This is a genomic window from Actinoplanes sp. NPDC049599 (genome assembly GCF_044465625.1).
GTDB lineage: Bacteria > Actinomycetota > Actinomycetes > Mycobacteriales > Micromonosporaceae > Actinoplanes.
Genome location: NZ_JBITLX010000023.1, coordinates 1 through 55,252, shown reverse-complemented (window position 1 = coordinate 55,252; position 55,252 = coordinate 1). Strand labels below are relative to the sequence as shown.

56 protein-coding genes and 1 tRNA gene (1 of these 57 cut by a window edge) are annotated in these 55,252 nt (G+C 71.6%); 40 read left to right on the top strand and 17 right to left on the bottom strand.

Annotation, left to right across the window (positions count from 1 at the left end):
• The 8 genes from ACIBQZ_RS31685 to amaP form a co-directional block, all read left to right on the top strand.
• Nucleotides 1-965, top strand: the 3' portion of a protein-coding gene (locus ACIBQZ_RS31685; protein ID WP_396092490.1) for an Acg family FMN-binding oxidoreductase. Its footprint begins 4 nt before the window's first position; the window shows 965 of its 969 coding nt (coding positions 5-969); the start codon falls outside the window, past its left edge; the stop codon is at nucleotides 963-965.
• Nucleotides 966-1,158: 193 nt separating this feature from the next.
• Nucleotides 1,159-1,635, top strand: coding sequence for a cyclic nucleotide-binding domain-containing protein (locus ACIBQZ_RS31680; RefSeq protein ID WP_396092489.1), 477 nt, complete (start codon nucleotides 1,159-1,161; stop codon nucleotides 1,633-1,635).
• 169 nt (nucleotides 1,636-1,804) lie between these two features.
• Nucleotides 1,805-2,290 carry an Asp23/Gls24 family envelope stress response protein gene (locus ACIBQZ_RS31675; RefSeq protein ID WP_396092488.1) on the top strand — a complete coding sequence of 162 codons (486 nt, stop codon included), beginning with the start codon at nucleotides 1,805-1,807 and terminating at the stop codon, nucleotides 2,288-2,290.
• A gap of 11 nt (nucleotides 2,291-2,301) precedes the next feature.
• On the top strand, nucleotides 2,302-2,649 hold the full coding sequence (locus ACIBQZ_RS31670) for a hypothetical protein (RefSeq protein WP_396092487.1): 348 nt from the start codon (nucleotides 2,302-2,304) through the stop codon (nucleotides 2,647-2,649).
• On the top strand, nucleotides 2,646-2,828 hold the full coding sequence (locus ACIBQZ_RS31665) for a hypothetical protein (protein ID WP_396092486.1): 183 nt from the start codon (nucleotides 2,646-2,648) through the stop codon (nucleotides 2,826-2,828). Before ACIBQZ_RS31670 ends, ACIBQZ_RS31665 begins: the two co-directional genes overlap by 4 nt.
• On the top strand, nucleotides 2,825-3,247 hold the full coding sequence (locus ACIBQZ_RS31660) for an Asp23/Gls24 family envelope stress response protein (protein WP_396092485.1): 423 nt from the start codon (nucleotides 2,825-2,827) through the stop codon (nucleotides 3,245-3,247). The genes ACIBQZ_RS31665 and ACIBQZ_RS31660 overlap by 4 nt, the downstream gene beginning before the upstream one ends.
• Nucleotides 3,244-3,780 (top strand): DUF6286 domain-containing protein, encoded by a 537-nt coding sequence (locus tag ACIBQZ_RS31655; protein ID WP_396092484.1) that lies wholly within the window; start codon nucleotides 3,244-3,246, stop codon nucleotides 3,778-3,780. The genes ACIBQZ_RS31660 and ACIBQZ_RS31655 overlap by 4 nt, the downstream gene beginning before the upstream one ends.
• On the top strand, nucleotides 3,780-4,355 hold the full coding sequence (gene amaP, locus ACIBQZ_RS31650) for an alkaline shock response membrane anchor protein AmaP (RefSeq protein ID WP_396092483.1): 576 nt from the start codon (nucleotides 3,780-3,782) through the stop codon (nucleotides 4,353-4,355). Before ACIBQZ_RS31655 ends, amaP begins: the two co-directional genes overlap by 1 nt.
• A gap of 12 nt (nucleotides 4,356-4,367) precedes the next feature.
• On the opposite strand, the gene ACIBQZ_RS31645 is transcribed toward amaP, so the two are convergent.
• The 4 genes from ACIBQZ_RS31645 to ACIBQZ_RS31630 form a co-directional block, all read right to left on the bottom strand.
• Nucleotides 4,368-4,832: a GyrI-like domain-containing protein gene (locus ACIBQZ_RS31645; RefSeq protein WP_396092482.1), complete on the bottom strand. Its 465-nt coding sequence runs from the start codon at nucleotides 4,830-4,832 to the stop codon at nucleotides 4,368-4,370.
• Nucleotides 4,833-5,032: 200 nt separating this feature from the next.
• Nucleotides 5,033-5,977 carry an NADP-dependent oxidoreductase gene (locus tag ACIBQZ_RS31640; protein WP_396092481.1) on the bottom strand — a complete coding sequence of 315 codons (945 nt, stop codon included), beginning with the start codon at nucleotides 5,975-5,977 and terminating at the stop codon, nucleotides 5,033-5,035.
• Nucleotides 5,978-6,166: 189 nt separating this feature from the next.
• Nucleotides 6,167-6,988, bottom strand: a complete 822-nt coding sequence (locus ACIBQZ_RS31635) for a helix-turn-helix transcriptional regulator (RefSeq protein WP_396092480.1) — start codon at nucleotides 6,986-6,988, stop codon at nucleotides 6,167-6,169.
• A gap of 15 nt (nucleotides 6,989-7,003) precedes the next feature.
• Nucleotides 7,004-7,510 carry a MarR family winged helix-turn-helix transcriptional regulator gene (locus tag ACIBQZ_RS31630; RefSeq protein ID WP_396092479.1) on the bottom strand — a complete coding sequence of 169 codons (507 nt, stop codon included), beginning with the start codon at nucleotides 7,508-7,510 and terminating at the stop codon, nucleotides 7,004-7,006.
• Between the two features lie 194 nt (nucleotides 7,511-7,704).
• On the opposite strand from ACIBQZ_RS31630, the gene ACIBQZ_RS31625 reads away from it, so the two are divergent.
• Nucleotides 7,705-8,172, top strand: coding sequence for a hypothetical protein (locus ACIBQZ_RS31625; RefSeq protein WP_396092478.1), 468 nt, complete (start codon nucleotides 7,705-7,707; stop codon nucleotides 8,170-8,172).
• A gap of 43 nt (nucleotides 8,173-8,215) precedes the next feature.
• Complete coding sequence (locus tag ACIBQZ_RS31620; RefSeq protein WP_396092477.1) at nucleotides 8,216-11,218, top strand: M48 family metalloprotease; 3,003 nt, start codon at nucleotides 8,216-8,218, stop codon at nucleotides 11,216-11,218.
• Nucleotides 11,219-11,331: 113 nt separating this feature from the next.
• Here ACIBQZ_RS31620 and ACIBQZ_RS31615 read toward each other — a convergent pair.
• The 3 genes from ACIBQZ_RS31615 to ACIBQZ_RS31605 all read right to left on the bottom strand — a co-directional run bounded on the left by ACIBQZ_RS31615 (nucleotide 11,332) and on the right by ACIBQZ_RS31605 (nucleotide 12,926).
• Nucleotides 11,332-11,403: transfer RNA gene (locus tag ACIBQZ_RS31615), tRNA-Arg, on the bottom strand.
• Between the two features lie 66 nt (nucleotides 11,404-11,469).
• A complete protein-coding gene (locus ACIBQZ_RS31610) occupies nucleotides 11,470-12,129 on the bottom strand; it encodes a DUF305 domain-containing protein (protein WP_396092476.1) in 660 nt (219 codons plus the stop codon).
• Entirely contained in the window at nucleotides 12,129-12,926 is a 798-nt protein-coding gene (locus ACIBQZ_RS31605) for a DUF3105 domain-containing protein (RefSeq protein WP_396092475.1), read from the bottom strand. The genes ACIBQZ_RS31610 and ACIBQZ_RS31605 overlap by 1 nt, the downstream gene beginning before the upstream one ends.
• 96 nt (nucleotides 12,927-13,022) lie before the next feature.
• On the opposite strand from ACIBQZ_RS31605, the gene argS reads away from it, so the two are divergent.
• From argS to thrC, 4 genes are all read left to right on the top strand, one after another.
• Entirely contained in the window at nucleotides 13,023-14,687 is a 1,665-nt protein-coding gene (argS, locus tag ACIBQZ_RS31600; RefSeq protein WP_396092474.1) for an arginine--tRNA ligase, read from the top strand.
• A 2-nt stretch (nucleotides 14,688-14,689) separates the two neighbouring features.
• Complete coding sequence (gene lysA / locus ACIBQZ_RS31595) at nucleotides 14,690-16,075, top strand: diaminopimelate decarboxylase (protein ID WP_396092473.1); 1,386 nt, start codon at nucleotides 14,690-14,692, stop codon at nucleotides 16,073-16,075.
• A 32-nt stretch (nucleotides 16,076-16,107) separates the two neighbouring features.
• Nucleotides 16,108-17,397 (top strand): homoserine dehydrogenase, encoded by a 1,290-nt coding sequence (locus ACIBQZ_RS31590; protein WP_396092574.1) that lies wholly within the window; start codon nucleotides 16,108-16,110, stop codon nucleotides 17,395-17,397.
• 79 nt (nucleotides 17,398-17,476) lie between these two features.
• A complete protein-coding gene (thrC, locus tag ACIBQZ_RS31585; protein WP_396092472.1) occupies nucleotides 17,477-18,526 on the top strand; it encodes a threonine synthase in 1,050 nt (349 codons plus the stop codon).
• A gap of 145 nt (nucleotides 18,527-18,671) precedes the next feature.
• Here thrC and ACIBQZ_RS31580 read toward each other — a convergent pair whose 3' ends face one another.
• A complete protein-coding gene (locus ACIBQZ_RS31580; RefSeq protein WP_396092471.1) occupies nucleotides 18,672-19,169 on the bottom strand; it encodes a MarR family winged helix-turn-helix transcriptional regulator in 498 nt (165 codons plus the stop codon).
• A gap of 136 nt (nucleotides 19,170-19,305) precedes the next feature.
• On the opposite strand from ACIBQZ_RS31580, the gene ACIBQZ_RS31575 reads away from it, so the two are divergent.
• Both ACIBQZ_RS31575 and ACIBQZ_RS31570 read left to right on the top strand, forming a co-directional pair.
• Nucleotides 19,306-22,638, top strand: coding sequence for an efflux RND transporter permease subunit (locus ACIBQZ_RS31575; RefSeq protein WP_396092470.1), 3,333 nt, complete (start codon nucleotides 19,306-19,308; stop codon nucleotides 22,636-22,638).
• Nucleotides 22,639-22,723: 85 nt separating this feature from the next.
• Nucleotides 22,724-24,010, top strand: a complete 1,287-nt coding sequence (locus tag ACIBQZ_RS31570) for an MFS transporter (RefSeq protein ID WP_396092469.1) — start codon at nucleotides 22,724-22,726, stop codon at nucleotides 24,008-24,010.
• A gap of 61 nt (nucleotides 24,011-24,071) precedes the next feature.
• Here the strand turns inward: ACIBQZ_RS31570 and ACIBQZ_RS31565 are convergent, their stop codons facing one another.
• The gene (locus ACIBQZ_RS31565; RefSeq protein WP_396092468.1) at nucleotides 24,072-24,569 is read right to left on the bottom strand and encodes a hypothetical protein; all 498 of its coding nucleotides are present in this window, start codon (nucleotides 24,567-24,569) and stop codon (nucleotides 24,072-24,074) included.
• A 64-nt stretch (nucleotides 24,570-24,633) separates the two neighbouring features.
• On the opposite strand from ACIBQZ_RS31565, the gene thrB reads away from it, so the two are divergent.
• The 3 genes from thrB (at nucleotide 24,634) to ACIBQZ_RS31550 (ending at nucleotide 29,376) form a co-directional block, all read left to right on the top strand.
• The gene (gene thrB / locus ACIBQZ_RS31560) at nucleotides 24,634-25,569 is read left to right on the top strand and encodes a homoserine kinase (RefSeq protein WP_396092467.1); all 936 of its coding nucleotides are present in this window, start codon (nucleotides 24,634-24,636) and stop codon (nucleotides 25,567-25,569) included.
• Nucleotides 25,570-25,861: 292 nt separating this feature from the next.
• On the top strand, nucleotides 25,862-28,060 hold the full coding sequence (rho, locus tag ACIBQZ_RS31555) for a transcription termination factor Rho (RefSeq protein WP_396092466.1): 2,199 nt from the start codon (nucleotides 25,862-25,864) through the stop codon (nucleotides 28,058-28,060).
• A 134-nt stretch (nucleotides 28,061-28,194) separates the two neighbouring features.
• A complete protein-coding gene (locus ACIBQZ_RS31550; RefSeq protein WP_396092465.1) occupies nucleotides 28,195-29,376 on the top strand; it encodes a nitric oxide synthase oxygenase in 1,182 nt (393 codons plus the stop codon).
• Nucleotides 29,377-29,379: 3 nt separating this feature from the next.
• Here ACIBQZ_RS31550 and ACIBQZ_RS31545 read toward each other — a convergent pair whose 3' ends face one another.
• From ACIBQZ_RS31545 to ACIBQZ_RS31535, 3 genes are read right to left on the bottom strand one after another with little or no spacing between them, the layout of a single operon-like run.
• A complete protein-coding gene (locus ACIBQZ_RS31545; RefSeq protein WP_396092464.1) occupies nucleotides 29,380-30,012 on the bottom strand; it encodes an RNA ligase family protein in 633 nt (210 codons plus the stop codon).
• Nucleotides 30,012-30,908, bottom strand: a complete 897-nt coding sequence (locus tag ACIBQZ_RS31540) for an AAA family ATPase (protein WP_396092463.1) — start codon at nucleotides 30,906-30,908, stop codon at nucleotides 30,012-30,014. Before ACIBQZ_RS31540 ends, ACIBQZ_RS31545 begins: the two co-directional genes overlap by 1 nt.
• The gene (locus ACIBQZ_RS31535) at nucleotides 30,905-31,978 is read right to left on the bottom strand and encodes an RNA ligase (protein ID WP_396092462.1); all 1,074 of its coding nucleotides are present in this window, start codon (nucleotides 31,976-31,978) and stop codon (nucleotides 30,905-30,907) included. The genes ACIBQZ_RS31540 and ACIBQZ_RS31535 overlap by 4 nt, the downstream gene beginning before the upstream one ends.
• Nucleotides 31,979-32,208: 230 nt before the next feature.
• Between ACIBQZ_RS31535 and rpmE the strand changes: the two genes are divergently transcribed.
• A complete protein-coding gene (gene rpmE, locus ACIBQZ_RS31530; protein WP_396092461.1) occupies nucleotides 32,209-32,433 on the top strand; it encodes a 50S ribosomal protein L31 in 225 nt (74 codons plus the stop codon).
• Between the two features lie 84 nt (nucleotides 32,434-32,517).
• Nucleotides 32,518-33,609, top strand: a complete 1,092-nt coding sequence (gene prfA / locus ACIBQZ_RS31525; protein ID WP_396092460.1) for a peptide chain release factor 1 — start codon at nucleotides 32,518-32,520, stop codon at nucleotides 33,607-33,609.
• Here prfA and ACIBQZ_RS31520 read toward each other — a convergent pair.
• Together ACIBQZ_RS31520 and ACIBQZ_RS31515 are read right to left on the bottom strand one after the other, a co-directional pair.
• The gene (locus ACIBQZ_RS31520; protein WP_396092459.1) at nucleotides 33,593-34,261 is read right to left on the bottom strand and encodes a hypothetical protein; all 669 of its coding nucleotides are present in this window, start codon (nucleotides 34,259-34,261) and stop codon (nucleotides 33,593-33,595) included. The two genes, prfA and ACIBQZ_RS31520, sit on opposite strands and share 17 nt — an antisense overlap.
• 84 nt (nucleotides 34,262-34,345) lie before the next feature.
• Nucleotides 34,346-35,851 carry a diguanylate cyclase domain-containing protein gene (locus ACIBQZ_RS31515; RefSeq protein WP_396092458.1) on the bottom strand — a complete coding sequence of 502 codons (1,506 nt, stop codon included), beginning with the start codon at nucleotides 35,849-35,851 and terminating at the stop codon, nucleotides 34,346-34,348.
• Between the two features lie 98 nt (nucleotides 35,852-35,949).
• Between ACIBQZ_RS31515 and prmC the strand changes: the two genes are divergently transcribed.
• Genes prmC through ACIBQZ_RS31495 form a run of 4 tightly spaced genes read left to right on the top strand, consistent with a single transcriptional unit; the run spans nucleotide 35,950 to nucleotide 39,077 of the window.
• Entirely contained in the window at nucleotides 35,950-36,825 is an 876-nt protein-coding gene (gene prmC, locus ACIBQZ_RS31510) for a peptide chain release factor N(5)-glutamine methyltransferase (RefSeq protein WP_396092457.1), read from the top strand.
• Nucleotides 36,826-36,862: 37 nt separating this feature from the next.
• The gene (locus ACIBQZ_RS31505; protein WP_396092573.1) at nucleotides 36,863-37,507 is read left to right on the top strand and encodes an L-threonylcarbamoyladenylate synthase; all 645 of its coding nucleotides are present in this window, start codon (nucleotides 36,863-36,865) and stop codon (nucleotides 37,505-37,507) included.
• Complete coding sequence (locus ACIBQZ_RS31500; protein ID WP_396092572.1) at nucleotides 37,504-38,130, top strand: phosphotyrosine protein phosphatase; 627 nt, start codon at nucleotides 37,504-37,506, stop codon at nucleotides 38,128-38,130. Before ACIBQZ_RS31505 ends, ACIBQZ_RS31500 begins: the two co-directional genes overlap by 4 nt.
• Nucleotides 38,127-39,077 (top strand): L-threonylcarbamoyladenylate synthase, encoded by a 951-nt coding sequence (locus ACIBQZ_RS31495; RefSeq protein WP_396092456.1) that lies wholly within the window; start codon nucleotides 38,127-38,129, stop codon nucleotides 39,075-39,077. Before ACIBQZ_RS31500 ends, ACIBQZ_RS31495 begins: the two co-directional genes overlap by 4 nt.
• Here the strand turns inward: ACIBQZ_RS31495 and ACIBQZ_RS31490 are convergent.
• Nucleotides 39,074-40,522: an SDR family oxidoreductase gene (locus ACIBQZ_RS31490; protein ID WP_396092455.1), complete on the bottom strand. Its 1,449-nt coding sequence runs from the start codon at nucleotides 40,520-40,522 to the stop codon at nucleotides 39,074-39,076. The two genes, ACIBQZ_RS31495 and ACIBQZ_RS31490, sit on opposite strands and share 4 nt — an antisense overlap.
• Nucleotides 40,523-40,602: 80 nt before the next feature.
• Between ACIBQZ_RS31490 and glyA the strand changes: the two genes are divergently transcribed.
• The 14 genes from glyA (at nucleotide 40,603) to ACIBQZ_RS31420 (ending at nucleotide 52,493) form a co-directional block, all read left to right on the top strand.
• Nucleotides 40,603-41,892 (top strand): serine hydroxymethyltransferase, encoded by a 1,290-nt coding sequence (gene glyA, locus ACIBQZ_RS31485; RefSeq protein WP_396092454.1) that lies wholly within the window; start codon nucleotides 40,603-40,605, stop codon nucleotides 41,890-41,892.
• Nucleotides 41,889-42,374: a hypothetical protein gene (locus tag ACIBQZ_RS31480; protein ID WP_396092453.1), complete on the top strand. Its 486-nt coding sequence runs from the start codon at nucleotides 41,889-41,891 to the stop codon at nucleotides 42,372-42,374. The genes glyA and ACIBQZ_RS31480 overlap by 4 nt, the downstream gene beginning before the upstream one ends.
• 209 nt (nucleotides 42,375-42,583) lie before the next feature.
• Nucleotides 42,584-42,817, top strand: coding sequence for a hypothetical protein (locus ACIBQZ_RS31475; protein WP_396092452.1), 234 nt, complete (start codon nucleotides 42,584-42,586; stop codon nucleotides 42,815-42,817).
• A 15-nt stretch (nucleotides 42,818-42,832) separates the two neighbouring features.
• On the top strand, nucleotides 42,833-43,624 hold the full coding sequence (gene atpB / locus ACIBQZ_RS31470; protein WP_396092451.1) for a F0F1 ATP synthase subunit A: 792 nt from the start codon (nucleotides 42,833-42,835) through the stop codon (nucleotides 43,622-43,624).
• 111 nt (nucleotides 43,625-43,735) lie between these two features.
• Nucleotides 43,736-43,966, top strand: coding sequence for a F0F1 ATP synthase subunit C (locus tag ACIBQZ_RS31465; protein WP_396092450.1), 231 nt, complete (start codon nucleotides 43,736-43,738; stop codon nucleotides 43,964-43,966).
• Nucleotides 43,967-43,991: 25 nt separating this feature from the next.
• The gene (locus ACIBQZ_RS31460) at nucleotides 43,992-44,552 is read left to right on the top strand and encodes a F0F1 ATP synthase subunit B (protein ID WP_396092449.1); all 561 of its coding nucleotides are present in this window, start codon (nucleotides 43,992-43,994) and stop codon (nucleotides 44,550-44,552) included.
• Nucleotides 44,549-45,370: a F0F1 ATP synthase subunit delta gene (locus ACIBQZ_RS31455; RefSeq protein ID WP_396092571.1), complete on the top strand. Its 822-nt coding sequence runs from the start codon at nucleotides 44,549-44,551 to the stop codon at nucleotides 45,368-45,370. Before ACIBQZ_RS31460 ends, ACIBQZ_RS31455 begins: the two co-directional genes overlap by 4 nt.
• A gap of 80 nt (nucleotides 45,371-45,450) precedes the next feature.
• Nucleotides 45,451-47,106, top strand: coding sequence for a F0F1 ATP synthase subunit alpha (gene atpA / locus ACIBQZ_RS31450; protein ID WP_396092448.1), 1,656 nt, complete (start codon nucleotides 45,451-45,453; stop codon nucleotides 47,104-47,106).
• An 8-nt stretch (nucleotides 47,107-47,114) separates the two neighbouring features.
• Nucleotides 47,115-48,044 (top strand): F0F1 ATP synthase subunit gamma, encoded by a 930-nt coding sequence (locus ACIBQZ_RS31445; protein WP_396092447.1) that lies wholly within the window; start codon nucleotides 47,115-47,117, stop codon nucleotides 48,042-48,044.
• The gene (gene atpD / locus ACIBQZ_RS31440) at nucleotides 48,041-49,486 is read left to right on the top strand and encodes a F0F1 ATP synthase subunit beta (RefSeq protein WP_396092446.1); all 1,446 of its coding nucleotides are present in this window, start codon (nucleotides 48,041-48,043) and stop codon (nucleotides 49,484-49,486) included. The genes ACIBQZ_RS31445 and atpD overlap by 4 nt, the downstream gene beginning before the upstream one ends.
• Before the next feature lie 185 nt (nucleotides 49,487-49,671).
• Nucleotides 49,672-50,832 (top strand): LCP family protein, encoded by a 1,161-nt coding sequence (locus ACIBQZ_RS31435; RefSeq protein ID WP_396092445.1) that lies wholly within the window; start codon nucleotides 49,672-49,674, stop codon nucleotides 50,830-50,832.
• 94 nt (nucleotides 50,833-50,926) lie between these two features.
• Nucleotides 50,927-51,208: a F0F1 ATP synthase subunit epsilon gene (locus tag ACIBQZ_RS31430; protein WP_396092444.1), complete on the top strand. Its 282-nt coding sequence runs from the start codon at nucleotides 50,927-50,929 to the stop codon at nucleotides 51,206-51,208.
• An 8-nt stretch (nucleotides 51,209-51,216) separates the two neighbouring features.
• On the top strand, nucleotides 51,217-51,684 hold the full coding sequence (locus ACIBQZ_RS31425; RefSeq protein ID WP_396092443.1) for a DUF2550 domain-containing protein: 468 nt from the start codon (nucleotides 51,217-51,219) through the stop codon (nucleotides 51,682-51,684).
• Nucleotides 51,685-51,698: 14 nt separating this feature from the next.
• Entirely contained in the window at nucleotides 51,699-52,493 is a 795-nt protein-coding gene (locus ACIBQZ_RS31420) for a hypothetical protein (RefSeq protein WP_396092442.1), read from the top strand.
• Here the strand turns inward: ACIBQZ_RS31420 and ACIBQZ_RS31415 are convergent.
• Together ACIBQZ_RS31415 and ACIBQZ_RS31410 are read right to left on the bottom strand one after the other, a co-directional pair.
• Nucleotides 52,460-52,870, bottom strand: coding sequence for a VOC family protein (locus ACIBQZ_RS31415; RefSeq protein WP_396092441.1), 411 nt, complete (start codon nucleotides 52,868-52,870; stop codon nucleotides 52,460-52,462). The genes ACIBQZ_RS31420 and ACIBQZ_RS31415 overlap by 34 nt on opposite strands.
• A complete protein-coding gene (locus ACIBQZ_RS31410) occupies nucleotides 52,846-53,418 on the bottom strand; it encodes a cob(I)yrinic acid a,c-diamide adenosyltransferase (protein ID WP_396092440.1) in 573 nt (190 codons plus the stop codon). The genes ACIBQZ_RS31415 and ACIBQZ_RS31410 overlap by 25 nt, the downstream gene beginning before the upstream one ends.
• Before the next feature lie 40 nt (nucleotides 53,419-53,458).
• Between ACIBQZ_RS31410 and murA the strand changes: the two genes are divergently transcribed.
• Nucleotides 53,459-54,745, top strand: coding sequence for a UDP-N-acetylglucosamine 1-carboxyvinyltransferase (murA, locus tag ACIBQZ_RS31405; protein ID WP_396092570.1), 1,287 nt, complete (start codon nucleotides 53,459-53,461; stop codon nucleotides 54,743-54,745).
• The last annotated feature ends 507 nt before the right edge of the window (nucleotides 54,746-55,252 follow it).

Sequence of the window (55,252 nt, the reverse complement as noted above, 5' to 3'; positions counted from 1 at the left end):
CAGCCGACACCCACCGTCAGCAGGCGCTCCAGCAGGCTGCGAACGCCGCGCGCTACGCGCCCTCGGTGCACAACACCCAGCCGTGGCGCTGGGTGGTGCGTCCCGACCGGCTCGAGCTGTACGCCGTCACCGACCGGCAGCTGCCCGTCCAGGATCCGGAGGGGCACCTGCTGCTGACCAGCTGCGGCACCGCCCTGCACCACGCCTGCATCGCGTTGGCCGCGGCCGGCTGGTCGTACCGGATCGACCGGCCCGCCGACGCCCCGCTCGCCGTGCTCCACCCGATCGAGCTGGGACCGGTCGACCCGACCGCGATCCGGCACTTCGAGCAGCTCCAGGTCCGGCACACCGACCGGCGCACGGTCACCGACGACCCGGTCGCCCCGGCTGTGCTGGACGACCTGGTGCAGGTCAGCGAGGCAGCCGGGGCCCGGCTGCACGTGCTCTCCCGCGACCAGGTCATCGAGCTGGCCGTGCTGGTCGAGCACGCGCAGAAGGCCGAGGGCGCCGACGAACGGCTCCAGGCCGAGACCGCGGCCTGGGTGGGCGGCGAGCGGCCCGCCGGGACCGGCATCCCCGCCGCGAGCCTGCCGCAGGAAGTGCCGCTGACCACCGTCGCCGAACGCGACTTCGGCGCCGCCGGCTCGCTGCCCCCGGGCGCCGGCCACGACGCGGCCGCCACCTACGGCGTGCTCTACGGCCCCGGCGACGAGCCCGCCGACTGGCTGCGCGCCGGCGAGGCGCTCGACGCGCTGTGGCTGAAGGCGACCGAGCACGGCGTCAGCCTGCTGCCGCTCAGCAGTCCCGTCGAGGTGCCGTTCACCCGTTTCGAGCTGCGCCGGATGCTGGGTGACATCGGCTACCCGTATCTGGTGGTCCGGCTCGGCTCGCTCGACCCGGACCACGCCGGTCCCGCGCACACCCCGCGGCTGCCGACCGATCAGGTCATCGACGTGGTCGAGTAACGACCCCGGGCCCCGGGCGGACAGCGCCGCCGGCCACCAGGATCCCGGGCAAGCTGAGCGGACGGGACGGCCCGGTGGTGCGGGACGTTCGCCCCGTACCGGCCGGGCTCCCGGCCCTGATGCGGGCGCCCGCGCCCGCGGTTTGCTGGAGCGGTCCCCGCTGGGACCGCCCATCGTTCGCCGGGGAGGGGCCGTGTTCACCACCGTCGAGATGCTTGCCGACCAGCCGTTCCTGGCCGACCTGACCGAGCACCAGCTGAGCCTGCTGGCGCCGCTGACCAGCCGGTCGATGTTCCACGCCGGCAACCGGATCTTCCGCCAGGGCACGCCCGCCGAGCAGTTCTGGCTGATCACCGACGGCCGGGTGTACCTCGACGCCGAGGTGCCGGGCTACGACAACTTCGTGCTGGAGACCCTCAAGCCCGGCGCGGTCCTCGGCTGGTCGTGGCTGTTCCCGCCGTACCGGTGGCATTTCGGCGCGGTCGCGACCACCACCACCCACGCGCTGACCTTCAACGGCCCGCTGGTCCGGGCCCTGTGCCAGCGTGACCCGGCGCTGGGCTACGAGCTGACCAGCCGCTTCCTGCAGGTCATGGGCGAGCGCCTGCAATCGGCCCGGCTACGGCTCGAGAACTGCCAGCGCGCCGCCGGCCACCATCCCGACCTGTGACCGTCGCGGGGACTGAAGAAGAAGACGTCGATTCCGCGTCGGAACCTTATCGGCATCAGTAGCCTGAAAGAGGACATAGCCGAGCACACACACAAGGGCATCTGCGAGCCCGGACCCCCGCTGCGGACAGCCCATCCGACAGGCATACCACCTAGGAACAGGGGTTCTGATGACTACGACGCTGACCAAAAACGATCAAGCCACACCGGCGATGCCGGCCCGCAGCATGCCGGAGGCGCCGTCGCTGCCCCGGAAGAGCCGGCTCAACACGGCCGAGGGCAGGATCATCATCGCCGAGAACGTCGTCCAGAAGGTCGCCGGGATCGCCTGCCGCGAGGTGTCCGGGGTGCAGGCGATGGGCAGCGGCAGCACCCGCGCGTTCGGCGCGATCCGCGAGCGCATCCCCGGCAGCAACGGCCCGAACGTGGCCCAGGGCGTCGGCGTCGAGGTCGGCGAGACCGAGGCCGCGATCGACCTGGACATCGTCGTCGAGTACGGCATCAGCATCGCCGACCTCGGCCGCAGCATCCAACGCAACGTCAAGACCGCGATCGAGCGGATGACCGGCCTCAACGTCGTCGAGGTGAACGTCAGCGTCGACGACGTACACATGCCCGAAGCACCCGAGGACCGCCCCGAGTCCCGGGTCTCGTGACCCTCGCCGTCGTGGCCGGGCTCCAGGACGCGGTCGTCGACGGGGTCGATGTCGACCTCGTCGCCGCCGCGGTGTGCGGGTGCCCGGCCGTAGCGGATCTGGTCGGCGGCCCGCCTTCCGGCGCGTCCACCTATCTTCCCGGTCGCCGGATCGACGGGATCACCGTCACCGCCGGCACGGTCCTGATCCAGGTCCGCAGCCGCTGGGAACCGGCCACCGAGCTCGCCGCGCAGATCCGCACGGCGGCGAGCGCGGTGGCGCCGCTGCACCGCGTCGACGTGGTCGTCGCCGACATCGAAGACCCCCCGCCCATCCGGCTGTCCCGATTACGGAACGGTCGGGAAAGGAGAACGTTATGAACCGCACGTTCGTGGGGACCGTCGTCGGCCTGGCGCTGGGCTTCGCCCTGGCCTTCGGCGGCCTCGGACAGCTGCTCATCGTCGCCCTGTTCGGCGGCCTCGGCTTCGCCGTCGCCCGGGTCCTCGCCGGTGACGTCGACCTGAGCGGCTACCTGCAGGGCCTGCGGAGCCACCGATGACGCCCACCGCCGAACTGGACCGGCTCAGCGGCACCCCACCCCTGGCGGACGAGGCCGAACTCGGACAGGTCGTGATCGCCGACCGGGTGGTCGAGAAGATCGCCGCACGGGCCGTCCTTGAGATCCCCGACGCCGGCGGCGCCGCACCGCGGATGTTCGGCCACGCGTTGCCCGGCGCCGGGCACCTGGGTCTGCGCCGTACCGGCCTGCACCAGCTGCCGAAGGCCACCGCGGACGTCGACGGCCGGACCGTCTATCTGGACCTGGCCATCAGCGCCCGCTGGCCCGCTTCCCTCGGCCAGGTCAGCGACCAGGTCCGCGACCAGGTCCGGACCCGGGTCCAGGAGCTGACCGGGCTGACCGTCGCCGAGGTCCGGATCACCGTCACCGGACTGATCACCGGCCGAGTTCGATCATGAGAGTCCTCAACCGCCTGCTGGTGCTCCTGCTCGCCGTCGGCGTCGTCTTCGCCGCGACCGTCGGGGTGATCGAGGTGATCGCGCAGCGCACCCAGCACCGCCCCGTCCTGCTCGACTGGCCCGGTGTGCACCACTGGGCCGCCCGCACCTCCTGGGGCGCGGCCCCCGTCGTGCTGCTCAGCGTCGGCCTGGTCGGTGCCGGGCTGCTGCTGCTCATCGCGCAGCTCAAACCACGGCGACCGGCCCGGCTGCCGATCGCCGCCGCCGGCACGGACACCGATGCCGCGATCACCCGCGGCGGCCTGGCGCACAGCCTGCGCCGAGCCGTCACCGGCATCGACGGCGTCAGCGAGGTGCAGGTCACCGTCCGGCGGCACCGGGCCCGGGTCCGCGCCACCACCCGGGCGGCCGGTGCCGCCGGGCTGGGCGCGCTGCGGACGACCCTGACCGAGACAGCCCGGCGACAGCTCGACGCCCTGCACCTGAGCCACCCGCCGACCCTGTCGGTCCGGGTCACCACCCGGGAGCGCTGATGTACGCCGACCGCACCAACCGCGCCCTGCTCACCCTGCTCGGCGCGGCTCTGCTCGCCGCCGGCACCGTCGGGATCCTCGCCGGCACCGACGTCTTCGGCCACGACCTCGCCGGCCGGCCCCTGACCGACAATGCCGCCGCCCGGTACCTCGGCGACCACAGCCTCTGGTTCTGGCCGGCGGCCGCCCTCGTCGGCGTGATCGCGGCCCTGCTCGCGCTGCGCTGGCTCCTGGCCGTCCTGACGCCACGCCCACGCGTCGGCGCCATCACCATCGCCACCGATCGATCCGGCGGGCCGGCGGCGCTGGACGCCGACGCCCTCACCGACGCCGTCACGGCGGAGATCAACTCCTACCGCGGCGTCGACACCAGCCACGCCAAGGTCTACGGCAGCCCCGTCGATCCCCAGCTCGCGATCACCGTGCGCACCGACGACGACGCGGACATCGCCGCAGTGCACCACCGCATCGAGGATGACGCCCTCGCTCACGTCCGCCAGGCCCTCGACCGGCCCGACCTGCCGATCAGCCTCACCATCAGCGTGGGGAACCGCCGGTCCAGCCGAGCCGATTGAACCGGCCCCACCTCACCGGGCCCGGTACGGCATCACCAGGTCGGTGCGCCACGCGGCGGGGTCGGGCAGCTCGGCGGGGTTGGTGTAGTAGATCTCCCAGTGTGTTCCGGCTGCTTCGAGGCCCTGCAGCTTCAGCCAGTCGGTGACGGCGTCGTGGGCGAGGGCGAGGTCTTCGTAGGAGCCGTGGTGGGTGGTGACCGCCGCTGGTCCGGCGGGCAGGGACGACGAGGTCACCCGTCCGGTGCCGGGCGCCGGGCCGGTGACAGGAAACCCGGCTTCGACGTCGACGAGGTCGTCGTGGAAGGTGTACCGGGCGAACGGCGGTCCGGCTGGTGCGGCTCCGACGGCGGTCAGGTGCCGCAGGATCTCCTCGTAGACGCCGGGGAACCAGGCGGGTAGCCGGGCGGCGGGCAGGCTGTCGCGGATCACCGCGGTGGGCTGGCTGGTCAGGATCCGGCTTTCGATGTGGTAGGTCATGGTCGTTCCTCCTCCGAGGCATGCGCGCGGGGCGCAGTACGCGGTCGAGGCGGAAGGCGGCGCAGCTGAGGGTGAAACGGCGTCGCCGGTGTGCGTAGAGGCGGGCGGCCTCACCGTCGAGCCTGCTATCGCCGACGGGTGACGGCCAGGGCCACCCGACCCACCGAGGCATCGAGGATTCTCCTTCCTCGGGAGGCGGCTCAGGCCGTGGGATTGACGATGACGGTCTTGCCGGGCAGGTCGCCCGCGGCGGCCCGGGCGTGCACGGCCGGCAGCTCGGCCAGGGGGACCCGCCGGGCGACGTCGACGCGCAGCTCGCCGGAGTCGATCAGCGCGACCAGCCGGGACAGCTGGTCGGCGTCGCTGCGGACGAACAGGTTGATGCCGCGTACGCCGCGCTGCTCGTCGCTGGGCGCGGGCATCCACACCGTGGTGTTCACCAGCACTCCGCCGGGACGGATCAGCGTGACCAGCGCGGCCAGCTGCGCCGGGTCGATGGGGGCGAGGTTGAGCACGACGTCGACCGGCTCGCTCACCGCCGCGTTCACCTCGGTGCTGGTGTGGTCGATCACCTCATCGGCGCCCGCGGCCTTGGCCTGATCGATGCTGCGAGCGCCGGCCGTGGCGATCACGTACGCGTCGGCGCGCTTGGCCAGCTGAACGGCGTACCCGCCGACGGCGCCGCCCGCGCCGTTGATCAGCACCCGCTGGCCGGCCGCCAGCTGCGCGTGGTCGAACAGCGCCTGCCACGCGGTGAGACCCACGATCGGCAGCGCGGCGGCGTCGGCCAGGGGGACGCTGGTGGGCGCCGGAGCGAGGATCTCGGCCGGAGCGACCACGTACTCCGCGGCCGCGCCATCGGCCGTCATCGGCAGGAACCCGACGACCCGGTCACCGATCTCGGCGCCGCTCACGCCCTCGCCCAGCGCTGCGACCGTGCCGGACACGTCGATGCCCGGCGTGTGCGGCAGCGTCACCGGGATCGGGCCCTGCATGAAACCCCCACGGATGTTGCCGTCGACGCCGTTGAACGACGTCGCGGCGACCCGGATCAACACTTGCCCGGCGCCGGGGACGGGCTGCTCGACGTCCTCGTACCGCAGGACGCTCGGGTCGCCGTACTCGTGGAATCGCACTGCCTTCATCGCAAGCCCTCGTCTCTTCCCTCTACTCGAGTGCTTCGCATTCGAAGCACTTCTCAACCGTAGCACGCTTCGAATTCGAAGCAGCTAGCTCGCCGAGATCGCGTTCCGACTGATCAAGCGTGGCGCGAAGCGGAGGCCTGGGGAACGGCACCGTTATCCAGGGACAAACTGTCCGTGGCTACGGGCGGCTCAGCTCGTCATGATCAGGCGCTGGAGCTTCTCGTCGCTCGGTGAGCCGGGCCGCGCCGAGAACACCAGCAACTCCTGGCCCTCGTCGGGGTCGACCAGCCGCTGGCCGAAGAGCTCCAGCTCGCCCACCTCGGGATGCCGGTAACGCTTGAGCTCGTGGTGGTGGGTGACGTCCACCTCGTGCCGCCGCCAGACCTCGGCGAACTCGGGGCTGACCGCCAGCAGCGTGTCGACGATCTCGCCGGCTGTGCCCGTCGGGTCGGCCGTGTACGCCGCCCGGATGTCCACAGTGAAGACCCGGCCGCGCAGCGCATGGTCCTCGGGGGGATAGATGGCCCGTTGTGCCGGATCGGTGAACCAGCGGTGGACCAGGTAGCGGGACATGCTGCTGAACCGGGTGTAGTCGCCGAACAGGGCAACCGCCGACCGGGTCTGCAGCAACGTCTCGCCGAACCGGGAGAGCACCATCGCAGGCGTGTCCGAGAGACGCTCGACGATGCGCCGCATGACCGGACTGACCTGCTCGTCGCGCAGCACGCGGCGCGGGGCCGAGTGCCCGCCGAGGGCGAACAGGTGCTCCCGCTCACTCGGGCTGAGACTCAGCGCCCGAGCCAGGGCGGCCAGCATCTGCTCGGACGGCATCGGACCGCGCTGCTGCTCGAGCCGGCTGTAGTAGTCGGCCGACATGCCGGCCAGCACCGCGACCTCCTCGCGCCGCAACCCTCCGGTGCGGCGCCGCGAGCCACGGGGCAGCCCGACGTCCTCCGGCTGCAGCCCCTCCCGTCGTGCCCGGAGAAAGTCCGCCAGCAGTGCCCGGTCCATCCCTCGCTCCGCCTCTCAGCCGGTTCGGTTGCGTCCGGCGCGGGGTTTGGCGGACCGGGGAGGGGTGGCCCGCATGTGGTCGCGGACGCGGCCGAGAATGGTGCTGAGGGCGGCGAGGTCCCGGCCGGTCATCGGTTCGAACAGCAGCTGCCGGACCCGGTCGACATGCCCGGGCAGCACGTGGGCGACCAGGGCCCGGCCGGCGTCGGTGACCGTCACCATGACACTGCGCTCGTCGTCCGGCGACGGCGCGCGGGTGATCAGGCCGCGTTTGTCCAGCAATCCCGCCTGGTAGGTGAGGCCGCTGCGGCTGTACACGACACCGTCGGCCAGGTCGGTCATCCGCAGCCGGCCCTCCGGCGCGTCGACCAGCCGGGCCAGGATCTGGAACTGCACGTAGCTGAGGTCACCGTCGGCGCGCAGGTGCTCGTCGACCGCGTACTGGAGAAGGCTGCTGACCTCCATCAGGGCGAAGTACGCACCGAGTTGCTCCGCGTTCAGGCCGGGTGCGGGATCGCTCACGCCCTGAATGTACTTGCTTTGAATTCGAAGTCGGGCTCCGGAGTGATATCGGCGTACTACTTTGTGTCGTCCTGACTGGCTATCGTGACGGGTCCATGGTGGAGCCGTCATGAGGAGGCCGTGTGGTTGACCGGGCACAGGATGAGAGCGGTGGGCCCCCGCCGGTCGCCGGCGAACCCGCGACGGTCGATCTGGTGGAGGTTGCCCGAAGCGTGGTGATGGACACCGTCCCGGAGCAGCTTGATCTGCTGACGGCGGTGGCGACACGGTGGGAGGCCGGTGCCGGTGGGCCGCGTCGTGGCTGGACCGGCGGCTCGGTCGGCTCCGGGATCGAACCCCTGCTGCTCGGCGAGGTCATCCTTCCGGTGCTGCTCGGCGCGTCGGCGGAGGTGCTGGGTGCCGCTGTGGTCGCCGCCTGGCACGCCCGTCCCCGGCCGGTCCTTCCGTGGCGCCGGCGAGCGCGGTCCAGCCGGGACGAAGCGGTCGCGTTGCCGACCGCGCCCGTGCCCCTCGACGCGGGCCAGGCGGAGGCGCTGCGGTCGGCGTGTGTAAGCCACGGAGCGGCGCTCGGACTGTCGGCGGACGAGGCCACGATGCTCGCCGACGCCGTGTACGGCGCACTGTGCCGGGCGATGACGGAGCCCCGCCCCGACGATGACTAGCGCGGCCGTCTCCTCCCGGCCGTGGCCCGCAGTCGCCGGAACGATGGCTGCCGCCTCCCCACGCCGCCTGGTCTCGCTGTATCTGCTGGTGGCGGTGGCGCTGGGGCTGCTGGGCGGCGGTGCCGCCACGGCTCTGCGCGACGCGTCCAGCGCCCGGTACCCGGCTGCGGCCGTCCGGTGTCTCGCCGAGCGGGGAATCGACAGCACGGCCCTCGAGGGGGTCGACTCCGTGCGGCTGCGGAACGCGGCGGTACGGGACCAGGTGTGGGGCTGCATCTCCGGCAACGCGCGGAACCAGAGCCGGTTCATGCTGCTGGGGGCCTTGCTGCTGCCCGTGGCGGCGCTGCTGTTGATGGTCGGCGGCGGGTTGGCGGTCCGGAGGCGGCTGGCGGGGCACGCCGTGTCCCCGGCCTCCGGTGCGGCGTCCCGGCGTGCGCTGGACCGCTTCGAGCAGTGGTGTGACCTGCTGGGGCTGACCGGCCGGCGCCGGCCCCGGCTGGTGATCACCCCTCCGTCTCCGGCCGGCCGGCAGGCGTTCACCACCGGCCTGCCTTTCCGGTCACCGGTGGTCGTGGTCCCGTTGGGCCACGCCTACCTCGAGCCGGCGCAGTTCGACGTGCTGGTGCTGCACGAACTCGCCCATGTACGGGCTCGCGACGTGGTGTGGGCCTCGGCGGTGTGGTGGACGGGCTGGCTCAGCGTGCCGGTCCTGCTGCTGGCACTGAGCCCGTTGGTGCGGTGGCCGCATCAACGGTCCGGCATCTTCGTCGCGTACCTCCCGGCTTTGCTCTCGGCAGTGGTGCTGTCCGCCGTGGTGCTGGGGTTGCGCGCGGCCCTGCTGCGCCGGCGGGAGATCGCCGCGGACCGCTACGCCGTCGACGTCCTCGGCTCTGCCGGCGCCCTGCGGGCCGTGCTCGGCCGGCCGCAAGGCGGCACCACCGTGACGGACCGGGGCACCCCGGCCGGCGTCGCCGGTCCGGTCCGCCGGGCCGTCTCTTCGGCGAGGCGGAACCTCACGGTGCATCCGCCGGCCGCGGTGCGGGCCGACGCCGATCCGGTGGCGCCGCAACGGTGGGAGGGCGGGTTCGCCGTCACCGCCGTGGCCGGCGTGCTCGCCATGTTCACGGTGCAGAGTGCCTACATCGTCCTCTCGGCGACCGACTGGGCCTGGCGGTCCGGCCGGCTGGCGCTGAATGCCGCGGCGGTGCTGGGCGGGCTGCTGTGGGCGTGCGTCGTCGTCCCGGCGTGGCGCCGCCGCGCCCGGATCGCCGCCGCGGTGGGCTCCGCGCCACGCTGGTCCGGCCCGATCGCCGGCGCCGTGCTGGGCACGGTCGCGGGCCTCCTCACCCAGGCGCCCGGTGGTATCGCCACGGCGGCCCGAGGGCTGGTGCCCGTCCTGTTCGCCGGTCACCTGATGCCGGCCGTCGGCGTCTTGACAGCGGTCACCGCCGGGACGGCGGTGCTGACGGCCGGACTCGCCGCCGCAGTGCCCGCCCCGGGCCGGGCCGCCCGGGCGTGGTCGGCGGCTGGTGCGATCGTCGCCGTGGTCACGGCATGGGCCACGGCCTTCACGACGTCGGTGTGGACGCTGGTCAACTACTTTCCCGATGGGAGCCCGAGCCGGGTACGGACGTGGCTGATGGGCGCCGGCCTGTGGGAGTGGCGGTGGGCGCCGCTGCTCGTCCTGACGGGCAGCGCGCTCGCCGCGCTGGCTTACCGGTGGATCCCGGACGCCGCCGCTCCGGTGGTGCGGAGCCGATGGCCGGGGAGGGCCGGGCTGCGCGTGACCGGTGTCGCGGTCGTCGTGGGTGGCTTGGCCGCCGGGCTCACCTGGCAGCTGCGGATCGGCGCCGCCGACTCCGAGGACGCCCTGTTCGTGCTGATGAGCGACCGGTCGATGATCTGCGCCTGCGCCGGCTGGGCAGCCCTGGCGGTGCTGCTGTTCCCGCACCCCAGCGACCCCGCGGACCGGAGTCCGGCCCGGGTGCTGCCGCAAGTTCCCTCGGCGCTGGCCGCCGGGTTCGCGACCGCGGCCCTCGCCGGCGTGGTGCTCTTCGGCATCGCGACCGCGGGCGGCCGGGGCCGCGACGTGGACGCCCTGGTGGCCGCGGTCCGGTGGCCGATGTGGCAGCTTCTCGTCGCGGTCGTGGTGACCCTGCCCGCGCTGGTCGCCCTCGCCGGCCGGGCGCACCGCCTCCGCCGGCGCACCCGCGGTTGGGCCGCCGGAGCCGGAACGGGCGTCGTCATCGTCGCGTTCAGCATGGCGCTGGTCGGTGGGGCGATTCCGCCGCTGGCCGTCGGGCCGCACGACTGGTCGGACTACCTGGCCTCCCGCGACGCGGCGCCCACCGTCCTCGGCGTGCGGCCCACGCCGCCGGCGGCCACGGACGATCCGGGCCAGGGCAGGGACCCGGGCCGGCCGCTCGACGCCGCCGCGGTCACCGCGGCGCTGGCCGGCATCGACAACCTGCTGCCCGCAGGGCACCGCCGGCTTCCGGACGACACAGACGGCACGGACGCCGCGGAGCCCCTGGACCTCCGGCCGGAGGCCTGCCGAGCGGCGCTTGCGCGCAGCACCGACGCCGAACGTGCCCGGCCCCGCACCGCGGACGCCGCCCAGCGGTACAAGACGCCTCTGGGCCCCTACGCCGATGTCACCGTCGAGGTCGGCATCGTCTCGTACCGGGAGCCGGTCCCCGACTTCACCCGGCACCGGGAGGCGACGGCACAGTGCGGGCACCTCACGATGCCCAGCCCGGTGTCCGACACCGGCACCGCGGAGGGCTCGTACACCGAGGGGCCGCCTCCGCGCGGGCCCTATCCGGCGTTCCGCACCGACTTCACGCTCACCGCCTCGGTCCGTTCCCTCCCGGTGGTGACGATGTGGCTGGCGGAGTACGCACTCGCCGGCCACAACCTGGTCTCCGTGAGCATCACGATGAGCACCTCCGGCGGGCCGCCCACCGAGGCCGCCCGGCTCGACCGCGATCAGCTCGCCGAGGCGCTGCTGAACGACGTCCTCCACCGCCTCCGGCAGCCAGGTTGAGACGCGAGCAAGCGGAAGATTGTGTGGGACCCGGCGACAACCGGACATACAAGAAAGGCCATCAACCGGCTTTCGCCTGGTCAATGGCCTTGTTTGCGCTGCTAAGCCTGGGGTGCCCCCGGCAGGATTCGAACCTGCGCTTTCGCCTCCGGAGGGCGACGCTCTATCCCCTGAGCTACGGGGGCTCAGCGAGAATGAGCCTAGCAGGCGCCGCGGAGGCCTCGCCAACCGGTTCCGCGGCGCGCCGCTCGTCAGCTTGCCGGCAGCTCCTTCAGCATCGCGTCGATCAGGTTGATCTCGCTCTGCTGGCCGCGGACCTGGGACTCGGCGAGCCAGGTCACGTCCTTGTCGTCGGACTCCTCGATGATCTCCTCGGCCATGTGGATGCCGCCCAGGTGGTGCGCCCGCATCAGGGTCAGGAACTGCACGTCCAGGGTGGGGCTCGCCGCCTTGCGGAGCTCGGCGAGTTGTTCCGGGGTGGCCATGCCGGGCATCAGGCCGTTCTGCACCGAGCCCGCCGCGTCCTTCATCCAGGCCATCGGCGCCGACGAGCTGGTCGGGCTCAGGTGCCAGTCGCGCAGCCAGGCCTGCATGTAGCCGATCTGGCCGTGCTGGGTCAGTGCGATGTCGGCGCTGAGCGTGACCACCTTCGGGTTTGTCGAGTTCGCGTGGGCGATCATCGACATCTCCACCGCCTGGGCGTGGTGGGTGCTCATGTCGCGCAGGAAGCCGGCCTCGACCGAGTCGTCGCCGGGGGTGCTCAGGCGGGGGCCGAGCAGGCCGATCGCCAGGCCCACGACCAGGCCGAAGGCCAGTGCGGCGGCGAGCCATGCCGCCCCGAACCGGCCGCGGCTGATCGGAGTGGTGTTGCCGGCCGGGGCCGGGGTGTTCGATTCGGTCGACACGCTCATCAGTTGCCCGCGGGGGCGGCGGCCTGGAGCGGGCCCGTGGTCGTGTTGCCGCTGGAGCAGGCCGCGTTCGGCTCCAGGGTGGCGTTCAGGCGCAGGTCCTTGATGAACTGGTCGATCCGCTTGTCGTCGGCGTTGTCGACCTTGAGCTGGTAGCCCCAGGCCTGCAGCGAGATGTTCTTGTCCAGGTTGGCGACCGGGCTCATGAACATGTAGTCCCGGCCCTGCACCTTCTCCTGGAGCTTGGTGACCTGGTCGGCGGCGAGGCCCTGCTTGTAGGTCACCCAGACGGCGCCGTGCTCGAGGCTGTGCACCGCGTGCTCGTTGGCGATCGGCTGGGCGTAGACGTCGCCCATGCAGTTCTGCCAGACGGAGTTGTGCGCGCCGCCGACGGGCGGGTTGGTCACGTACGTCTGCGGGCCTTCCTTGTGCTCCTGCGAGTTGATCGCCGCGTTGTTCTGCGCGCGGTAGTTGACGATGCCCTCGATGCCGGCGGCGCGGTCCTGCCAGGACTCGGTGCCCTTGATCGAGGCGAACACGCCGTACCCGATGATCCCCACCGCGACCAGCACGACCACGCCGGCCACCGCGATCGGGCCCCAGTTGCGGCTGCCGCTGACCTTGACCGGCGCGGTGGGCTTGCGGCCCTTGCCGCCCTTGCCCTGCGGCGGGCGGGAGCCGGGGCGAGCGCCGGGCTTGGCCCCGGCCGACTTGGCCGCGGGCGGCTTGCCCTGGCCCGACGTCTTGTCGACCTTCACGGTGGACGGGACCCTCTCGGGTCCCGGGGTGCTCATGCTCATCGTTCCTCGTCAATCCGATGGAAAGGTCGGGCCGGGCCCGCGAGCAGGCCCCGGTACGCCGCCGGGCGGCAAAGTCTACCCGGATAGCATGGCTCAGTGACTCCCGCTGACCTCGCTGCCACCGTTCTCACAGCTGCCCGTGCCGTATTCGTCACCCGCGGCCTGGATGTCTCCCTGCTGCCGGAGACCACGACGGTGGAGCGACCCCGTAATCCCGAGCACGGCGACTACGCGTCGACCATGGCCATGCAGCTCGCCAAGAAGGCCGGTGTCGCGCCGCGTGAGCTGGCCGCGGCGCTCGCCGACGAGCTCAGCAGCCGTCCCGGCGTCAAGTCGGTGGAGATCGCCGGCCCGGGCTTCCTGAACATCCGCCTGGACGCGGCCGCCGCCGGCGTGCTGGCGCGCGACGTGGTGCTGGCGGGGGAGGAGTACGGCCGCACCGACCGGCTGGCCGGCCAGCGGATCAACCTGGAGTTCGTCTCCGCCAACCCCACCGGCCCCGTGCACATCGGCGGGGTGCGCTGGGCCGCGGTCGGCGACGCGCTGTCCCGGCTGCTGCGCGCGGCCGGCGCCTCGGTCGGCACCGAGTACTACTTCAACGACGCCGGCTCGCAGATCGACCGGTTCGCCAAGTCCCTGTACGCGGCGGCGAAGGGTGAGCCGGCCCCCGAGGACGGCTACGGCGGCGCGTACATCGCGGAGATCGCCACGGCGGTGCTGGCCGGGGCGCCGGAGACGCTGAAGCTGGGCGAGGCCGAGGCGCTCGAGGTGTTCCGGGTCGAGGGCGTCAGGCTGATGTTCGCCGAGATCCGGCAGTCGCTGGACGAGTTCGGCGTGCACTTCGACACGTACTTCAACGAGAAGGACCTGCACGACCGGGGTGAGCTGCAGGAGGCCCTGGACCGGCTGCGCGAGCAGGGGCACATCTTCGAGCTGGACGGCGCGACCTGGCTGCGCACCACCGACTTCGGCGACGACAAGGACCGGGTGCTGCGCAAGTCGGACGGCGACTGGACCTACTTCGCCGCGGACTGCGCCTACTACCTGGACAAGCGCAAGCGCGGCTTCGACCGCATCGTGATCATGCTGGGCGCCGACCACCACGGCTACCTCGGCCGGATGAAGGCGATGGTCGCGTGCTTCGGCGACGACCCGGAGACCAACCTCGAGATCCTCATCGGCCAGCTGGTCAACCTGGTCCGCGACGGCGAGCCGCTGCGGATGAGCAAGCGGGCCGGCACGGTCATCACGCTGGAGGATTTCGTGGACGCCCTCGGCGTCGACGCGGCCCGCTATGCGCTGGCCCGCTATTCGTCGGATTCGCAGATCGACATCGACATCGCCCAGTGGACCCGGGCCAGCAACGACAACCCGGTGCACTACGTCCGGTATGTCGCGGCCCGAACCGCGGGCGTCAATCGCCAGGCCGCGGATGTCGGGCTGACCCGCGGCGAGCCGGATGACTTCCGGCCCGAGCTGCTCAGCCACGAGAAGGAGCACAGCCTGCTCAAGCGGCTGGCCTCCTATCCCGATGAGGTGGCCGTCGCGGCCGAGCTGCGGCAGCCCCACAAGATCGCCCATTACCTGGAGAAGCTCGCCGCCGACTACCACCGGTTCTACGACCAGTGCCGGGTGCTGCCGGTGGGCGACGAGCCGATCACCGACCTGCAGCGCGCCCGCCTGTGGCTGAATGACGCCACCCGAACGGTGATCGTCAACGGGTTGGCGCTGCTGGGTGTCACCGCCCCGGAGAGGATGTAAGCATGCGCGCACACGAGGCCGGGGCGCTGCACGGCGACCTCGGTAACCAGGGACCGGCGTGGCTGCGCAGTCCGCAGGACGTGAACGAGCTCGTGCCGCAGCTCTGGCCGCGGACCGTGACCCGCACGGACGCTGGTGCCCTGGAGATCGGCGGCGTGAGCGTCCTCGACCTGGCCCAGCTGTACGGCACCCCGGCGTACCTGCTGGACGAGGCCGACCTGCGGGCGCGCTGCCGCGATTTCGCGGACGCCTTCGCCGACGCGGACGTCTACTACGCGGGCAAGTCGTTCCTCTGCAAGGCGGTCGTCAAGGTCATCAACGAGGAGGGCCTCTTCCTCGACGTCTGCTCCGGCGGCGAGCTGGCCGTCGCACTGGCGGCGGGCTTCCCGGCCGAGCGGATGGGCTTCCACGGCAACAACAAGTCGATCTCCGAGCTGACCCGGGCGCTGGACGCGGGCGTGGGGCGGATCATCCTGGACTCGTTCCAGGAGATCGAGCGGCTGACCGCGCTGGCCCAGGCTGCGGGCAAGCGGCCCAAGGTGCTGATCCGGGTGACGGTCGGCGTCGAGGCGCACACCCACGAGTTCATCGCGACCGCGCACGAGGACCAGAAGTTCGGCTTCTCGCTGGCCGGCGGGGCGGCGTTCGAGGCGGCCGTCCGGGTGCTCGACGAGGGCGTGCTCGACCTGCACGGGCTGCACTCGCACATCGGCTCGCAGATCTTCGACACCTCCGGCTTCGAGGTCGCCACCCGCCGGGTGATGGAGCTGCAGGCGCAGATCCGCGACGCGCGCGGGGTCGAGCTGGTCGAGCTGGACCTCGGCGGCGGCTTCGGCATCGCGTACACCACGAAGGACGACCCGGCGCCGGCCGCCGACCTGGCCAAGCGGATCAACAAGATCATCGCCAGCGAGTGCGACGCCTCGGCGCTGCGGATCCCCAAGCTCTCGATCGAGCCCGGCCGGGCCATCGTGGGACCGGCCGTGTTCACCCTGTACGAGGTGGGCACGGTCAAGGACGTCGACGGCATCCGGACGTACGTGAGCGTGGACGGCGGGATGAGCGACAACATCCGTACTGCCCTCTACGACGCCTCGTACTCCGCCACGCTGGCGGGCCGGACGTCCGAGGCGCCCCCGTTGCTCGCCCGCGTCGTGGGAAAGCATTGTGAATCCGGGGACATTGTCGTGAAGGATGAATTCCTGCCCGCCGACGTGCAGCCCGGAGATCTTCTCGCGGTACCCGGTACGGGTGCGTACTGCCGGAGCATGGCCAGCAACTACAACCACGTGCCCCGGCCGCCGGTGGTCGCCGTGCGGGACGGCGCGTCCCGCGTGATCGTCCGCCGGGAGACCGAAGATGATCTGCTCGCATTGGATGTGGGATGAGCCCTGAACTGGACGCCGCAGGCAAGCCGTCGATCCGGCTCGCCCTGCTCGGTTGCGGCACGGTAGGCACCGAGGTCGTCCGCCTGCTGCACGAGCAGTCGGCCGACCTGACCGCCCGGATCGGCGCCCCGCTGGAGCTCGTCGGCATCGCCGTGCGGCGCCCCGGCCGGCAGCGCGGCAGCGACATCGACCCGGCGCTGTTCACCACCGACGCGCTCGGCCTGGTCAAACGCGACGACGTCGACGTGGTGATCGAGGTGGTCGGCGGCATCGAGCCCGCGCGCACCTGGCTCACCGAGGCGCTGACCGCCGGCAAGAGCGTGGTCACGGCGAACAAGGCCCTGCTGGCCGAGGACGGCGCGACCCTGCACGACGCCGCCGCCGAGGGCGGCGCCGACCTCTACTACGAGGCCGCCGTAGCCGGCGCGATCCCGCTGCTCCGCCCGCTGCGCGAGTCGCTGCACGGGGACCGGGTCACCCGGGTCACCGGCATCGTGAACGGCACGACCAACTTCATCCTGTCGTCGATGGACGCCACCGGGGCCGGCTTCGGCGAGGCGCTCGACGAGGCCACCGAGCTGGGGTACGCCGAAGCCGACCCGACCGCCGACGTCGAGGGCTTCGACGCCGCCGCCAAGGCCGCCATCCTCGCCTCGCTGGCGTTCCACACCCGGGTCACCGCCGCGGACGTGTTCCGCGAGGGCATGACCGGGGTGACGGCCGCCGACGTGGCCAGCGCCAAGGAGATGGGCTGCACCATCAAGCTGCTCTGCATCGCCCAGCGCGGCCCGGACTCGACCGGCACCGACTCGGTCAGCGTCCGGGTGCATCCCGCGATGATCCCGCGCAGCCACCCGCTGGCCGGCGTCGGCGACGCCTTCAACGCGGTCTTCGTCGAGGCCGAGGCCGCGGGGCAGCTGATGTTCTACGGCCGGGGAGCCGGCGGTACGCCCACCGCCAGCGCCGTGCTCGGCGACATCGTGGCGGCGGCCCGCAACCGGCTCTCCGGCACCCGCGCGCCGAGCGAGAGCTCGTACGCGCACCTGCCGATCCGGCCGATCGGCGAGTCGGTCACCCGTTACCACATCAGCCTCGACGTGGCCGACCGGCAGGGCGTGCTGGCCACGGTGGCGGGCGTGTTCGCCAAGCACGAGGTGTCCATCGCGACCGTCCGGCAGTCCGGCCGGGAGGACGACGCCACGCTGGTGATCGTCACGCACGGCGCGCCGGACGCGAACCTGGCCGCCACCGTGGAGGATCTCCGCTCGCTGGACATCGTCCGCTCGATCGCCAGCGTGCTGCGCGTCGAGGGCGGTTCCTGATCCCGCTTGATGGACGGTCGGTCCCGGTATTCGGGTACGTACGGCATGCTTGCACAGTTGACGACGAAGGGGCTTGGCCATGTGGCGGGGTTTGATCGAGGCGTACCGGGACCGGTTGCCGGTGTCCGACTCCACCCCCGTGGTCACGTTGCACGAGGGCAACACGCCGCTGGTGCCGGCTCCCGTGCTCTCCCGGCGGACCGGCGCTGACGTCTACCTCAAGGTCGAGGGGGCCAACCCGACGGGCTCCTTCAAGGACCGCGGGATGACCATGGCGGTCTCCAAGGCCGTCGAGGAGGGGTCGAAGGCGATCATTTGCGCCTCGACCGGTAACACCAGCGCCTCCGCCGCCGCGTACGCCGCCCGGGCCGGGCTGACCTGCGCGGTGCTGGTGCCGCAGGGCAAGATCGCGCTGGGCAAGCTGGCCCAGGCGCTCGTGCACGGCGCCAAGCTGCTCCAGGTCAACGGCAACTTCGACGACTGCCTCGCGCTGGCCTCGAAGCTGTCCCAGGACTTCCCGGTCTCGCTGGTCAACTCGGTCAACATCTTCCGGCTGCACGGGCAGAAGACGGCCGCCTTCGAGATCGTCGAAGCGCTCGGCACCGCGCCCGACATCCACTGCCTGCCGGTCGGCAACGCGGGCAACATCTCCGCGTACTGGATGGGCTACCAGGAGGACCACGCCGCGGGCAACAGCAAGATCCTGCCCAAGATGTACGGCTTCCAGGCCTCCGGCGCGGCTCCGATCGTCAACGGCCAGGTGGTGCCGGAGCCGTCGACGATCGCCACCGCGATCCGGATCGGCAACCCGGCGAGCTGGACCAAGGCGCTCGACGCCCGGGACAACTCCGGCGGGCTCATCTCGGCGGTGACCGACCGGGAGATCCTGTCGGCCTACCGGCTGCTGGCCCGCGAGGTCGGCGTGTTCGTCGAGCTGGGCAGCGCGGCGAGCGTGGCGGGGCTGCTCCAGCAGGCGGAGGCGGGCATGATCCCGGCGGGCGGCACGGTGGTCTGCACGGTGACCGGCCACGGCCTGAAGGACCCGGAGTGGGCGATCAGCACCGCGCCGTCCCCGACCACGATCAAGAACGACGTCCTGGCCGCCGCCCAGGCCCTCGACCTGGCCTGACACCCCGGCCCGGCTCGCCCCACCTGAACCCGGCCTCTCCGGTCCTGCGCCTGACCGGCCCGGCCCGGCCCGGCGCCTGTCCCGGCCTGACCACCTGGGCCCGGCCTGGCCCCGGCGCGGGTCGGCGTTTCCCGGTCCCGCGGTGTCAGGCTTCGGCCGGGTCCGGGGCGGGTGCCGCGGGGCAGCCGCCGGGCCGGCCGAGCTCGGCGTCCTCGGCCGCCACCCGGACCATCGCGTGCATCGCGTCCGCGACCGTTTGCAGCTCCGTGGGTGACAGGCGCCGCAGCAGGCGGTCCTGCTTCTCCGTGCCGGCCGTGATGATGTCGGCCATCATCTGGGCGCCGGTGGTGCTCAGGGTGATCCGGCGGACCCGCCGGTCGTGCGGGTCCTCGGCCCGGGTGACCAGGCTGTGTGCCACCAGCCGGTCGACCATGCCGCTCATCGTCGCCAGGCTCACGCCCAGCAGGCCGGCCAGTTCGCGGCCCGAGGTGTCGCCCAGCCGGTGCAGCAGCATCAGGATCTTGAGCTGCGGCATGGTCAGCTGGGAGGCGAAGAGCGGGTCCGAACGGTCGTAGGCAAACAGGTGCTGGAGCCGTTGCTGCGCGCCCATAATGTCGGCGATGAGTCGTTCGTTCTCGGCCACCGCACCTCCTGTGTTGCCTGCCGATGGCCGGAGCGCGTCCGTCTTGTGACGGGACGTTATCAGCGGACCCCGGCGAAAACCATTTGTTCGCGTCGGGCAAACTATATGCCTAGGCCGAACCTTCACGGGGGAGCACATGTCATTTCTGACCAGGCTCAGTCTCGCTAACCGGGGGCTCGTCGCCCTCATCGCGGTGGTGATCACCGGTTTTGGCATCTACACGGTGCCGTCGCTCAAGCAACAGCTGCTGCCGTCGCTCGAGTTCCCGGGCGCGTTCATCGGCGTGGTCCTGCCGGGCGCCAGCCCGGAGATCATGGAACAGCAGGTCACCAAGCCGATCGAGGACGCCGTCAAGGGCGCCGACGGGCTGGACACCATCACGTCCACCACCCGCGAGGGCTCGGCCACCATCCAGGTCCTCTTCGAGTTCGGCACCGACCTCGACAACGCGGTCAACCAGCTGACCACCTCGGTCAACCGGATCCAGCCGACGCTGCCGAACAACGTCGAGCCGACCATCTTCGCCGGCAGCACCGACGACATCCCGGCGATCATCCTGGCCGCCTCGGACGGCGGCGCCGACCAGGCGGCGCTGGCCAACCGGCTCCAGCAGAGCGTGGTGCCGGAGCTCAACGCCATCGAGGGTGTCCGCGAGGTGGCCATCACCGGCGCCCGCGACCAGCAGATCGTGATCACGCCCGACCCGGCCAAGCTGGGCGCCGCGGGCGTCGACCCGCGCTCGATCGCCACCCTGCTGCAGAGCAACGGCGTCTCGATCCCGGCCGGCGCGGTCACCGACGGCACCCGGTCGCTGAGCGTCCAGGTCGGCACCCCGGTCGGGTCGGTCGACGAGCTGAAGGGCCTCTACCTCACCGGCAGCAAGGGCCCGGTCAAGCTGGAGGCGGTCGCCACGGTCGCGCAGCAGCTGGCCACGGCCACCTCGTTCACGCGTACCGATGGGGTGGAGAGCCTCGGCATCGCGGTCACCGCGTCGCCGGACGGCAACCCGGTCAACATCTCCCACGAGGTCCGCGACAGGATCGCGGAGCTGGAGAAGTCCTCGAACGCCAAGCTCACGGTCATCACCGACCAGGCGCCGTTCGTCGAGAAGTCGATCGAGAGCCTGACCACCGAGGGCCTGCTCGGCCTGCTGATGGCCGTGATCGTGATCCTGGTCTTCCTGCTCTCGGTGCGCTCCACGCTGGTCACCGCGGTCTCCATCCCGCTGTCGGTGGTCATCGCGCTGATCGCGCTCAAGCTCGGCGACTACTCGCTCAACCTGCTCACGCTGGGGGCGCTGACCATCGCGGTCGGCCGGGTGGTCGACGACAGCATCGTCGTGCTGGAGAACATCAAACGGCACCTCGGGTACGGCGAGGCGAAGGTGCACGCGATCACCTCCGGCGTCAAGGAGGTGGCCGGTGCGGTCACCGCCTCCACGCTCACCACGGTCGCCGTGTTCGCCCCGATCGCGCTGGTCGGTGGCTTCGTCGGGCAGCTGTTCGCCCCGTTCGCCATCACCGTCACGGTCGCGCTGATCGCCTCGCTGTTCGTGTCGCTGACCGTCGTACCGGTGCTCGCGTACTGGTTCCTGCGGCCCGCCGCCGGCGGCAGCGAGAGCGAGGAGGTCCGCCGGGCCGCCGAGGCCAAGGAGCTGCGCAGCCCGCTGCAGCGGGCCTACCTGCCGATCATCCGCTGGGTGACCCGCAGCCGGGGCACCCGGTGGAGCACCGTCGCGATCGGCGTGGTGATCCTGATCGGCACGCTCGGGCTGGCCAGCAAGCTGGAGACCAACTTCCTCGACGAGTCCGGCCAGGACACCATCGCGGTGACCCAGGACCTGCCGGTCGGCACCAACCTCGCCACCACGGACGCGGCGGCCAAGAAGGTCGAGGCCGTGCTCGCCGCCCGTGACGACGTGAAGAATTACCAGGTGACCGTCGGCAACGGCGACTTCAACCCGTTCGTCGGCTCGGGCGGTGCCAGCGGCGCCAGCTTCAATGTGGCGCTGGAGGAGGACGCCGACGCCGCCAAGATCTCCGACGAGCTGCGCGAGCAGTTCAAGGGGATGACCGACGTCGGTGAGGTCACCGTCGGCAGCGACAGCGGCACCGGCTTCGACGGCAGCGCGCTGGCCGTCGTGGTGCAGGCGAGCGACCAGCAGGCGCTGGCGGCCGCGACCAAGCAGGTGCAGGACGCGATGGCCGCCACGCCCGAGGTTACCGACGTGAGCAGCTCGCTCGCGGCGAGCGTGCCGCGGCTGGACGTCAAGGTCGACCGGGCCGCCGCCGCGGCCCGCGGTCTCACCGAGGCCGCGATCGGTCAGTCCGTCGCCGGGGCGTTCCGCTCGGCGCCGGCCGGTCAGATCAGCGTCGACGGGGTCGGCCTGGACGTCGTGGTGGCGCTGGGCGCCCCGCCGGTCGGTGCGGACGCGCTGCGCAAGCTGCCGATCAGCACGCCGGGCGGTCAGGTCGTCACGCTTGACGCGGTCGCCGACGTCGCGGAGGTCGACGGCCCGGAAGAGGTCACCCGGATCGACGGCAACCGCAGCGTCACGGTCAACGGCACCGCGACCGGCTCGAACGTCGGCAAGACCACCACCGAGCTCACCAAGAAGCTGGACGCGCTGACGTTGCCGGCGGGTGCCAGCTACGAGATCGGCGGCGTCAGCCAGGACCAGGCGGACGCGTTCGCCGACCTCGGCCTGGCGGTGCTCGCGGCCATCGCGATCGTCTTCGTCATCATGGTGGCGACGTTCCGCAGCCTGCTGCAGCCGTTGCTGCTGCTCATCTCCATCCCGTTCGCGGCGACCGGCGCGATCGCGCTGCTGCTCGCGACGGGCACCCCGCTCGGCGTGCCGGCGTTGATCGGTGTGCTGATGCTGGTCGGCATCGTGGTCACCAACGCGATCGTGCTGCTCGACCTCATCAACCACTACCGGCAGGCCGGCATGGGTGTGCAGGAGGCGGTGGTCGAGGGCGGCCGGCACCGGTTGCGCCCGATCCTGATGACGGCCATCGCGACCATCTTCGCGTTGCTGCCGATGGCCCTGGGCCTGACCGGGGAGGGCGGCTTCATCTCGCAGCCACTGGCCATTGTGGTCATCGGCGGCCTGGTGAGCTCGACGCTGCTGACCCTGGTGCTGGTGCCGACGCTCTACACCATGGTGGAGAACACCAAGCTGAAGGGCCGCACCCGGCGCGAGCGCAAGCGGGCGCTCAAGGCCTCCAAGCGCAGCGGCGTGCTGGAGACCCCGAAGCACGCCGCCGCCGAGCCGGCCGGGGTGGTCCCGGCGGACGAGCCCGCGCCGGACTCCAGCGGCGGGGCGCACGAGGCGCCGGAGGGTGAGCCGGCCGGTCAGCCGGCGCGCTCGACGGCCGAGCCGCAGAGCGGGGCGCTGCGGGGCTACACCGACCAGTTCGAGGTCCTGAAGATGCCGCGACGCCCGGCAACCCCGCCGCCCGCATAGCGGCGGCACGCGCGCGGAACGCGGCGGTCGGCCCAGCGGGTCGGCCGCCGCGCCGCGTCCGGGCCCGGCCGGTAGATTCCGGTACGTGGCGACTCCGTTCTCGGTCCTTACCCGCAACCGTGACTTCCGGCGGCTGTTCTCCGCCGAGCTGGTGGTGTTCGGCGCCGACTGGTTCGTCATGGTGCCGTTGCTGGTGCTGCTGCCCGAGCTGACCGGCAGCGGGGTGTGGGGCGCGCTGGTGCTGGCCGCGGACACCGGGATCAACGCGTTGCTGCTGCCGTACACGGGAACCATCGCCGACCGGATGGACCGGCGCACCATCCTGATCGCGGCCAACCTGGCCGCGCTGGTCGCGATCCTGCTGCTGTTCACCGTGCGCTCCGCCGCGACCGCACCGCTCGCCCTGGTCGCGATCGGCGCCGTCGCGGTCGCCAAGGCGTTCTACTCACCGGCGGCATCGGCGGCGTTGCCGAACGTGGTCGACCCGGCGGACCTGGCCGCGGCCAACTCGGTCGCGGGCTCGGCCTGGGGCACGATGACCATCGTCGGGGCCTCGCTCGGCGGCATCGTCAGCAGCATCTTCGGCCCCTACGTCAGCTTCGCGGTGGCCGCGGCCGGCCTGGCCGTGGCGGCGGTGCTGACGGCGCTGATCCGCCGCCCGCTGCAGGCGCCGCGGGACCCGGACCTCGTGCCGCCGCGGGCCTGGCACGCCCTGATCGAGGCGCTGCGCTACATCGGCGCCCGGCCGCGGCTGCGCGCCCTGGTCACGGTGAAATCCGCCGTGGGACTGGGAAACGGCGTGCTGACCGTCTTCCCCCTGCTCGCCGGCATGTACGGCGTCGGCGCACTGGGCGCGGGCCTGCTCTTCGCCGTACGCGGCGCCGGGGCCCTGGTCGGCCCGCTGGTCATGCGCCCGGTGCTGAACCACCGCTCGTGGCTGCTGCCCGGCCTGGCCCTGTCCATGAGCCTGTACGGCCTCGGCTACGTCGGGGTCGCCTTCGCCCCGTGGTTCCCGCTGGTGCTGGCGCTGGTCTTCGTGGCGCACTTCGCGGGCGGCACCAACTGGGTGCTGTCCAACTACGCGCTCCAGGGCGAGGTGCCGGACCGGCTGCGTGGCCGGGTCTTCGCCACCGACATGATGCTGGCGACGCTGGCCATCTCGGTGAGCCAGCTGGGCGCGGCGGCGGTGGTGGACCACGTCGACGAGCGCGTGATCCTGCTGAGCTGCGGCCTGATCACGCTGGTGTACGCGATCGGCTGGCGCATCGCCACCCGCAGACTCTCCCTGGCCGACCCGGCCGCACCAGCGACGCCCGACGCGTCGGCCGACGAGGACCGCCCGGGCGAGCCGGTCCCCGGCCCCCAGCGCTGACCGCCGCTCGGGAAGGGCCGGACCCCGGCCCGAGCCTTCGACGAACCGGCCGGCGGCACCGCTAGCCGGGAAACGGCCCGGTGGGCTGATCGCCGGCGCCGTAATGCCGGCCCGGCCCGGACTGACCGCCCGGAGGAGGCTGCCCCGAGAAGGACGCCCCACCCGCCGCCGCGTCGGCAGGCGCCCCACCGGCAGCCGGCCCGCCGGCGAAGGGCCCGTCCTGAAACGGCGGCCCGGACTCCCGGCTCACCACGGCCGCGATCAGCAGCGCGATCCCGGCCGCCGACAGCAGCGACGTGATCAGCCCGAGCCCCGAGAACAGCAGGCTGTAGCGGGCCACCGAGTAGTCCAGACGCGAATACAGCGTCGGGATCAGCATGGTCCACGCGATCCCGAGGATCATGCCGAGCGTCAGCGTCCCCAGCCCCAGCCGGGCCAGCAGCACGCTGCGTGCGCCGAGCCGCTTGCCCCGCGACCCCAGCACGACGAAGCCCACGACCAGCACCGCCAGCAGTGGCAGCTGACCCACCTGGCCCACGAACAGCATCCCCACGCTCATGGCCGCGACCCTAGCGCCCGGGTGCGACATCCCGGCGACAATGATCGACGCCTAGCATGAGGCGATGGGCCTGACCTTCGTCTCCGAGCCGGTACGGGTGCGTACGCCGGCCACCAGCGCCAATCTCGGCCCGGGCTTCGACACGCTGGGCCTGGCGCTCACCCGCTACGACGACCTGAGCGCCCGGGTCGCCGGTGACTCCTGGACCGTCTCCGTGACCGGGGAGGGCGCCGGCGAGCTGCCCTCCGACGAGAGTCATCTGGTCGTCCGGGCGATGCTCGCCACCTTCGACGAGATGGGCGGCCGGCCGCGGGGTGTGGCCGTGGAGTGTGTCAACCGGATCCCGCAGGCGCGCGGGCTCGGGTCGTCGTCGGCGGCCATCGTCGGCGGGGTGCAGCTGGCCCGGGCGCTGGTGCGCGAGCAGATCAGCGACGCGGACGCGCTGCGGATCGCCGCCCGGCTCGAGGGGCACCCGGACAACGTGGCGCCCTGTCTGCTCGGCGGCTTCACCATCGCGTGGACCGAGGCCGCCGGTTCCCGGGCTGTTCGGCTCGACGTTGCGGACGGCGTACGGCCGACGCTCTTCGTTCCGCAGGAACGGGGCCTGACCGCGACGGCGCGGGCCGCGCTGCCGTCCGGCGTGCCGCACGCGGACGCCGCGTTCAACACCGGCCGGGCCGCGCTGCTGGTGCACGCGCTCACCCGCGAGCCCGAGCTGCTCTTCACCGCCACCGAGGACCGGCTGCACCAGGGCTACCGGGCCGAGGCGATGCCCGGCACGGCCTCCCTGGTCGCGTCGCTGCGTTCTGTCGGGGTTGCGGCAGTTGTCAGCGGGGCCGGCCCGACGGTGCTGGCGCTGAGCCCGGTACCAGCGGATTTCCGGCCCGGTACGGCGTGGCGCGCCGAGTCATTGGGCGTGGACAGCGGCGGCGCCCTTGTCAAAGGGGGTATGGTGGAACACGCCGAGCGGGGCCCTGTTGCCGCAGGTCGTAAGAGTTGACTACGCTCAAGACCTAGCACAGCCGCGAAGCAAGCGATCTCTGCGGTTCGGCGCGCACCCGAGATTCATGGCATTCTGCCGGTCTCAATTCTCATCAGGCACGTCGCCGAGCAGCGGATCCTCAGATCGCTGCACTCGCCGAGACCTATCCGTCAACGTCTGACGGGTCGGGAAACCGTCGAGCTGCCGTGCTGCAAACTCCCGCGCCGCAGTTGCGAAGCGGGTTCCGAGGGCACCCGGCCACCAGGCTGCAGACCCGGGTGGACTTGGTTTTTTCGACGGAAGGAATCCATTGAGCGACACCACCGACGTGACGTCGGGTGTTTCTGACGTCGCTGACGACGGCGCCACCACCGCTGCTGTCACCAAGCGTCGCCGTGGCGGCACGGGGCTGTCGGCGATGCTGCTGCCCGAGCTGCAGAGTCTCGCCGCTTCCCTCGGCATCTCCGGCACCGCCCGGATGCGCAAGGGCGAGCTCATCACGGCCATCTCGGAGCGCCAGAACGGCGCGGCGCCGGCTGCGTCGGCCAAGGCGACCAGCACCCCGCGCCCGCGCACCACGAACGGCTCCGACGCCGCGGCGACGGAGTCCACCGCGACCGTGCCGGCCGCCAAGGCGACGGCCCCGGTAGCCAAGACGGCGGCGGCCCAGGCCCCGGTGGCGGCTCAGGCCCCGGCAGCTCAGGCCCAGGCTCCAGCTGCCCAGGCGCCGGTTGCGCAGGCTCCCGCGGCGCAGGCCCCGGCGGCGGAGGCGGCCGTGCAGTCGGCGGCCCCGGCGACCGAGCAGCCCGCGACCGAGGCCGAGCCGGTCCGACGCAGCCGCCGTGACCAGGGCGGCCGTGACCAGGGCAGCCGCGACCAGTCCGGCCGTGGCGACCAGGGTGGCCGCGAGCAGGGCGGCCGTGACCAGGGCAGCCGCGACCAGGGCGGCCGCGATCAAGGCAGCCGCGACCAGGGCGGCCGCGACCAGGCCCCGCGCGAGCAGCACCAGCGCGACCAGAACCAGGGCGAGAGCCAGGGCGACGGCGAGCGCACCGACCGGGGGGACCGGCCGGAGCGTGGCGAGCGCAACCGGGACCGCCAGCGCAACCCGCAGCGGGTCGAGGGCAACGACCGGGGTAACAACGACCGCGGTCCGCGCACCGACGCCCCGGAGGACGAGGACGGCGAGAACGGCGAGGGTGGTCGTCGCAGCCGGCGCAGCCGGTTCCGGGACCGCCGGCGTGGCCGGGACCGGGACGGCGAAGGCGGTGGCGGTGGTGGCCGCGACGGCGGTCGTGACGGTGGCCGCGAGGGCGGCCGGGACAGCGGTCGTGAGGGTGGCCGCGAGCCGCACGTGACCGAGGACGACGTGCTCGTGCCGGTGGCGGGCATCCTCGACGTGCTGGACAACTACGCGTTCGTCCGCACCACGGGTTACCTGTCCGGCCCCAACGACGTCTACGTCTCCATGTCGCAGGTCAAGAAGCACGGGCTGCGCCGCGGCGACGCGGTCACCGGCGCCGTGCGGGCCGCGGCCCGCGACAGCGGCGGCGGCGACCAGCGGCGGGACAAGTACAACCCGCTGGTGCGGCTGGACACCATCAACGGCATGGAGCCCGAGGAAGCCCGCCGGCGTCCCGAGTTCTACAAGCTGACCCCGCTGTACCCGCAGGAGCGGCTGCGTCTCGAGACCGAGGCGCACATCCTCACCACGCGGGTCATCGACCTGGTCATGCCGCTCGGCAAGGGCCAGCGTGCCCTGATCGTCTCGCCGCCGAAGGCCGGCAAGACGATGGTGCTGCAGGCGATCGCCAACGCGATCACCCACAACAACCCCGAGTGCCACCTGATGGTCGTGCTGGTCGACGAGCGGCCCGAAGAGGTCACCGACATGCAGCGCTCGGTCAAGGGCGAGGTCATCGCGGCCACGTTCGACCGGCCGCCGCAGGACCACACCACGGTCGCCGAGCTGGCGATCGAGCGGGCCAAGCGCCTGGTCGAGCTGGGGCACGACGTGGTCGTGCTGCTCGACTCGGTGACCCGGCTCGGCCGGTCGTACAACCTGGCGGCGCCGGCCTCCGGCCGGATCATGTCCGGTGGTATCGACTCGACCGCGCTCTACCCGCCGAAGCGGTTCCTCGGCGCGGCGCGCAACATCGAGAACGGTGGCTCGCTCACCATCCTCGCGACGGCGCTGGTGGAGACGGGCTCGATGATGGACACCGTCATCTTCGAGGAGTTCAAGGGCACGGGCAACGCCGAGCTCAAGCTCGACCGGAAGATCGCTGACCGGCGCACGTTCCCGGCCATCGACATCCACCCGTCCGGCACGCGTAAGGAAGAGATCCTGCTCGGCAAGGAAGAGCTGGCGATCGTCCACAAGTTGCGCAAGGTGCTGAGCTCGCTGGAGTCCTCGGCGGCGCTGGACCTGTTGCTCGACCGGCTCAAGCAGTCCCGGACGAACATCGAGTTCCTGATGCAGATCGCCAAGTCCACTCCTGGCGAATAAACGCCCGAAAACGGCATAAAGGGGCAGTCACCGCGAGGTGACTGCCCCTTTGTCGCACACTGGGTGTGTTTGCCCCCGGTCAGGGTCATGCGAACCTCCCGTAGCCACTCAGCTCAATGTGGGGAGGACACCCGATGATCGTGCCTGGCTACCGGGACCATCCGACCGAGCGATGGGACCCGATCGCGCCGGTCGATCCGGGTGAGGCCGAGGACTTCCTGCGGCAGTGCTACCTCGAGAACGCCCGGCTCGGGCCGGTCGAGCCGCGCCTGGCCATCGTGCGGGCGCAGATCGCGGCGACCGGCGGCTATGTGCACACCACCGAGGAGCTGGCGTACGGCGCCAAGATGGCCTGGCGCAACGCGAGCCGCTGCATCGGCCGGCTCTACTGGCGCAGCCTGGTGGTGCTGGACCGGCGCCGGGCCCGTACCGCCGACGACATCTTCTCGCTGCTCGTGCACCACCTCCAGGTCGCCGGCGGCGGCGCCGACAAGCCCGGCGCGATCCGGCCGGTGATCAGCATCTTCCCGCCGGCGCTGCCCGGGCAGCCGTACGCGCGGGTGTGGAACGAGCAGTTGGTCCGCTACGCCGGCTACCGCACCGAGGACGGCAGCTCGGTCGGCGACCCGCGCAACGAGCAGTTCACCGCCGCGATGCAGGGCTTCGGCTGGCGCGGCAAGGGTGAGGCCTTCGACGTGCTGCCGGTGGCGATCGAGACGCCGGGCGAGGGCGTACGCCTCTACGAGCTGCCCGAGCGGGCCATCCACGAGGTGCCGTTGACCCATCCGGAGTTCGGCTGGTTCGCGGAGCTGGGCATGCGCTGGCACGCCGTACCCGCGATCGCGAACATGCGGCTGACCATCGGCGGCGTGCAGTACCCGCTGGCGCCGTTCAACGGCTGGTACATGGGCACCGAGATCGGCGCCCGCAACCTGGCCGACGAGGACCGCTACAACATGCTGCCGATCGTCGCGGCCCGGATGGGGCTGGACACCAGCCGCGAGTCGACGCTGTGGCGCGACCGGGTGCTGGTGGAGCTGAACCGGGCGGTCCTGCACTCGTTCGAGAAGGCCGGGATGAAGATCACCGACCATCACACCGAGTCGGCACGCTTCATCACCCACCTGCGCAACGAGGAGAAGGCCGGGCGCCGGGTGCCGGCCGACTGGTCCTGGATCGTGCCGCCGATGTCCGGCGGCATCACGCCGGTCTTCCACCGCTACTACGAGGAGCTGGACCTGCGGCCGAACTTCTACCTGGACCCCGAGGCGCAGGCCCTGTCCCAGCACGGATCCCGGTGCCCCGTCACGGGGTGAGCCTCAGGCGAACTCGTTGAGCGGGAAGTCGTCGCGGTGCCGCCAGGTCGCGTCGGTGCGGACGTGGTCCGCGCGGACCCATTTCAGCAGCAGGTGGGAGAAGTCCGCGGCGCGGATGCGGCCCGCGGCGCGCACCACGAAGCCCTCCGAGCACTCCGGGTCGCGGGACTTCGCCCAGGCGTCCCGGGCCTCGGTGAGGCTGCCGCCGCGGTACAGCACCGGGACCACCGGCAGCTCCAGGCGCTGCGCCCAGTCGACCGTGTCGTCCCAGCCGAGCAGCGTGTCGGTCTCGTCCCAGATGCCGAAGACGATGAAGACCCCGGGCAGGTCCGTGTAGGCGATGCTGCGGCGGGCCCACATGGACTCGCCGCAGACCCGCCAGTCGTCCGGGATCCGGTACGCCGTCATCGCCCACAGCGCCTTGGCCGGCCGGTCCCAGGGCTGGGTGCCGGAGTCGACCGAGCGGGCGTACATGGCGTCCCGGGTGAAGGTGAGGTTGCCGCCGTCGAGCTTCTCCGTCACCACCAGCTCACCGTCCAGCCAGGACAGATCGTGCTGGATCTTGTCGTCCGCCGCGGCGCCGGGGGAGTCGGGCAGGTGGAAAGTCCGCGGATACTTCCCGTCCCGCCCGCCCATCAGAAGTCCCCCTCCGCCACCTGGAACACCGTCAGTCCCAGGGCGCGCCACATGCGTACCACCTGCTGGCGGTCGTCGAACACCCCGATGACCCGCCACCGGTGGAGGATCTGAAGATCGAAGATCTCCCGCTTGACGATCGCATCCTTGCGCGAGTCGCCCTCCGGCCGCATGAACAGCCCCTCGTACGGCACGTCGACGTACAGGTCCAGCCATGCCTCGGTCTCCGCCCGGCAGACCGCGTCGCGCCCGGAGCAGAACACGATGGCGTGCCCGGCCGCGTGCATTGCCCGGACCGCCGCGATGACCGCCGGGTTCGGGGCGTCCTCGCCGACCCGGCCCCAGTCGAACGGGCTGCGGCCGTTCATCAGCGCGACCGTGCCGTCGATGTCCACCAGCACCACCGGCGGCAGCTCCGGATCGGGGTCGTAGACCAGTCCCGGCCCGCCCGGCTCGACGAACGGGACCGGCAGCGGCAGGTTCTTGCCGGCCAGGTAACGCTGGTGCATCCGGCGGATGCCGGCCTCGCCGACCCGGTCGCCCTCCGGCCGCGTGACGTCCCGGCGCAGGCACTCCTCCAGCGGTACGTCGGTGAAGTCGTGCACCTCGAAGGTCGCGTGGAACCGGGCGGCGAGCTCGGCCCACTCCCGTACGGTCCGGGCCCGCAGGTTGGTGTCGTCGACGATCACGTCGCTGTGCGCGCGCAGCAGGGCCTCCACGGCCGCCCGCTGGGCGTGCGTCACCTGGGCCTCGGCCCACTGCGTGTAGAGCCGCTCCCCGTGCAGCATCCGCCGCAGGTCGTCCCGGTTGACCCGGACGACCCGCGGCTGGAGCTTGCGCGCGAAGGTGGTCTTGCCCGACCCGGGCAGCCCACGGGTGATCAGCAGTCTGGTCATTCCTCACTCACCTGGTTACCGCTCGGGGTGACGTCGCCGGCCGGCCGGACGAGCTGCCACAGCCCGGGACGGTAGTCCTTGTCGTCGAGACGCAGGAACAACGCGCCGCGATGTGCGCTGCGCACGGCCCGCGCCGCGAACTCGCGCCGGCCCCAGCCGGCCGGCAGCTCCGCGACGATCGCCGCGAACTCGGCCTCGACGGCCTCGGCCAGGGCCGCAACCGACCCGGTCAGCTCGGCGGCGACGGCCGTGACCCACGCGTGGAACTCGTCGGGCAGGGGCTCGGTCAGCGCGTCCAGGTCACCGCCGGAGACCAGCACCTCCCAGACGGTACGGGCGGAGAGCCCCGTGACCAGCCGGTGCAGCCGCACGTACTCGGCGTACTTGATCTTCACCCGCTCGTCCGAGTCGACCAGGTGCACGACCAGCCCTTCCCGCCCGTCCCGCGGCGGCGCGGCCAGCGCCTCGGCCAGCGTCGCGTACGCGAACGAGTCCACCACCGGCCCCGGCCACTGCGGCACCGCGGCCGGCCCGAACGTGCGCCCGGTGGCGATGTCGACGGCGCCGAGCAGGATCAGGTCGTCCAGGCCGCCGTAGTCGAGCACGATCCGGTTACCCGGGTAGACGATCTCGACCAGCACGGTGAGCCCGGCGGGCGGGACGAAATCCGGGTAGCGGGTCCGCAGCACCTCGGTGGCGTGCTGCGCCTGCTCGGACGCGAACGACCCCCGGGTGGCCACGGCGAGCTCGTTCCCGTCCCAGAAGATGATTCCGAGGCTTCCGTCAGCTTTGTCCGTTACGGCCACGGGGGCGTCGGGGTACAACCGCGGCGCGTGGATCTCGGTGTGGTTGAAGAATTTTCCGTAGGGCCGGGCCAGGACGGTATCTCCGGAAACAATCAGGCCGCGGCAGGCCAGGGTGACCGGGGTCCAGGCGCCGGCGTACTGGCAGGCCTCGGTGTAGTTGTAGATCTCGTACGGCCGGTGCGGGTGACGCTGGATCCGGACGTGCCCGTTCTCGACCGCCGAAGCCAGTGCGGCCGGGTCGAGGACGTCCGCGAGCAGCGTCATGACAAGGTCCTTCCGTACGGGGGCCGCTGCGGGAATGCGGCGAAGGTCGATCACGTTATCGACCACGGACCCAGGAATGCCTCCTGATTTCTGATCAGGGCACGTGACATGGCAGACTGGTCCATCGGCCAGTAAAGGTTCCGGTTCACGCTCGAGTCTTCCGCCCTGGCGGGGCGGTTCGGTGCTGACGGCGACCCGGCGACCACATCATCGAGAGGGACCGAGCAATCATGAAGAGCGGCATCCACCCGGAGTACACCTCGACCGAGGTCATCTGCTCCTGCGGCAGCACCTTCACGACCCGCAGCACTGCCAAGGGCAGCGAGATCCGCGTCGAGACCTGCAGCGCCTGCCACCCGTTCTACACGGGCAAGCAGCGCGTGCTGGACACCGCGGGCCGGGTCGCCAAGTTCCAGGCGAAGTACGCGAAGGTCAACGCCGCCAAGAAGAAGTAGCTACCTCGACGGCGCCCACCCCGGAGTCCGGGGGCGGGCGCCGTTCGTGTGTCTCGGCGAAAATCGACCCTGAAGGCGGCACCTATGAGCACCGACCGGCTGACCACGTTGCTCGCGGAGTATGCGGACCTGGAGCGGCAGATGGAGGATCCCGCCATCCACTCCGACCAGGCCCTGGTGCGCCGGGTCGGGCGCCGGTTCGCCGAACTCGCGCCGCTGCACACCGCCCACGTCGAGCTGGAGGCGGCCCGCGCCGACCTGGCCGCCGCCCGGGAGCTGGCCGCCGAGGACTCCTCGTTCGCCAGCGAGGTCGAGGCGGTCGCCGCCGTGGTCGCGCCGCTGGAGGAGAAGCTCGGCGAGATGCTCATCCCGCGTGATCCGCACGACGCCAAGGACGTGATCGTCGAGATCAAGGCCGGTGAGGGCGGCCAGGAGTCGGCGCTGTTCGCCGGCGATCTGCTGCGGATGTACACCCGGTACGCGGAGAAGCACGGCTGGGTCGTCGAGGTCATCGACGCGCAGGACTCGGACCTGGGCGGGGTCAAGGACGTGTCGGTCGCGGTCAAGACCAAGGGTGTGCCCGAGGGCGGCCACGGCGTCTGGTCCCGGCTCAAGTGGGAGGGTGGCGTGCACCGGGTGCAGCGGGTGCCGGTCACCGAGTCGCAGGGCCGCATCCACACCAGCGCCGCCGGTGTGCTCGTGCTGCCCGAGGCCGAGGACGTCGACGTGCACATCGAGCCCGGTGACATCCGGGTCGACGTGTTCCGGTCCTCCGGTCCGGGCGGGCAGTCGGTCAACACCACCGACTCGGCCGTGCGGATCACCCACCTGCCCACCGGCACCGTGGTGAGCTGCCAGAACGAGAAGAGCCAGCTGCAGAACCGGGAGTCGGCGATGCGCATCCTGCGGTCCCGGCTGCTCGCCATGGCCCAGGAGCAGGCCGACGCGGCCGCCTCGGACGCCCGCAAGCTCCAGGTGCGCACGGTGGACCGCTCGGAGCGGATCCGCACGTACAACTACCCGCAGAACCGGATCAGCGACCACCGGATCGGCTACACCGCGTACAACCTGGATCTGGTGATGGGCGGCGAGCTGGACGCGGTGCTCGACGCGCTGGCGGAGGCCGACCGGGCCGCCCGGCTGGCCGGCGGGACGGAGATCAGCCGACGTCCGTGACGACCAGCCGGTCGTCCGGGGTCACGCACGCCAGCAGGCGGTCCTGCTGCTGGCAGCCGTAGTCGAGGACCGGCACGATCGTGCCGCGCAGCAGCACCTCGCCGGCCGCCGGATCAAAACTGCTGACCGAGGTCCGGCCGGGCGGCTCGACCGTGCGGGCGACCAGGTACGGCGTTCCGCGCCCCTGCGCGTCCCACACCGGCGTGGCGGTGCCCAGGTCGGCGAGCAGCCGCCCGGTCGTCCCGTCGACCAGGCTGGTCCACAGGTCCAGCTCACCACGCGCGCGGGACCAGTCCGTACCCCCGTCGCTCAGCCGGACCATCCGCAGGCGCCGGGCCCGGTCGCCGGTCGCGTTCCACTCCGCCAGCAGCACCCGGTCGCCGCGGGCGGCCGTGACCTCGCCGGTCCGGCGCCAGAGCTGCCGGCCGGTGGCCGTGTCGACCGCCAGCGTGTCCCGGTTGAACTCCCGGGTCGACTCGGTGCCGTCCGGCTCCTGCCGGGCGACCGTGACGGCGCCGGTCGGCATGAGCAGCACGCCGGCCTCGACGACGCTCAGCCAGGTCGTCTCCCGCACGGCGGTGGACGACCAGCGCAAGGTGCCGGTCCGGGCGTCGTGCGCGGTGAGCCGCAGCCCGCCGCCGTGGCTCAGCACGTAGACGCTGTGGCGCGTCGGCGTCGGGGTTGACGAGCCCGAGCTCGATGACGGCCATGCGGCTGAGCGTAGGACCCGGGCGCGTTATGCGGGGGTGCGGTGCGATGCCGCCGCGGCCAGCGCGGCGCTGAGCGTACGGCCGTTCGTGCCCACCTCGGACCAGCCCGCCGCCAGCCCGATCGGGGTGCCCGGGACCAGCACCTGCCAGTTCTCCGCGGCCGCCGCCGCGCTGATCCGCCGGGACACCTCCGCCGCCTGGGTCGGCCCGGCGCCGGGCAGCACCACGACGAACTCGTCGCCGGCGAACCGGGCCACGAAGTCGCCGCGCCGCATGACCCGGTTGAGCACCCCGGCGATGCGCTGCAGGACCAGGTCGCCGCAGTGCCGGCCGTGCCGGGCGTTCACCGCGGTGAAGCCGATCAGGTCGCAGACCCCGATCGCCGCGCGCTCGCCGCGGGCCAGCATCGCCCCCACGTAGCGTTCCAGCTGGCGGCGGTTGGGCAGGCCGGTGAGCGGGTCGGTGAGCGTCTCGTCGCCGTACCGGCCGACGTCGCGGTGGGTCTCCTGGGCGTCCAGGCGGGCGGCGACCCCGTCCAGGTAGCCGTCGCGGAGCCGGTCGATGCGCTGGGCGGCGAGGCGGAATGCGTACCGGTCGGCGGCGTGCGCGGCCTCGTGGTCGCCGGCCGAGCTGTGGCAGATGCTGCGCAACCGGGCCGGCTCGGCCGGGCCGAGGATCTCCTGCGAGACCGGCACGGCGTCGAGCTTGCGCAGCGCCTCGCCCGCCTTGTCGGCCGCGATGTCCAGGCACACCGTGCCCAGGTGGCGCAGGTCGCGGGAGCGCACGCTGTCACCGCCGCCGGTCAGCAGGGCGGCCACGTCGGTCTCGGTGGACTCGCCCAGCGCCGCCCGCCGGGCCAGCGCGTAGCCGTAGACCGGCCGGCTGCTGGGCCGCAGCCGCACGTCGGCGCCGGTGGCCACGTACCGGGTCAGCTCCGCGTCGATGTCGCGCAGCACCCGCAGGCAGCCGTCGGTGTCGCCCTGGTGGTCCAGCGAGACCGCGTTGCGCAGCCGGATGCCCGGGGCGGCGAAGACCTCGCTGGCCATGCCGGCCGCGGCGCCGACCTGCCGGGCCTGCTCGATGGCGGTCAGCGCCTGGCCGTGGAAACCGAGATAGCTGTACGCCATGGCCAGGTCGTGCCAGCCCCACGCGGTCTCGCTGTCGCCGACCGGCACCGCTGCCAGCGCCCGGGACGCCTGCACGAGGTGGGTCACGCCGCGGTCCAGGGCGCTCTGCAGATGGGCGCCGAGGGCCGCGAACGCGTGCATCTGGCCGCGCAGATAGGGGTCGGAGGTCTCCCGGACGGCGTTGGCGGCCAGCGTCATCGCGGTGGCGAACTCGGCCGCCCGGCCCAGGTTGATCAGCGCGCCGAACCGCTGGACGAGCGCGTACGCCCGGGTCAGCGGGTCGGCCGAGGAGGCCAGCACCTTGTCGAGGATCGCGAGCGCCTCCGCGGACTTGCCCACCTGCTGGAGCCTGCCGGCGCTGCGCAGGTCGTCGACGGATTCCGGTAGCTGGTCCAACCACGTCATGGTGCCGCCACGGCCATCCAGGCCCCTCCTGCCGACGCCGTTCATCGACGAGTGACCCGGCCGGTCACCGTCGAGAGACGACGTTCCATGATTATGCCGTGACGCCGACGCACGAACACCCCTCGGAGGGGACGGACCGGACGCGCTTGGCACCCGCGCTGGCGACAGCCACCGCGCGACTGGCCGCGGCGGGGGTCGCATCGCCCCGGGTCGATGCGGAATTGCTCGCCGCGCACGCCCTCGGGGTGGGCCGCGGCCGGCTGCTGCTGATCGACACGGTGCGCGGCGCCGAGCTGGGCCGGTTCACCGCGCTGGTCGAGCAGCGGGCCCGGCGGATCCCGCTGCAGCACCTGCTCGGCACCGCCGCCTTCCGGCACCTGGAGCTGGCCGTCGGTGCCGGGGTCTTCGTGCCGCGGCCAGAGACCGAGCTGCTGGCCGGCTGGGGCATCGAGCACACGGCGCCGGGTGCCACGGTGGTCGACCTGTGCAGCGGTACGGGTGCGATCGCCCTCTCCGTGGCCGACGAGGCGGCACCGGGCCGGGTGCTCGCGGTGGAGCGGTCACCGGCGGCGCTGGCCTACCTGCGGCGCAACGCGGAGCCGTTCCCGGTGGTGCGCGTGGTCGAGGGGGACGTCACCGATCCGCGGCTGCTGGCGGAGTGCCGGGGCATGGTCGACGTGCTGCTGTGCAACCCGCCGTACGTGCCGGACGGCACCGCCGTACCGCCGGAGGTCGCCGACCACGACCCGGCGGAGGCGGTCTTCGGCGGCGCGGACGGCCTGGTCGTGATCCGGCCGGTGATCGGGCTGGCCGCCGCGCTGCTGCGGCCCGGCGGCGTGGTCGGCATCGAGCACGACGACGTGCACGCCGCGGCCGTGCCGGAGCTGCTGCGGGCCGACGGGCGCTTCACCGCGGTCGTCGCGCACGACGACCTCACCGGGCGCCCACGATTCGCGACGGCCCGCCGCGTGTGAGCCAGTTCGCGCGCACCATGGCACACTGCATCTTGTGATGCTCTACGACTGCCGGGCCGTGGCCGAGCGCGATCGCGGCATCGCCGCGGCCGTCGAGGCGGTCAAGAGCGGTGAACTCGTCGTGCTGCCCACCGACACCGTCTACGGCGTGGGCGCGGACGCTTTCACCGCGCACGCCGTCAACGCCCTGCAGAACGCGCGCGGCGCGGACCGCCGGGTGCCGCCGCCGGTGCTGGTCGGCTCCCGGCACACCCTGGACGGCCTGGTCTACTCGCTGCCCAAGGCGGCCCGCGAGCTGGCCGACGCTTTCTGGCCGGGCGCGCTGACCATCATGGTCGAGCACTCGCCCAGCCTGCAGTGGGACCTGGGCGAGACCGGCGGGGTGGTGGCGGTCCGGATGCCGCTGCACCCGGTGGCGCTGGAGGTGCTGCGCGAGATGGGCCCGATGGCGGTCACCACGGCCAACAAGATCGGTCAGCCCGCGCCGGCCACCGCGGAGGAGGCCCGCGACCAGCTGGAGTACGCGGTCCGGATCTACCTCGAGGCGGGCGCGGCCCTGGATCCGGCGCCCAGCACGATCGTCGACGTGACCGGTGACGTGCCGCGGGTGCTGCGCAACGGCGCGGTGCCGTACGAGAAACTCCGCGACGTCGTGCCGGACATCCTGGCCGTGGAGGCCTGATGCCGTTCACTGTGCTGCACGTGTGCATGGGCAACATCTGCCGGTCGCCGATGGCCGAGCGGCTGCTCGTGCTGGCCGCGGCGCAGCGGCTCGGCAAGCTCGATCCCGACGTGGAGCTCGCCGGCCTGCTGCGCAGTGTCAGCGCGGGCACCGGCGGCTGGCACGAGGGCGAGGAGATGAACCCGCCCGCGGCCCGGCAGATCACCCTGCGCGGCGGCAGCGCCGACGGTTTCGCCGCCCGCAAGCTGACCAGCGCCCAGCTCGACGGGGCCGACCTGATCCTGACCGCGACCGCCGACCAGAGCGACTACGTGCACGCCCTGGTGCCCGGCGCGGCGTCCCGCACGTTTGTCCTCGGCCACCTGGGCCGGCTGCTGCGCGAGGTGGAGGTCAAGTCGCTGCCGCCGGCCGGCACCGAGGAGGAGACGTTCCGCACCCGGGCCGTCGCGCTCGTGGCGGCGGCCGACCGGCTGCGCGGCGAGACCGAGCCGCTGCCCGGCGACGACCTCGACGACCCGTGGGGCCGCGGCGACCAGACCTTCCAGCGCATCGCCGACGACATCGACGAGACGCTGTTCATGCTGGTCGAGGCCCTGCTGCCGGGAGCGCCGAGGCCCGCGTGACGATCGTCGAACCGGACGCCGACGGGCTGCGCCGGGCGGTACGGCTGCTGCGCGCCGAATCCGTGGTCGCGTTCCCCACCGAGACCGTGTACGGCCTCGGCGCGCACGCCTTCTCGGCGCGGGCGATCGCGGAGGTCTACCGGCTGAAGAACCGCCCGTCCTGGAACCCGCTGATCGTGCACGTGGCGGACGTGGCGGCGGCCCGGGCGCTGGCGCACGAGTGGCCGGACGCCGCGAACGAGCTGGCCGCGCAGTTCTGGCCCGGCCCGCTGACCCTGGTGGTCGAGCGGGCCCGGCACCTGCCGCAGATCGGCGCGCCGACCCCCACGATCGCCATCCGGGTGCCCGCCCACGAGGTCGCGCTGCGCCTGCTGGCGGCCGCCGGGCTGCCGCTGGCCGCGCCGAGCGCGAACCGCTCGGAGGGCATCTCGCCGACCACCGCCGAGCACGTGCTGCGCAGCCTGCCGGACGTGCCGCTGGTGCTGGACGGCGGACCGGCCTCCTGGGGCATCGAGTCGACGGTGCTGGACCTGACCACGCCGACCCCTACGCTGCTGCGCCCGGGTGCGCTGGCGTTACGCCCGTTGCGTGAGGTGACCGGCGCGATCGCGCTGCCCGGCGCGGTCGCCGACGGCACGGCCCGGTCCTCACCGGGCATGGGCCGGCGCCACTACGCGCCCAAGGCGACGGTTCTGCTCGTCGACGACGTGACATCCGTGGACCGGTCCGGCCTGGCCGCGCCGGTCGCGGTGCTGAGCTACGAGACGGCCGGCGACTACGACGCCGCCGAGGTGCTCAGCGCCGACCCGCGCGAGTACGCGGCCGACCTGTACGCCGCCCTGCACCGCCTGGACGACGCCGGGGTCGGCACGATCATCGTCCAGGCGCCCCCGGACACCGAGGACTGGCTGGCCGTCCGGGACCGGCTGGCCCGCGCCGCCCGCTAACGGGTGGCCTGGTTGGCGATGTTGCGGGCCATGCCGCTGAAGATCACCCCGTGGAACGGCAGCACGCTCGCCCAGTACGCGTGCCCGGCCAGCCCGCGCGGCACGAAGATGGCCCGCTGCCGGTAGATGCTGGTCCCGTCCGGCCCCGGCTCGGCCGACATCTCCAGCCACGCCCGCCCCGGCACCCGCATCTCGGCGCGCAGCCGCAGCAGCTCGCCCGGCTTGATCTCCTCCACCCGCCACCAGTCCAGCGCCTCGCCGACCAGCAGGTGGTCGCGGTCGCGCCGGCCGCGGCGCAGCCCGACCCCGCCGACCAGCCGGTCCAGCCAGCCGCGCACCGACCAGGCGAGCGGGAACGAGTACCAGCCGTGGTCGCCGCCGACGCCCTCGATCACCCGCCACAGCGCCCGGGGCGGCGCGGCCACCGCGCGGGTCCGCTCGTCGATGTAGATGTTGCCGCCGGACCAGTCCGGGTCGCTGGGCAGCGGCTCGGCGGCCGCGTCCCGGCCCACCGCGTTGGACCAGCGGGTCTCCACGTTCGCGTCGCGGACCTTGCCGAGCGCCAGCCCGACCGCCTCGTCGAAGCCCAGCAGGCCGTCGTCGGGGACGTATCGCGCGATGTCGTGCTCGTGCGCGAAGGCCTCGTGGATCAGGCTGCCGACCAGGGGCCGGGCGATCGCATTCGGTACGGGCGTGACCGCGCCGACCCAGTGCGCCGACAGCCAGGGGCTCAGCGGGCGCAGCGGCATGATGATCCGCCGGCGCAGGCCGGCGACCCGGGCGTACCGGCGCATCATCTCCAGATACGTCAGGACGTCCGGGCCGCCGATGTCAAAACCGCGGTTGACCTCGGCCGGCAGCGTCGCGACGCCGATCAGGTAGCGCAGCACGTCGCGGACCGCGATCGGCTGGATCCGGTTCCGCACCCAGCGCGGGGTGATCATGATCGGCAGCCGCTCGGTGAGGTACCGCAGCATCTCGAACGACGCCGAGCCGGATCCGATGATCACCGGGGCCCGCAGCACCACCGTGGGCACCTCGCTGTCCAGCAGGATCCGCGCCACCTCCGCCCGGGAGCGCAGGTGGGCCGAGGGGTGCTCGTCGGCGGGCGGCTCGGGGCCGCCGAGGTAGACGATCCGGCTGACCCCGGCGGCCTTGGCCGCGGTGGCGAAGTTGTGCGCCGCCTCGCGGTCGATCCGTTCGAAGTCGCGTTGCCCGAGCGAGTGCACCAGGAAGTAGGCGACGTCCACGTCCTCGAACGCGGCCGGCAGCGTCGCCGGGTCGGACAGGTCGCCCTCCACCACCTCTACCCGGCCGGCCCAGGGCACGTCCCGGAGCCGGGCGGCACTGCGCGACAGGCAGCGCACGGAGTGGCCGGCTTCGAGCAGACGGGGTGCCAGGCGGCCGCCGATGTACCCGGTGGCGCCCGTGACTAGACAACGCATACCACCACTGTGCCCGCAGGCAGAGCCCGATAAGCCATATGCTCGATTCCGGCAGCGTCGCCGAGGTGAGGGAGAGCGCCATGGACACTTTCTGGGGTCCCGACTTCGCCGCGCTCGAACTCGAGGACCCGGAGATCGCCGAGGTGATCGTCGGCGAGCTGGCCCGTCAGCGCGGCGGGCTCCAGCTCATCGCGAGCGAGAACTTCACCTCGCCGGCCGTGCTGGCGGCGAGCGGCTCGACGCTGACCAACAAGTACGCCGAGGGCTATCCGGGGCGGCGCTACTACGGCGGCTGCGCCGAGGTGGACCGCGCCGAGGAACTGGCGATCGACCGGGCGAAGGAGCTGTTCGGCGCCGAGCACGCCAACGTCCAGCCGCATTCCGGCTCGTCGGCGAACATGGCGGCGTACGCGGCGCTGATCCAGCCGGGCGACACCGTGCTGGCGATGGGCCTGCCGCACGGCGGCCACCTGACCCACGGCAGCAAGGTCAACTTCTCCGGCAAGTGGTTCCACCCGATCGGCTACACCGTGCGCCGGGACACCGAGCTGATCGACTACGACGAGGTCCGTGACCTGGCCCAGGCGCACCGGCCCAAGCTGATCGTGTGCGGCGCGACCGCGTACCCGCGGCTGATCGACTTCAAGGCGTTCCGCGACATCGCGGACGAGGTCGGCGCCTATCTGATGGTCGACGCCGCGCACTTCATCGGGCTGGTGGCCGGGCGGGCGGTGCCGTCGCCCGTACCGTATGCCGATGTGGTCACCTGCACCACCCACAAGGTGCTGCGCGGGCCGCGAGGGGGCATGATCCTGTGCCGTGAGGAACTCGCCGCGCGCATCGACAAGGCCGTCTTCCCGTTCACCCAGGGCGGCCCGCTGATGCACGTCATCGCCGCGAAGGCCGTCGCCCTGCGGGAGGCGTCACTGGCCGGCTTCCAGTCGTACGCGAGCCAGGTGGTCCGCAACAGCCAGGCGCTGGCCGCCGGGCTGGCCGCCGAGGGGATGCGCCCGGTCTCCGGCGGCACCGACACCCACCTGGCCCTGGTCGACCTGCGCGACGCCGGGGTCAGCGGCCGGGACGCCGAGGCGCGCTGTGACCGGGCCCGGATCACCCTGAACAAGAACGCCATCCCGTACGACCCGGAGAAGCCGATGACCGCGTCGGGCATCCGGGTCGGCACCCCGAGCGTGACCACCCAGGGGATGCGCGAGGGCGAGATGCGGCAGATCGCCGGCCTGATCGCCGCGGCCGTCCGCGCGGACCCGAACTCGGTCGCCGGCGCCGCCGAGTTGCGCGCGACCGCCGACGAGGTGGCCGAGCTGGTCCGGCATTTCCCCGCGTACGCGCAGACCGGGGTGCCGGCGTGAAGGATGCTGCCGACTGGGTGGTGCCGTACCAGCCCGGGCCCGCGGACCTCGACGATGACGACAACCGCCCGCTGCCCGATCTGCCGCCGCTGCCGGCCGATCCGCGCTGGCGGGTCGAGCACCTGCCGTTCCTGACCGCGTTCTCGATGGGGTTGCTGATCTGCGCCGCCTCGGTGGGCTTCTTCGCCGGCGGCGGCCCGGCCGCGGTGGGTGCGGCGGCCGGAGTGGGGATCGTGACGGTCAGCTTCACCATGTCGACCCTCGTGTTCGCCTGGGCCGACACCGTGCGCCCGGCGCTGCTGATGCCGCTGGGGATGCTGACCTACGTCGTGAAGTACACGCTGCTCGGCGTGATCCTCGCGTTCGTGGTCTCCTCGGACTGGCCGGGACGGACCGCGCTGGGCTGGGGGATCGTCGCCGGGGTGCTGGGCTGGACCGCCGTGCAGATCTGGTGGGTGGCCCGGACCAGCCTGTCGAAGTGATCTTCGGCACGGACGTTTCGACTGGTCAATGCCGGTTTCGGGGGGCTCTGTCCACGATCCGGTGACGGCTGGTCGACAAAGGTGTCCGGTTCTGGCGGAGGGGGAGTACCGTGTTGCCGAGCAACGAGACCCCTGACGCCTGGACAACTGCGGTTGTGCGGGGGGTCCCGCTTAGCTTCGTGTTACCTGCTGATATCGTTCGGGCCGTCATGACCGGTCAAGAACCTCCCCGCAGACCCCAGGACGACGACGGTCAAAACCCGCCCGATACGGGCATGGGGATGACGGCGGTCAGCTATCTCCTCGGGGGCATGTTGGTCTGGGGCGGAATCGGCTGGTTGGTCGACCACTACGTCGGCACCAAGGGCATCTTCGCCGGGATCGGCGCGGTCGTTGGTATCGCCGGCGGTGTCTACCTCATCGTGCGCCGTCTCGGCGCCTGACAGGAAAGGGCTACGGTGATCGGTCAGTCGACGGTCCTCGCAGCGGAGTTCCCGCCCAGCGTCGAGGACTTCTACCTGCCCAGCATCCTGCCGTGGGGCGCTCACGACACGTACTGGTTCACCAAGATCACTCTGCTGGTCTGGGTGGCCGTCGCGGTCATCATCGTCTTCTTCCTGGTGTCCAACCGGAAGCCGCAGCTGGTGCCCACGAAGAAGCAGTGGATGGCCGAGAGCCTCTACGGATTCGTGCGCAACAACATCGCCGTCGAGATGATCGGGCCGCGCGGCGTCGCGTTCGCGCCGTACCTCACGACGCTGTTCTGCTTCATTCTCTTGAACAACCTCTTCGGCATCGTGCCGCTGGTCCAGATCTCGCCGAACTCGCACATCGCGTTCCCGGCGCTGCTCGCGGTGATCAGCTACGTGATGTTCATCTACGTCGGCATCCGGCACCACGGCGGCTTCTTCAAGTACATGAAGGCGGCGCTGATTCCGCCGGCGCCGTGGTTCATCCTGCCGCTGCTGATCCCGATCGAGTTCTTCTCGAACTTCATGGTCCGCCCGTTCTCGCTGGCGGTCCGGCTCTTCGCCAACATGTTCGCCGGCCACATGCTGCTGCTGGTGTTCACGCTCGGCGGCTTCGCAATGATCAGCGCGAACGCCTGGCTGGCTCCGGTCGCCGTCGTTTCGTGGATCATGACGATGGCGCTGACGTTCCTGGAGTTCCTGGTCATCTGCCTCCAGGCCTACGTCTTCACGGTGCTGACCGCGAGCTACGTCCAGGGCGCGCTCGCCGACGAGCACTGAGCTACCTCGTAACAACGGCAACACCTGAAGAGCATTTAGTCAGCTGTTCCAAGCAAGACCCCGTTGTCGTCCCGCGTGACAGCCACGCGAGATACCAGGAGGAACTGAGCAATGATTCTCGCCGAAGTTGTTGGTAGCACCGCCGCCATCGGGTACGGCCTCGCGGCAATCGGCCCCGGCATCGGTGTAGGCCTCGTGTTCTCGGCTTACATCCAGTCGACGGCCCGTCAGCCGGAGTCGTCGCGCCTGACCCTGCCGTACGTCTGGATCGGCTTCGCCGTCATCGAGGCGCTCGCGCTGCTGGGCATCGCCTTCGGCTTCATCTGGCAGGGACAGCTCTAAGCCTTCCCCTCGCTAGGAGGTCGTCATGCTTTCTCTTACCTATCTGGCCGCCGAGGCCGGTGAAGAGTCCGTGCACAACCCGATCATCCCGATCTGGGAAGAGATCGTGGTCGGCACCGTGGCCTTCGCGGTGCTCTGCTTCGTGCTGATGAAGTTCGTCTTCCCCGTGATGGAGAAGACGTTCGCGGCGCGGGTCGACGCGATCGAGGGCGGCATCAAGCGCGCCGAGGCCGCCCAGGCCGAGGCGAACGAGCTGCTCGAGCAGTACCGCGCGCAGCTGTCGGAGGCCCGCACCGAGGCCGCCCGCATCCGCGACGAGGCCCGTGCCGACGCCGAGGGCATCCGTCAGGACGTTCTCGCCAAGGCCCGGGAGGAGTCCGACCGCATCATCGCGGCCGGGCGCGACCAGCTCGCCGCGCAGCGCGAGAGCATCGTGCGTGAGCTGCGCGCCGAGGTGGGCACGCTCGCGGTGGACCTGGCCAGCAAGATCGTCGGCGAGTCCCTCGCGGACGAGGCGCGCAGCCGGGGCACGGTGGACCGGTTCATCTCCGACCTGGGCGCCGGCACCGGCACCGGGCGGCGCTGATGGCGACCGTCAACCGGGAGTCGTACGCCGCCGCCGCGGAGAAGCTGACCGCGGCCACGCAGACGGCGACCGCCGCGCAGCTCGCCACGACCGCCGACGAGATCCTGTCGGTGGCGCGGCTGCTGCGCGGCCAGCCGCGGCTGCGCCGCGCGCTGACCGATCCGTCGCGCAGCGGCGACGACCGGGCGGAGCTGCTCCGCTCGCTGGTCGCCGGCAAGCTCGGCACGGCCGCCGTGGAAGCGGTGGCGACCCTGGTGAGCGGCCGGTTCAGCCGGCCCGCCGAGCTGCTCGACGCGGCGGAGCGCCTCGGCGTCGACACCGTGCTGGCGGCCACCGACAAGGCGGGCGAGCTGGCCGAGGTCGAGGACGAGCTGTTCCGCTTCGGGCAGGTCGTGGCGGGCGACGCCGAGCTGGCGGTCACGCTCAGTGACCCCGGTGCATCGATCGACCGTCGGGTTAAACTCGTCCGAGACCTGCTGAAAGGCAAGGTCCGGGCGGGCACGGGGCGGCTCATCGAGGTCGCGCTCGAGGGTTTCGGGGGGCGCAGCTTCGAGGCCTCGCTGAGCCGGCTGGTCGAGCTGACCGCCGCGAAGCGCGACCGTGAGGTCGCCTACGTGACGGTCGCCAAGCTGCTCGGCGACGACGAGGAGCAGCGGCTCGCCGCGAAGTTGTCCGACATCTACGGTCGGCAGGTCTCGCTGAAGGTCGATGTGGATCCTGCCATCATCGGCGGCGTCAGCGTCCGGGTCGGCTCCGATCTCTACGACGGCACGACCCTGCGGCGACTCAACGAAGCCCGGCAGGCGTTCGCTAAATAGTTTTTCCCCTCGGTGGCGGCGACGTCCCGAGCACGCCCTCGGCGGCGGCGACGCCCCGAGCCGACTAGAGAAGGCAGAGGATGGCCGAGCTGACCATCTCCTCGGACGAGATCCGGGGGGCGCTAGAGCGCTACGTCTCGTCCTATTCGCCCGAGGTCTCCCGCGAGGAGGTCGGCATCGTCTCCGATGCGGGCGACGGTATCGCGCACGTCGAGGGCCTGCCCTCGACGATGGCGAACGAACTGCTGGAATTCGCCGACGGCACGCTGGGTGTCGCCCTGAACCTCGACGTCCGCGAGATCGGCGCCGTGGTGCTGGGTGACTACACCCACATCGAGGAGGGGCAGCAGGTCAAGCGGACCGGCCGCGTCCTCTCGGTCCCGGTGGGCGACGCCTACCTGGGCCGCGTCGTGAACGCGCTGGGCGAGCCCATCGACGACCGGGGCCCGATCGAGAGCGAGGGCTTCCGCGAGCTCGAGCTCCAGGCCCCGAACGTCATGTCCCGGCAGCCGGTGAAGCAGCCGCTGCAGACCGGCATCAAGGCGATCGACGCCATGACGCCGATCGGCCGGGGCCAGCGCCAGCTGATCATCGGCGACCGCAAGACCGGCAAGACCACGGTCGCGCTCGACACGATCATCAACCAGCGCGCCAACTGGGAGTCCGGCGACCCGGAGAAGCAGGTTCGCTGCATCTACGTCGCCATCGGCCAGAAGGCCACCACGATCGCCAGCATCCGGGGCACGCTCGAGGCCCAGGGCGCACTGCAGTACACGACGATCGTCGCGTCGCCGGCGTCCGACCCGGCCGGCTTCAAGTACATCGCCCCGTACACCGGCTCGTCCATCGGGCAGCACTGGATGTACAACGGCAAGCACGTCCTGATCGTCTTCGATGACCTGACCAAGCAGGCCGAGGCGTACCGGGCCGTGTCGCTGCTGCTGCGCCGCCCGCCGGGCCGCGAGGCGTACCCGGGTGACGTCTTCTACCTGCACTCCCGCCTGCTGGAGCGCTGCGCGAAGCTCTCCGACGACCTGGGCGCGGGCTCGATGACCGGGCTGCCGATCATCGAGACGAAGGCCAACGACATCTCGGCCTACATCCCGACGAACGTCATCTCGATCACCGACGGCCAGATCTTCCTCGAGGCCGACCTGTTCGCCTCGGGTGTGCGCCCGGCCATCAACGTCGGCACCTCGGTGTCGCGGGTCGGCGGCTCGGCGCAGGTCAAGGCCATGCGGCGGGTCTCCGGCCGGCTCCGGCTCGACCTGGCCCAGTTCCGCGAGCTGGAGGCCTTCTCGGCCTTCGCCTCCGACCTGGACAAGGCGTCGCGGGCCCAGCTGGAGAAGGGCGTCCGCCTGGTCGAGCTGCTCAAGCAGCCGCAGTACTCGCCTTACTCGGTGGCCGAGCAGACCATCATCATCTGGGCCGGCACCACCGGCCAGCTCGACGACATCCCGGTCGGCGACGTCCGCCGCTTCGAGGGCGAGCTGCTCGACTGGGTCAAGCGCAACCGCGGCGACGTCTTCACGGCGATCGAGTCGACGGGGCAGCTGTCCGACGAGCAGGTCGAGACCCTGCAGAGCGGCGTCAACGAGTTCAAGCCGCTGTTCAAGCAGGGCGAGACCGGCAGCCCGGTTGGCAACGAGGCGCAGGCCGAGCCCCTGGCGGACGGCAGCGAAAGCCGGGAGACGGTGACCCGCGAGGTCCGTTCGTCCTCCACGGACGAGAGCTGAGCTGAGCTATGGCCGGTCAGGTACAGGCACTTCGGCGGCGCATCCGCACCGTCAAGTCCACCAAGAAGATCGCCAAGGCGCAGGAACTGGTCGCGACCAGCCGGATCGCCAAGGCGCAGGAGAGGGTGAACGCCTCCAAGCCGTACGCGGAGGCGATCACCCAGGTGCTCACGGCGCTGGCGTCCAACGCGTCGGTCGACAACCCGCTGCTGCAGTCGCGTGAGCGGGTGCGGCGCGCGGGCGTCCTGCTGGTCACCAGCGACCGGGGCCTGGCCGGCGCCTACAACGCCAACGCGATCCGCACCGCGGAGCAGCTGATGGCCCGCCTCCGGGCGGACGGCAAGGAAGTGGCGCTGTACATCGTCGGCCGCAAGGGCGTCGGGTACTACCGCTTCCGGAACCGTCCGATCGAGACGAGCTGGACCGGCTTCTCCGAGCGGCCGTCGTTCGCCGACGCCCGCACCATCGGCGACGCGCTGCTCGAGGCGTTCGTCGCGGGCACGGACGACGCGGACGGCCACTACGGTCCGGACGGCATCCAGGGCGTCGACGAGCTGCACATCGTGAGCACGCAGTTCAAGTCGCTCATGACCCAGACCGCGGAGGCGCGCTTCCTGGCGCCGATGCAGGTCGAGGAGCGCGAACGGGAGCCCGGGCTGCGGCCGGCCTACGAGTTCGAGCCCGAGGCCGAGGAGTTGCTGAACGCGCTGCTGCCGAAGTATCTCAACACGCGGATCTACGCGGCGTTGCTGAGCTCGGCGGCCAGCGAGTCGGCGTCCCGGCGGCGGGCGATGAAGAGCGCGTCGGACAACGCGGACGACCTGCTCAAGCGGTACACGCGCGAGATGAACTCCGCGCGGCAGGCTGCGATCACCCAGGAAATCAGTGAGATCGTCGGCGGCGCCAACGCGCTGGCCGCGGCGGGAAGTGATGGATGATGACTGTTACTGCTGAGCCCACCAAGACGCAGGCCGGTGTCGGCCGCGTAGTCCGGGTCATCGGCCCGGTCGTCGACGCCGAGTTCCCCCGCGACGCGATGCCGAACATCTACAACGCGCTGCACGTCGACGTGACCCTCTCCGGGGGCACCAAGACGCTGACCCTCGAGGTCGCGCAGCACCTGGGCGACAACATCGTCCGCGCCATCTCGATGCAGCCGACCGATGGCCTGGTCCGCGGGGCCGAGGTCACCGACACCGGTGAGTCGATCACGGTGCCGGTCGGCGACGTGACCAAGGGCCACGTCTTCAACGCCCTCGGCGAGGTGCTCAACGTCGACCCGTCGACGCTGAACATCACCGAGCGCTGGGGCATCCACCGCAAGCCCCCGGCCTTCGCCGACCTCGAGCCGAAGACCGAGATGCTGGAGACCGGCATCAAGGTGCTCGACCTGCTGGCGCCGTACGTGCGCGGTGGCAAGATCGGCCTGTTCGGCGGCGCGGGCGTGGGCAAGACGGTGCTCATCCAGGAGATGATCATCCGGGTGGCCCGGAACTTCGGTGGCACCTCGGTGTTCGCCGGCGTGGGTGAGCGCACCCGCGAGGGCAACGACCTCATCCTGGAGATGGAAGAGGGTGGCGTGCTCGACAAGACCGCCCTCGTCTTCGGCCAGATGGACGAGCCGCCGGGCACCCGCCTGCGGGTCGCCCTGTCCGCGCTGACCATGGCGGAGTACTTCCGGGACGTCCAGAACCAGGAGGTGCTGCTCTTCATCGACAACATCTTCCGGTTCACCCAGGCCGGTTCCGAGGTCTCGACGCTGCTCGGCCGCATGCCGTCGGCCGTGGGTTACCAGCCCACGCTGGCCGACGAGATGGGCGAGCTGCAGGAGCGGATCACCTCGGTCCGGGGCAAGGCGATCACCTCGCTGCAGGCGATCTACGTGCCCGCCGACGACTACACCGACCCGGCGCCGGCGACCACCTTCGCCCACCTGGACGCGACCACCAACCTCGAGCGGTCGATCTCCGACAAGGGCATCTACCCCGCCGTGGACCCGCTGGCCTCCAGCTCGCGGATCCTGGCGCCCGAGTTCGTCGGTGCCGAGCACTACGCGGTCGCCCGCGAGGTGCAGCGGATCCTGCAGAAGTACAAGGACCTGCAGGACATCATCGCCATCCTCGGCATGGACGAGCTCTCCGAGGAGGACAAGGTCACGGTGCAGCGGGCCCGCCGCATCGAGCGCTTCCTGTCCCAGAACACGTACGCCGCCGAGCAGTTCACCGGCGTTCCCGGCTCGACGGTCCCGCTGAAGGAGACCATCGAGGCGTTCAAGAAGATCAGCGAGGGTGAGTACGACAACTACCCCGAGCAGGCCTTCTTCATGTGCGGTGGCCTCGAGGACCTCGAGAAGAACGCACACGAGCTGATGAAGGGCTGATCCTGCGGGATCTCCCGTGAGCCGCGCCGGCATCGCCGGCGCGGCTCATCCGTTTCCCAATGCCCGTTATGTCCGTTTGACCACGGACGGCGAGGGTATTCGGACGCGAATGTTTCTTTTGTTGTTCGGATACTCTTGGCACTGCTTGTGGCGCGGCCCTGCGATCATGCCCGTTGATCGCGAAGGTGACGACCGGCATGGTTGGGGATCGAGTGGCGAAGAGCAAGAGACCGAAGAGCGGCCCGCGCACGCCTCTGTGGGCGCGGCTCTGCGCGATCTTCGGATGTGTCCTGATGGTCCTCAGCGGCGGCGCGCTGGTCACCAGCCAGGTGTTGGTGTCGCGCTACGCGAACGCGGTGGAGACCAAGGACCTCTTCGGCAACGCCGCCAGCGGCGCGACCAAACAGGCCGTGAGCGACATCAAGGGCCCGCTGAACATCCTGCTGGTCGGCATCGACCCGCGGAACGACACCACGGCGCCGCTGTCCGACTCGATCATCGTGGTGCACATCCCCAAGGACATGAAGCGGGCATACCTCTACTCGATCCCGCGGGACCTGCGGGTGCAGATCCCGCCGTTCCCGAAGACCAACTTCCGCGGCGGCACGTCGAAGATCAACGCCGCGATGTCGTACGGCAGCTCGGTCGGCGGCGGCAAGCACGACGTGGCGCAGGGCTTCGACCTGCTCGCCAAGACGGTCGGCCAGCTGACCGGCATCAAGAAGTTCGACGCCGGCGCGATCATCAACTTCAACGGGTTCAAGGACATCGTCGACGCCATGGACGGCGTCACCATGACCGTCGACCAGAACGTGAAGTCGGAGCACCTGCAGCCGAACGGCAAGCCGCGGCCCCGCCGGCCGGAGTGCGCGAGCAACAACTGCGAGCACCCGTACGTCGGGCCGCAGAAGACGTACAAGAAGGGCACCTACCACCTGGAGGGCTGGGAGGCGCTGGACTACGTCCGGCAGCGGTACGGCCTGCCGCGCAGCGACTACGACCGCCAGCGGCACCAGCAGCAGTTCATCAAGGCGATGACCTCGCAGGCGCTGAGCAAGAACGTGGTGACCAACCCGGTCAAGCTCGACAAGGTCCTCAAGGCCGCCGGCGACGCGCTGATCTTCGACGGCAACGGCCACTCGGTGGTCGACTGGGGCCTGGCCCTCAAGAGCCTGCGCGCCGACGACATGACCCTGGTGAAGCTGCCCGGCCAGAGCATCATCACGAACGGCAAGTATCTCGGTGAGGGCCTCGAGCCGAGCGCCGACGACTTCTTCAAGTCCGTGCAGAACGACACGATCCCGTCGTTCCTGATCAATCACCCGGACTTCCTGCAGAAACTCTGAGGTGTCCCAGTGGTGGTCGCCACCCCCGGCACCGACGGGTCACCCAGCCGTTTAGACTTCAGCGGAATCGGTTCCGCAGGCTTTAGGAGACAGCGTGGCCAAGCAGCTGCAAGTCCAGGTCGTCGCCGTCGAGGAGAAGGTCTGGTCCGGCGAGGCCGAGATGGTCGTCGCCCGCACCACCGAGGGCGAGCTCGGCGTTCTGCCCGGCCACTCCCCGCTGCTCGGCCTGCTCAAGGAGCCCTCCCAGGTCCGGGTCAAGCTGGCCGGCGGTGAGCAGCTCACCTACGACGTAGCGGGCGGCTTCCTCTCCGTCGATGCCAACGGCGTGACCGTCCTCGCGGAGAGTGCCACCCCCGCCACCCCCGACGCGCACTGACGCCGACGATGCGGGTTCTGGAGATCATCGGAATCTGCGTCGTCGCGCTGCTCGCCGTGCTGGGCGCGGTTTTCATCCGCCGCCGGCTGCTGATGGCCGGCGGCGGCACCATCAAGCTCCAGGTCCGGGTCAGCACCATGGTGCCCGGCCGCGGCTGGTCCTCGGGGATCGGCCAGTTCGTCGGTGACGAGCTCCGCTTCCACCGCATGTTCAGCTTCGGGATCCGCCCGAAACGGGTGCTGAACCGCCGCACCCTGCTGGTCGGCCACCGCCGCCTGCCGGCCGGACCGGAACGCCTGACCATGCCCGGCCACTGGGTCATCCTGCTCTGCACGACGGGCAGTGCCCAGCTCGAGATCGCCATGGCCGAGTCCACGGTGACCGGCTTCCTCTCCTGGCTGGAGGCGGGCCCCCCGGGCCAACCGGGCTCCGTGGCCCCCCGCCCGAAGATCACCCCGCGCCCCGCCGAACGCTGATCTATGCTCCGGCGGTGTCCACCACCACCGCCCGGCTCGCCGCGCTGCCGTTCGCACTGCTGGCTCTGGGGCTGCGGGTGCTGGACACCTTCTGGATCACGCCGCTGACCTGGCGCATCGACGCCTGGCAGCCGGCCCTCGCGGCCTGGGTGGCCACCCTGATCGCTTCAGTGGGGCTGCCGCTGGCCGGCTATCTCCTGCTGACCCGGCGCGCGCGGCGACGCGCGGAGACCTGGCGGATCGAGACCGGCGGGCCGGCCCCGGCGCGCTTCCTGGCGTCGGCGGCGCCGCGCTGGACCGGCCCCTACGCGATCCTGCTGGGCTGGCTGGCCGGCTCCGGGCTGATCACCGAGCGGGTGCCCGGCGGTGACCGGATGCGGATGGCCACCTTCGGATACGTGTTCCCGGTCAGCATCCTGCTGGTGGGGATGACAGTGGCAGTGACCGTGGCATTGACGATCAGCGACCGGCCCCGGCTCACGATGGACCGGGACGCGGTGACCTTGTGGCACCACCTGGGCCGGCTGCGCCTCACCTGGGGCGAGCTGATCCCCGGCGGGCCGCCACCGCCGGCCAAGCGCAATCCGGACACCATCACGATCTACCGGATGCTCCACGGCGTGGCCACACCCGTACGGCTGCCGGCGGGACGGTTGCAGGTGGCCCCGGCGTTCGTCGCCCACACGCTGCGGCACTACACCGAGCACCCCGGGCAGCGCGGTGGCATCGGCACCGAGGCCGGGCTGACCGAGCTGCGGTCCACCTTCCGCGCCGATCAGGGCGGGCCGGCGCAGAGTTCTACCTCGTAGCCCCCGGCGTCCTCCAGGTAGGCCGCGTAGCTCTGCGGCCCGCCGGCGTGCGGATGCCGATCCGTGAACATCAGCGCCCAGCCGTGGCCGGGCGCCGCGGCGGCGAGCCGATCCACCTCCGCCTCACCGGCCACCGTGAATGCCAGATGGTTCAGGCCGGGCGCCAGCCGGTCGTGCGCCGTGCCGGACAGCGCCGGGGATTGCTCCAGCACCAGGTACGTAGCCCCGTGCCGCCAGGAGCGGCCCAACGGCCAGTCCTGGTACGGCTGCCAGCCCAGCTCGCCGAGCAGCCAGCCCCACGGGCCGCGGGCCGACGCCAGGTCGGGCACCCACAGCTCCACGTGGTGCAGGCTCAAGAAACCCCGCCCGGCACCCACTTCACGTCGCCGCCCGGGTTGGCCGTGCGGCCCAGGATGAACAGCAGGTCGGAGAGCCGGTTCAGGTACTTCGCCGGCAGCAGCGACGTCCGCTCCTGCTCCAGCTCGTACAGCGCCCACGCCGACCGTTCCGCGCGCCGCGCGACCGTGCGTGCCACGTGCAGCAGCGCCGCCCCCGGTGTTCCGCCCGGCAGCACGAAGGAGTCGAGCGCGGGCAGCTGGTCGTTGTACTCGTCGCACCAGCCCTCTAGCCGGGTCACGTATGCCTCGGTGATGCGCAGCGGCGGGTAGGGCGGGTCCTCGGCCAGCGGGTTGCACAGGTCGGCGCCCACATCGAACAGATCGTTCTGCACCGCGGTCAGCACGCTCTTCACGTCCGGGGCCAGCGACCCCAGCGCGAGCGCGACGCCGATCGCCGCGTTGCACTCGTCGGCGTCCGCGTACGCGACCACCCGGGGATCGGTCTTCGCGGCCACCTCGTTGTTGCCCAGTCGGGTCGAACCGGCGTCGCCGGTACGGGTGTAGATGCGGGTGAGATGCACGGCCATGCCCCCCACCCTACGGAGCCCGGTGAGCGCGACCCATACGATGGCTCGCGTGGATGTGATCAGAGTCAAGGGTGGCGCCCGCCTGTCCGGCGACGTCTCGGTCGGCGGTGCGAAGAACTCCGCGCTCAAGCTCATGGCCGTCGCGCTGCTCGCCGAGGGCCGCAGCGTGGTCGCCAACGTCCCCCGCATCACCGACGTGGCCATCATGGCCGAGGTGCTGCGCCGGCTGGGCTGCGAGGTGTCGCTGGCCGGCGGCGAGGCCACCATCGACGTGCCCGCCGAGCCGGGCAGCGAGACCGACTACGACCTGGTGCGCCGGCTGCGCGCGTCCATCTGCGTGCTGGGCCCGCTGCTGGCCCGCCGCGGTTACGTGCGGGTGGCCCACCCGGGCGGCGACGCGATCGGCTCGCGCGGGCTGGACATGCACGTCGCCGGCCTGGCCCGGATGGGTGCCGAGATCTCCGGCGAGCACGGCTTTGTCATCGCCTCGGCGCCGGGCGGCCTGCGCGGCGGCAAGATCTGGCTGGACTTCCCGAGCGTCGGCGCCACCGAGAACCTGCTGATGGCGGCGGTGCTGGCCAAGGGCGTCACCGAGATCGACAACGCGGCCCGGGAACCGGAGATCGTCGACATCTGCGACATGCTCACCGCGATGGGCGCGCAGATCACCGGCGCCGGCACCTCGACCCTGACGGTCGAGGGCGTGGAGGCGCTCAAGCCGGTGCGGCACACCACGGTCGGCGACCGGATCGTCGGCGGCACCTGGGCGTTCGGCGCCGCGATGACCCGTGGCGACGTCACCGTGCACGGGGTGCAGCCGGCCTATCTGGAGATCGCGCTGGACAAGCTGGTCTCGGCCGGCGCGGTGGTCGAGCCGGGTGACAACCAGTTCCGGGTGCGGATGGACGAGCGCCCCAAGGCCATCGACATCGTGACGCTGCCGTACCCGGGCTTCGCCACCGACCTGCTGCCGATGGCGATCGGGCTGGCCGCGGTCAGCGCGGGCTCGTCGCTGATCACGGAGAACATCTTCGACGGCCGGTTCATGTTCGTGAACGAGATGGTGCGCCTGGGCGCCGACATCCGCACCGACGGACACCACGCCGTGGTGAACGGCCGCGAGCGGCTGTCCGGGGCGCCGGTGCGGGCCACCGACATCCGCGCGGGCGCCGGGCTGGTCATCGCCGGGCTGTGCGCGGACGGCGTGACCGAGGTCGGCGAGGTGCACCACATCGACCGGGGCTACCCGGACTTCGTGGAGGACCTGGCCAACCTGGGCGTCGACGTCGAGCGCGCGGTGGTCGCCGAGCCGACGTTCGACTTCTAGCGCCGTTCTCGCCCGACCGCCGCGCTCTGGCGGAACGACAAGCCCGCGCGTCGGTCGTGTACTGCCCTCACCGAGTCCCGGGGGATTGACTGGTCGTGCCTCGGTCCGGGTGGGTTGTCCGGTGGCGTCCCGGTCGGGTTTCGCACGACAGGTGACCTCCCCCTCGGCTGACACCCGCAGCGCCCGCCGCGCCGGCGAAGGTGACCGTCCCGGCGAAGGTGAGCGCTGCCGATGGGTGTTCCCGGATTGCGGACGCCGCGCTCGTATCGTGGACGGCCGTCCCACCTCCCGGTTCGTTGTCTCAACACCTGGGCGGGCGTTCCACCATCCGGCCTCGCCGCGACGACAAAACACCACACTTCACCGATAACGAACCTCCGGTCAAGGCTCACGCACCGATCTTGTATCAGCATTTGTGCCCTGAACAGCGAAGGAGTTGTGTTTGTAGGCAGGCTCTGGAGTTGATGCTGTGCGAGAGATGAAGGTTTGGCCCTTCGGAGTCGCCCG

Coding starts and splice junctions, on each gene's coding strand:
- prfA (WP_396092460.1), top strand. CDS start 32,518: ATGAGCACCGACCGGCTGACCACGTTGCTCGCGGAGTATGCGGACCTG.
- ACIBQZ_RS31620 (WP_396092477.1), top strand. CDS start 8,216: ATGGCTGCCGCCTCCCCACGCCGCCTGGTCTCGCTGTATCTGCTGGTG.
- ACIBQZ_RS31515 (WP_396092458.1), bottom strand. CDS start 35,851: ATGACGTGGTTGGACCAGCTACCGGAATCCGTCGACGACCTGCGCAGC.
- glyA (WP_396092454.1), top strand. CDS start 40,603: ATGGACACTTTCTGGGGTCCCGACTTCGCCGCGCTCGAACTCGAGGAC.
- murA (WP_396092570.1), top strand. CDS start 53,459: ATGGCTCGCGTGGATGTGATCAGAGTCAAGGGTGGCGCCCGCCTGTCC.
- ACIBQZ_RS31540 (WP_396092463.1), bottom strand. CDS start 30,908: ATGACCAGACTGCTGATCACCCGTGGGCTGCCCGGGTCGGGCAAGACC.
- ACIBQZ_RS31675 (WP_396092488.1), top strand. CDS start 1,805: ATGACTACGACGCTGACCAAAAACGATCAAGCCACACCGGCGATGCCG.
- rpmE (WP_396092461.1), top strand. CDS start 32,209: ATGAAGAGCGGCATCCACCCGGAGTACACCTCGACCGAGGTCATCTGC.
- ACIBQZ_RS31490 (WP_396092455.1), bottom strand. CDS start 40,522: ATGCGTTGTCTAGTCACGGGCGCCACCGGGTACATCGGCGGCCGCCTG.
- ACIBQZ_RS31605 (WP_396092475.1), bottom strand. CDS start 12,926: ATGAGCATGAGCACCCCGGGACCCGAGAGGGTCCCGTCCACCGTGAAG.
- thrB (WP_396092467.1), top strand. CDS start 24,634: ATGGGCCTGACCTTCGTCTCCGAGCCGGTACGGGTGCGTACGCCGGCC.
- ACIBQZ_RS31645 (WP_396092482.1), bottom strand. CDS start 4,832: ATGACCTACCACATCGAAAGCCGGATCCTGACCAGCCAGCCCACCGCG.
- ACIBQZ_RS31535 (WP_396092462.1), bottom strand. CDS start 31,978: ATGACGCTGCTCGCGGACGTCCTCGACCCGGCCGCACTGGCTTCGGCG.
- ACIBQZ_RS31445 (WP_396092447.1), top strand. CDS start 47,115: ATGGCCGGTCAGGTACAGGCACTTCGGCGGCGCATCCGCACCGTCAAG.
- ACIBQZ_RS31655 (WP_396092484.1), top strand. CDS start 3,244: ATGAGAGTCCTCAACCGCCTGCTGGTGCTCCTGCTCGCCGTCGGCGTC.
- ACIBQZ_RS31410 (WP_396092440.1), bottom strand. CDS start 53,418: ATGGCCGTGCATCTCACCCGCATCTACACCCGTACCGGCGACGCCGGT.
- ACIBQZ_RS31565 (WP_396092468.1), bottom strand. CDS start 24,569: ATGAGCGTGGGGATGCTGTTCGTGGGCCAGGTGGGTCAGCTGCCACTG.
- thrC (WP_396092472.1), top strand. CDS start 17,477: ATGTGGCGGGGTTTGATCGAGGCGTACCGGGACCGGTTGCCGGTGTCC.
- ACIBQZ_RS31610 (WP_396092476.1), bottom strand. CDS start 12,129: ATGAGCGTGTCGACCGAATCGAACACCCCGGCCCCGGCCGGCAACACC.
- ACIBQZ_RS31465 (WP_396092450.1), top strand. CDS start 43,736: ATGATTCTCGCCGAAGTTGTTGGTAGCACCGCCGCCATCGGGTACGGC.
- lysA (WP_396092473.1), top strand. CDS start 14,690: ATGCGCGCACACGAGGCCGGGGCGCTGCACGGCGACCTCGGTAACCAG.
- ACIBQZ_RS31460 (WP_396092449.1), top strand. CDS start 43,992: ATGCTTTCTCTTACCTATCTGGCCGCCGAGGCCGGTGAAGAGTCCGTG.
- ACIBQZ_RS31665 (WP_396092486.1), top strand. CDS start 2,646: ATGAACCGCACGTTCGTGGGGACCGTCGTCGGCCTGGCGCTGGGCTTC.
- amaP (WP_396092483.1), top strand. CDS start 3,780: ATGTACGCCGACCGCACCAACCGCGCCCTGCTCACCCTGCTCGGCGCG.
- ACIBQZ_RS31660 (WP_396092485.1), top strand. CDS start 2,825: ATGACGCCCACCGCCGAACTGGACCGGCTCAGCGGCACCCCACCCCTG.
- ACIBQZ_RS31635 (WP_396092480.1), bottom strand. CDS start 6,988: ATGGACCGGGCACTGCTGGCGGACTTTCTCCGGGCACGACGGGAGGGG.
- ACIBQZ_RS31575 (WP_396092470.1), top strand. CDS start 19,306: ATGTCATTTCTGACCAGGCTCAGTCTCGCTAACCGGGGGCTCGTCGCC.
- ACIBQZ_RS31545 (WP_396092464.1), bottom strand. CDS start 30,012: ATGGGCGGGCGGGACGGGAAGTATCCGCGGACTTTCCACCTGCCCGAC.
- ACIBQZ_RS31505 (WP_396092573.1), top strand. CDS start 36,863: ATGCTCTACGACTGCCGGGCCGTGGCCGAGCGCGATCGCGGCATCGCC.
- ACIBQZ_RS31550 (WP_396092465.1), top strand. CDS start 28,195: ATGATCGTGCCTGGCTACCGGGACCATCCGACCGAGCGATGGGACCCG.
- ACIBQZ_RS31475 (WP_396092452.1), top strand. CDS start 42,584: ATGACCGGTCAAGAACCTCCCCGCAGACCCCAGGACGACGACGGTCAA.
- atpD (WP_396092446.1), top strand. CDS start 48,041: ATGATGACTGTTACTGCTGAGCCCACCAAGACGCAGGCCGGTGTCGGC.
- ACIBQZ_RS31640 (WP_396092481.1), bottom strand. CDS start 5,977: ATGAAGGCAGTGCGATTCCACGAGTACGGCGACCCGAGCGTCCTGCGG.
- ACIBQZ_RS31425 (WP_396092443.1), top strand. CDS start 51,217: ATGCGGGTTCTGGAGATCATCGGAATCTGCGTCGTCGCGCTGCTCGCC.
- atpA (WP_396092448.1), top strand. CDS start 45,451: ATGGCCGAGCTGACCATCTCCTCGGACGAGATCCGGGGGGCGCTAGAG.